This is a genomic window from Bacillus cereus group sp. MYBK195-1 (assembly GCF_051916605.1).
Lineage (GTDB): Bacteria > Bacillota > Bacilli > Bacillales > Bacillaceae_G > Bacillus_A > Bacillus_A cereus.
In genome coordinates this window covers 1-57,671 of sequence record NZ_JBQAGZ010000003.1, presented here as the reverse complement: position 1 = coordinate 57,671, position 57,671 = coordinate 1, and the positions used below count along the sequence as shown (strand labels likewise).

The window sequence follows — 57,671 nt, the reverse complement described above, 5'->3', positions numbered from 1 at the left end:
TATCAATAACGTCTCCCATTTTTACACCCTCTTCTTTGTTAATTTAAGTAATACTTTGCTCAAGCTTTCTTCCGTAAGATCCTCTGCATCAGCAAAATCTGATACCGTAAAAGCAGACTCTGTTGTTGGTTTATTTATAAGTTGACGAAGATGCCTCAACATACCATCTGCTATCACTTGAATTTTTAATTTAGAAAACTGTTCCCTACTATACATCCAAATAAAATGTAACTTTTCATCTTTCACCATTCCGATAACATCAATTAGATGAGATGGTTTGGAATCTGGAGCATGATCTAAAAATGTAAATCCTGTCTCTTGCATAAACAAAGAGTCCCTTGAAAACACCTGATCAAATTGGCCCAAATAGTTAAAGCTTATTGAAGGCTTTTGCTGATAAAACGGAAGTAATCCTTTATTCAAGTAACGTAAAATACCATAGTCAACTCCGCGATTTGGGATTCGACGCAATTGCTCTTTGACTGCCTTTAACCCTTCAATAGGTGTCTGAGTTCCTTGAAAATTGAGATGAACGGGATAAATACTCGTGAACCAGCCCACTGTCCTTGATAAATCAATACCTTCAATCATCTCTTCTCTTCCGTGTCCTTCTAGATGAATAGAAACGGTTTGCTGATTTGTACAATCGACGATAGCTTGTCCTAATGCCGTTAATAGTACCTCATCAATCCTTGTCTTATGAGTGACTAGAACTTCGTGAAACAATGCTTGTGTTTCTTCTATTCCTAAAGTCCTCGTTACTTGATCAATCGATTCTTCTGTCGTTTCTTGTATTGGATAGTCCATTGGAATTTTCATCGTTTCTTTTTCTACTTGTTCATTCCAATAATTTTGTATTTCTTTTAAAATACCCGAATTACTGTACGTCTGGAGTCGTTCAGACCACTCTTTAAAAGATGTACTTTTCGCAGGTAAGCGAATTTCTTGACCTTGTTTCATCTGGTTATATACCACCTGTAAATCTTCCAATAGAATCCTCCATGACACTCCATCTACTACTAAATGATGTATCACCCAGAATATTCGATCATTTTCAGTCAAGTTATCTTCAAAGTACACTACTTTCATTAACGGACCAGTAATTAAATTGAAACTAGCTTGATTAATGTTCATCTCTTCTTGTATTATTTTATTCCACTCTTTTTCATTAACTTGATTCCGTTTTACAACATGGAGTACTGACAGCTCATCAGTCCCTTCATTTCTCTGCCTCCACGTTCCGTTTGGTAACTGTTCGTACCGGAAACGTAAAGCATCATGATGTTTCAGTAAATTTAATATCGCTCCCTCTAGTAACTTCACATCCAATCTTTCTTTTACTCTTAAAAGCATTGATTGATTCCAATGCTCTGGATGTGCATGTTCTTGCTCGAAGAACCAGCACTGAATTGGAGTAAGAGGCACATCACCTATCACAATTCCCTGCTCCGCTTGTACTCCCTGCGTTTCTATAGCCACTTGTGCCAGCTCAGCGATAGTTGGGCATTCAAACATTTGCTTTGGAGTAAGTTTTAACCCCACTTGACTTGCTTGAGATATGATTTGAATACTGAGAATCGAGTCGCCACCAATTTCAAAGAAATTATCATAGATTCCCACCTTTTTAACACCTAATACTCTCTTCCAAATGGTAGTTAGTATCTGTTCGTTACTATTCCGAGGGCCAACACATTCACTATTAATCTGCTTTTCCTCCGGCATAGGTAAGGCCTCACGATCAACTTTACCGTTAGCTGTAAGTGGAATAGCTTCCATCGCCACAAATCCCGAAGGAACCATATAACTTGGTAGTTTCGCTTTAAGATACTCTCTCCACGCATCTACATTTCCATCTCCTACAACATATGCTACTAATCGTTTATCGCCTGGCTGATCTTCTCTTACAATTACAACTGCCTCTTTTACATATGCATATGTATGTAAAGTAGACTCAATTTCCCCAATCTCAATTCGGAAACCACGTATTTTAACCTGATGATCAATTCTTCCACGATAATCTAGATTCCCATCTGGCAAATACCTCGCTAAGTCTCCTGTCCGGTATAATCTTGCTTTCAGATCACTACTAAATGGATGAGATATAAAACGCTCTGCTGTTAATTCAGGTCTATTTAAATACCCACGTGCAAGCCCCGCCCCGCCAATATAAAGTTCACCATCAACACCTATAGGAACAGGTTGTTGATAAGCGTCTAGTATATACACTTCTAAATCGGGAATCCGCTTTCCAATATTACTTCTTGAAGCATGCTGCACATCATCTAAAGTAATTGGATAATATGTAACATGAACTGTGGTTTCTGTAATTCCATACATATTAATTAACTGTGGGTTTTTCTCCCCATACCTTTGAAACCACGGTAACAAGCTAGTAGGTTCTAACGCTTCTCCGCCAAATATGACATAACGCAGCTGCAAATTTTTATTCTTATCTTCTTGTTCACACACTTGTATTAATTGTCGAAATGCGGAAGGTGTCTGATTTAGAACTGTGACTTCTTCCTCCACCAATAATTGATAAAAATCCTTAGGTGATCGACTAATCCAGTACGGAACAACAACTAATTTCCCACCATATAATAACGCTCCCCAAATTTCCCATACTGAGAAATCAAATGCATACGAATGAAAAAGCGTCCAAGTATCTTTTTCATTAAACTGATACCAACAATCCGTCGATTTAAATAACCGAATGACATTGTGATGCTCTATCATAACGCCCTTTGGATTTCCCGTTGATCCCGAAGTATAGATTACATATGCCAGATTTTGGGGACCGACACTAGAAACCGGCAAAGTCTTACTTTCTTTCCAAATCTCATCTTGATCACGATCCAGGCAAATCGACTCAACATTTTCTGGTAACCAGTTCAATTCTTTTAAACTTTCTTGCGTTACGAATAACTGAATGCTAGCATCTTCTAAAATATATTGAAGTCGTTGCTCTGGATATGTTGGATCAAGTGGGACATAAGCCCCACCAGCCTTCAAAATCCCTAAAATACCTACAATCATCTCGTGGGAACGTTCAACGCACAGTCCAACTAAAGTATCAGGTCCTACTCCTTTTTTCTGCAGATAATGAGCTAACTGGTTTGCACGTTCATTAAGCTCCTTATAAGTAATTTTTTCTTTTTCATACGTAACTGCAATAGCATTTGGATAAATCATCGCTTGCCGTTCGAACATTTCATGAATAGTTACTTGAGATGGGACATCCAGCTTAGGATTGTTGAACTCAACTAAACTTCTTCTTTTATCTTCATCAGAAATGATTTCGATTTCAGCTACCTTCTGCTTTGGTTTTTCAAAAGTGTTTTCCATTATCGCTAACATCACGTTAAAAAAACGTTTTATCTCTTCCTTAGAAAATAGCTCCTCACGATAATCAATATGTACATGTAAAGAGTCAATATCAATTAGATTTTCAATATGCACTGCAAAATCTTGCACCTCTTCATGGTTTGGAATCCATAGTGAGTCACCACTTTCATCACGATCCCTATAATCAATCGTAGTTCCGAAAAGTCTCACATTACTATTATTCTCTTTATTAATCTGCTTTAATAACAAATCAAATGGATATTTCTGGTGTCTCAATAATTTGCTTTGTTTTCTGGATACCCTACTAATAAATGAAAGTACTTCTTCTTCCGGATCAATATCCATTCTTAAAGGAACTGTACTCACCATCATTCCAATCAATTTTCGCTCCATTTTAGTCATACGATTGCCGTAAGCCATTCCTAAACCAATATCAAGCGATGAGGTCCACCGATACATGGACAACGAGAAAGCAGCAACAAAAAAAGTGTATAAACTAATTTTGTAATCTTCAGAAATTTTTTCTATCTTTCTCTTCAAATGCTCCGTTAATATAAACGTCTCACGTGATGCTTTGGTACTAACTTGGTACGTATTATAAGGCTTCAATCCAGTCGCAGATGGCAGTGTTTTAAATTCCTCTAACCAGAATTTTTGATCTTTTTGAAAACGACTACTATTCAAATATGTTTGTTCATTAGTCAGAAATTGAACATATGAATTTTTAATTTCGCCTTCCTCATTCTCGTTATGCATGTCATAATAATATTTTGCAATCTGCTCAGTAAATATTTGAATTGATAAACCATCCATAATAATATGATGAACATTTCCAAAGACTGCACATTCATCATCGTTTAATTTTATTAAAGCGAAATAGTATAAATTTGAATTAAATAATGTAAACGTTTCTTTTGTTTTCTGCTCAATCCATTCCTCAAGCAAATTTGTATTCTCCACATTACTGAAATCAAAAAACTCAAATTCTTGTTCTTCATGTTTAATAAAATATTGTTTCGGTTCCTGATGCTCATTTTCTTTTAACCTAATGCACAGACCGTCATTTTCACTGATAACGCGATTCACAACTTGGTTTAATTTTGAATAATTCATTTTCCGATGAAGTTTAAATAAAAATCTTAAATTACATATTCCTTTATCAGAATGAATAACTTCTGTATACCATATTCTTCGCTGCGGATGGCTTAATGGATAACATTCCTCATTGGTCATAAAAATCTTCCCTTCAAAAATTATTTGCTCTTATAGGTTCGTGTTTATGTTTAGCCCATAAATATTTCTGCAGTGAAACTCCAATTACTCCAATAATAACAAGCCCAATCCCTCCATAAACATAGAGTTGAGTTACTCCAAACAAATGCACTAATGGACCACTCATAGCAGGAGAAATAATTAGAACTGCGTTTGTTAAACTGCTTTGTATACCAAATACTCTTCCTACTTGATCTTGATCCGATTCTATTTGTAAAATGACTTGATTAGATACAAGCATCAGCCCACTTCCGATACCAGCGATAAAACTAATTAAATAGGCTAAAACGAAGACCGTACCGGGCGTTATCAAACCAATCCCCCCAAAACCAATTCCCATTAAAACCATACCTCCGCATACTACCCAGCCATATTGAAATTGTTTTAATTTCTGAGTTAGTAATGCACCAAGTATTCCGCCAAGACCAATAATAGAAATGATATATCCCATTTTACTTTTATCATGTGGGAATAAGCTCTTAAATAAAGTTGGGAATTGTGAGTCTACTAATTGTAATACCGCCATGGCTATTGTAACGAAAATCATGGTTGATAATATTATCCGATTAGATAACACATAACCCCACCCTTGTACCCAAGCGGTCCAAGTACTTTGTTTTTGCTTTTCAACAAATTTTTTCGATATAGTTTCTTTAAATTTTATTGTGGGTATCAAAACTAAAGTAGCTAATAAACAACTTATAGCTCTTATAATGAGGCAGAACTCTGGTTGAAACCAGCTCAACAACATGCCCCCTATAAGTGGGCCTACTATCTTTGTACCCTGCTCTACTATTCCGTTGATACTTACTGCTTTAGTAAGCAAGTCCGGGGATACAATCTGTCTTGTTAGTGTTTGCTGTGCAGGATAATAGAAAACAATAAAAATGGAACGAATCATTAATGCCACTAAGAGCCAGTGGATATCTTGTACAAATAAAAGAGCAATTGTTATTAGACCAACCATTAGATTACAGAACATCATAATTGGAATTTTTCTAAAACGATCTGCAATAACACCTGCCCATGAGCCAAAAATAATTCCAGGAAGTGCATATGCAACAGGAATCAATCCAATCATAGTAGGATCTACTTCCCATTCAAACCCAACTATAGTCATAATCGCTAACATATCAATAAAAACACCAAGCATAAGCAATGAATAGGCAGAGAAAACTTGTAAATAAACCCTATTTCCTAATAGGCCTTTTGAATCAGTAGTTTTCATAAAAGCAAGCTCCTTAGGTTACTAATATAAACGCTTTTGCGTATAAGGTACCTCTTTATTAAACCTAATTAATCATTATTGAAATCTCACCTAGAATTTAACTTCGTCAAAACTCAAACCAGTCTTGTTTTTCATATATTTAAAATAGTCAGACAAACAAAAACGTACCTATTTCTTCATTTTTATATCAACTGTTACAAAATATATCTTTACCTTACACTAATAACAGCTAAACGTTGCCTTAATATAACCCTTTACAGTTGTTTGCACATTCAATTCACATCCTTTTTAAAGTTGGCTTTTTTCTATCTCAAATACTATCACACAAATATTTCACCTACTATATTCATAAAGTTGAAATATTTGAATCAGAAAATTCGGATAAAAAGCTAAATCCACAAATCATACCAAACAATTATTTAGTTATATTGTCATTTTATAGATGGCTTTAGCCATAAGGATATCAAGAATTAAGTTTTTTAATTTTATTAATATAATAGTTTATAGAAACTATTAATCCTACTAAACAAAAAAATAAATATACAATAAAGTATATTTATTTTTTCTTATCCTACATATTTTCTATGCAAATTAATTCCAATAACTAAAGTTGATAATAAAAATATAATATTACCAATCACTAATGTACTCATAACAAGAATTAAATAATATAGTATTAATACTTCTGCACCTACTACCTATTTTATTTATTGGATATTTATACTTCAAAAAAATTACACATCATTCACAATTAAGATACATACCCAAAATATCATTTGAACATGTTATTATATTTTAAGATAATATAAAATCAGTTTTTCTATAAGAGAACTTAATTTTTATGTAGTACGAAACTGTTAGTAATACAGCATATACTAATTTAGTTATAAAAACATTTAAAGACCACCTATTTCCATAAGTGATCTTGCTTTGTGATTCTGTATTTGTGCACTACTGTAGAAATATATCGTAGAAACGCTTTGTTTGCTAAATGTTTAGTTCTTTCCATTTACTAAAAAACATAGCTTCATACACTTAATATCATATTCGTTACATTGCAAACTATTATTTTGTCTTCTGTACAGGCAAACTACTAAAAATCAATTCCGCAACTTTTACATATCCTTTTGAGTTTGGATGAATTAAATCCTTAGACCAAAGCGTATTGTCATTAACTAAATGATGATTCCAAAAATCAACATGATGAAGCTTATACTCTCTGCTCAGTGAATGTATAACTTCATTTGCCTCTAATAATTGTTCTTTTATTACTTGTTTTTTTTCAGAAGCAAAAGGAAGCCTAACTGTAAAATCTGGAAGGTTTGCTATAATAATATCAGCCCCTGCTTTACTTAATGTATCTATCATAAATTCCATATCATTCTTATATGCATCATGATTCCAACGTCCTTTTAAAACATCGTTTGCCCCTGCAATGAGACTAACCAAATCTGGATTAAAAGTTAACGCCTTTTCCAATTGCTGCGAGCGAATTTCTTTAGTTACTAACCCACGCTTTGCAAAATTGGCATATTCTATATCGTTTTCACACAGTTGAACAAAATGATCTACCCAGCTTTTTAATGCAATTCCCTCAACTTCATCCCCTATCCCCTCTGTAAAACTATCACCAATTGCTACAAATCGCTTCCACATATGTATTCCCCCTTTATTTTTAAACATATCTATACTATACAATAGCTCACAGCGTAATTGTTATTTCTAAGTGTTTTTCGATTTCAATTATATTCGACTTTACTATATTTACATTTAGAATCCAAAATTGACCGATTCCCAAGTATACTAAGGAATCGGTCATATTCGTATATTTACTAAAGAAATAAAATCCCGCTAGGAATTATACTTTTTTTCAAAAAATTTGTTGTTCTTTGTTTTGCCCAGTTGATACATTTCTTTTCGATTAAATGATACGAAACTATAGAAAAAAGTATTGTCATTGCAATGCACAAAGTAAGAAGGAAAAAGATAGGTATCTTTGTATACAATAGTTTAAATAGTATCATCATGATTGGAAAATGACACAAATAGATACTGTATGAAATTTCTCCTAAGTATACAAATACACTCTTATTTAAAAATACTTTTACTTTTAGGTTACTCATAGCCATTATAATAAATATACTAACCCCCATTACGACACCCCAATCTTTTAATAAGAAAGTTGTATCATTACGGGAAAAACCATAAATTAAAATGGAATATAAATATAGAATAACCCCTAATGCAATAAGAAATCCTTTTTTAATTTTTTTCATATTCCTATATGAGTAGATAAGTTTTTCCTGATACTTAAAAAGTAACATTCCAACCATAAACATAGATGTAAAATGCAGTGTATCAGCATAACCATTATAAAATCCTTCAGCTTTCCCAATATGCAACATATTAAGAACAACACTAATTAAAGAAAAGCTCAAAGCAAATAGTATCGTTTTCTTCCAATTCAGTTTATAAAAAAGAAGGAATAACAAAGGAAACACAATAGATATACGCATTTCTTGAGCCAATGACCAAATAACTGGATTATAATTTTCCGTAAAAAAGTTATTAAGAAGCACAAAGTGGTTTAAAATATCTAATTTTGTTATAGACCCTTGCCACCTATCATAGAACCAATCCCGTAGTCCTACCACTTCATACGACGAAAATAAAATAAATAAAACAAAGGTAACGATTATCCAAAAATAATAAGGAATATAGATTCTTACAAATCTCTTAATTAAATATCCCCAATAATTTGTTTTTGAATGATAAAGTGCCATAGATAACACAAAACCACTTAGTACATAAAAAACGATAACAGCTTCCCCACCCGCCCATAAAAACCTAAGCGGGGAAAATTTAATAGAATTAGGCAACGATGGTAGCATTAAACAAAAATGTCCAAATACCACAGTAAGTGCCGCTAACCCTCGTATGGAATCTAATTCTTTTATTCTCTTACTCATAAAATGTTCTCCTTGTAAATTGTAAATTTTGCTGTTCATAAAGGCCACTATAAGAATGTAGTGGGAGAATTGTACATATTCTTTCTTTAAATTCCTAATATAAGCAGTACAAAGTTAATTTGACCTCCATTTCTTTATATACATAATTTAAAACAAAATATTTAATACAAAGAAAAGATTTTATTAAATTTTTATAAAGTGAAACATTTAGTTGTATCCTATAAAATTAGCTTTTTACTATATCAATCGCACTATCCCACATACCACTAAAAAAAGATCCTGTTTTACGTATAAAACGTGTAAGCCAATTTGCTTGTTCCACATCAGATTTTGTTACAAGGTCTATTTGTAATGAATTACCTGATAAGAACCCAGGATCTGTATTATCTTTAGACGAGATAATCATTTTACTAATTGTTACACCTTTTTTAATAGGCGCTTCTTGTTCCGTATTCGATACTTTAAATTCTTTTTTATAAATGTCTTTGTTGCCCTTCGGCATTGGAAGCGAAACAACTTGTTTCATTTGAACTACTACATCTTTTTCTTTTGCATTTGCTACTCGAACTGTTTCATGCCCTTTTACTACTAAATCTTTTCCATAGACATTCTTCACTTCAAAATTCGCAAATCCATAATCGTATAATTTCTTTGTTTCATCAAAACGTGCCGTATGAGATTTTGCTTTTATCACTACAGAAATTAGGCGCATACCATTTCTTTCTACTGTACCAGTGAAACAATCTCCCGCTTCTGGAGTCGTTCCTGTTTTCAAACCATCTACACCTTCATATTGCTTAATTAAGCCTTTTAACATCCAATTAAAGTTCGCCATATCAATTGGATATTTACCACCCTCTTGGAATGTTTTTTTAGGAATTTTTGCTGTATTTAATATTTGGGGAAAATCTTGAATAAGACGTTGTGCTAAAATTGCACAATCCCTTGCAGACATTTTATTTTTCTCTTCTAGAGTTGTCCCTTCTAGATGATATCCTTTTAAATCTTGATTTGTTAAGCCGGTAGAGTTTACAAACTTATAGTCTTTCATACCAAACTCTTTTGACTTATCGTTCATCATTTTTACAAAATTGACCTCTTTACCAGCAATCTGTTCAACTAAAGCAATTGTTGCACCATTTGCAGAGTAAATTGCCATTGCCTCATATAACTCTTTTACCGTATAAGAGCCACCATTTTCTAATGGAACATTTGATAGTGAACGATCTTGCGAAATCTTATGTGCATATTCAGAGATTTTAACTTTTTGATCCCATTTAAGTTTTCCTTTATCCACCGCTTCATGAACTAAGTATTCGCTCATCATTTTTGTCATACTAGCAATTGCCAATGATTCATCTGCATTTTTTTCATATAAAATTTTTCCGGAATTTGCTTCTATTAAAATTGCTGATCCTGCTTCAACGTCTATAGCAGGATCTGTTTCCGCTGCTGCTTTTCCAATTGTAACGACCATGCTACAAAATATTGTAAGCACTGTTACTATTGCAATAACTCTCTTGCAAAACATACCTTTCACTTCAGTTACCTCCAATTTCTTTGTACTAAAAAAAAGCGTTATTCTAACATAATCCCGCAAAAAAAATAGACAGTGTTCTCAAATTGTATATACATATAAAACGTTAGAATCGCTTTCATATAGACCATCTCATCCGACACTTTTAGGTGCGCTAATACTTTGTATTTCCACACATATCCTTATTTTTAATCCCCTTATATTTTTCAAAATGATTCACACTTTCATATTTTTTAGGATTACAATTAATAGACAATCTAAATAATACATTTGTTCCACATTTACAAAAAATAAAAAACTACACCCTATACTGGATGTAGTTTTTCTAACTAATTTATTTATTTTTCACTTCATTTTTATAAAAAGTAAATAATGGTTCGATGGATGGACTAGATAACAGCGGAATTGCCTTCTCAATCAATTTCCTATCCCAATCAAACCAACGCATTTCCATTAACATGTTTATTTCTGTATCAGTGAATCGTTTCTTTATTTCCTTAGCAGGATTTCCACCAACTATTGTATACGGCGGAACATCTTTACTTACTACAGATCCTGCAGCAACAATTGCACCTTCACCAATAGTAACGCCAGGCATTATTATAGCATTCATTCCAATCCAAGCATCACTTTTAATGACTGTATTGCCCTTAGGTTCATATGATTGTTTAATTTGCTCAGCGAATGGATATACTGTAATCCATTCTGAGTGATGATTATGGTTACCACCCATTAAAATGACTACTCCACTTGCAATGCAAACATAATTCCCAATAATGAGTTTATCAAGGTGCCATCCCATCTGTTCAATTGGATTGAAAAGTGCTTGGGACTTAGCATCTCCCCACAAATACCTTACACATCCATCTTCAAAATTTTGATGACTATAATAGCCTGAATAATAGGAGTACTCTCCTACTTCAATGAGTGGATTTGTTACTATATCTTTTATATACTTTGTTTCTGACCAATGATTAAATAATGGATACTTCATAGCTTTATTCCTCGCTTCTAAGTATTATATATATTGCTATTTACTTAGAAGCTTACTACGACTGCTACATTTTTTAGCTTTCTCAAACGACGAATCATTATCTTCAAGCCTTTCTTTTATACTAGAAAAAGCATAACGCAATACATTACACTAGTCAAATTGTGTAATTTTGAACACATCTTAAACAGTGTAATACTGCAATAAGAACATGAAAACACTTTAACTTTGATACAAATAATATATTGATTACATTTAGTTCATATTTTGTAAAAAAATTTTAATTGCCATGACAAAGCAAACAATAACCACTATTGGTCGTATTAATGCCGTCCCTTTTGTAAGCACCATCTTCGCCCCAATATATGATCCTATAATTTGACCAAGCATCATAATCAATCCAATTGTCCAATCGATTTGGCCAAAAATAATAAAATACAACAAAGCAGCGAAATTACTTGTAAAGTTCAAAATCTTAGCATTTGCAGTCGCCCGTGTAGCGCTATATCCACATAAGAGAATGAACGCTAAAGCAATCAAGCTACCTGTTCCTGGGCCGAAGAAACCATCATAAAATCCCAATAACGGAGACACTGTTAACGCAAACAACAACATACTTATTTTTCTCGGTCGATCTTCGTTTGCTATATTTGGAGATAATAGAAAATAAATCCCAATAAAAACAAGTAAAAAAGGTAATATCATAATTAGATATTCTGCTCGTATCTGTAAAACAAGCCATCCACCCAAAACTGATCCAAAAAAGGTCATTAAGATGGACAAACGCATTTCTTTAAGATTAATCTCTTTCTTCTTAATAAAAAACACTGTTGCCATGAGAGTTCCGCTACTCCCTTGCAGTTTATTAGTTGCTATCGCTACAGAAGGAGACATACCTACTAATAACATTATCGGGATAGTTATCATACCACCGCCTCCAGCAATCGTGTCTACCCATCCTGCTAATACAGCTACTAAAAATAGTAATATGAGTAATTCAATAGTAAAATCCATACAAAGAATATGGGAAGACTTGAGCTATTATACCCCAAACCTCCCCATCGGCCCTCCTCTCTTTAAACTAGTTAATTAAATCTTTAAAGTAACTTTCTTTCTGATCACGTAATCGGCTGGAAACGTATTGCCTGCAAACAATTCTTCTTCCGTATTTATTATTTCCAATCGGGATTTTATATTCTTCCTCAGATAACCTTTCCCTACCATGAGTTACATTTGTTTGTTTACCATAGTAAGAATTTGGTATAAGTAATAAATCTTCAGATGTAAGTGGAACCTTATAAGTAGGCGTTGTTCGTAAGAGTTCTAAAAACATGTCAAATTTCAATTTTTCTTCTTCACTTTCTCCCACATAAATCAATCTATTTTCTGCTCCATTTAAACAAGTTGCAATAATATCACCATTATCATCTAAAAATATAATTTGGTTTATTTCCCCTACAAATCCCGATATTTCACCATCAGCCATTCCTGCGATATGAGCAATAGGCATTTTACTTATCGCCAATATGTCATCTTTACTGAAGTGATTTTCTTCAAGATGCTTTTGAAGTAATTTTGGGGTTCCAATATGAGTTTGAGTTTTTAAATTTAACACTCCTTTTAATAAAAGAGCATCAACTCTAGTAAATTTGCCACAAGTAATTTCAGACACTATTCGTTCCACGGATTTATTAAGTCTATTTGATACAATTTCTAAATTTGTATTGAATGTATTCAATCTCGCTTCAATATCTGACTGGTCTTTCATATCTGTATACACTGTGGCATCGTTATGTTGATAAAAATTCCCGCCACCGGTGCTTGCACCGACATTTCGCAAAACTTCATCGTTATTTAAAGGGGAAATGAGATGAAATCTATTTTTCCCTGCATGTTCGGATGGGTGAATTAAAGCATCATAATTAAAAAGTGTGGCAAAAAGCCAGGTGACCCATTCTGCATAAAAATATTTTTTCATTCTATCGTGTTCGTCTTCACCATAATTAAAACCTCTGCGATTTTCCCCAGGTAATAGTGTTTCTATAGGATCACATGGAGTATTTTTAATAAGAATAGGCGGTACGTTCCCACCACAATTCGCTATTTTTATCATATGTAGTAGATTTTTCATGTCTGAATTCGGGGTTTTCTTTGAATAGTCAATCAAACAATTAAGCCACTCTTTTGAAAAATATGCTACTATTTCTTGATCACAAGTATAAGGATTATGAGTTTTTAATTCATTGTCTATCAGATTCTTCATTTTATCCTTCAATAGATTCGGAATAGTAATTTCTTCAATTTCTGTAATCTGCAGTATTCCTTTATTCATTATAAAACCTCCGTTGTTTTATTTTTTACACCCTATCTTCTATTAAACAAACTATCCACTTCTTTTTTACTCCTTTACTTTTCGTCAGAGCTATTAGAATTACCGATTTACAAATAAAAAACATGGAGTATAAGAGATTTCTTCTTAGTTACATTTCCCCCACGAACCTCTATTGAATTGACAAATTTAATTTAAAAATCTGATTTATTTTCATACTTTACTTTCAAACTATGTTTATATGATTTTCAATTCAAGTAAGAGTATTTCATTTTCTAAAGTTTTCCTAATTTTAAAATCAGAATTTTCAATACAACTATGTTAACACTAAAAATATAACACGAAACCAAAAAATGTAAATGAATAGTTTTTTTATAAAAAATAGTCAGACTATTTACAAGGTAATTCGTATTCCATTGAACCAACTACGGCCCCTCAATTTTATTGATAACAATAAAAAAGCCCCCTAAATGATAGAGGACTTTTTCCAAGTATATTCTATTTTAAAGTTCTTACTTACCTTTTACTTTAAAAGATATTGCTGTAACTTCTTTATTAACAGTTCCATCCCGTTTGGACTTACAATAATCTTCCCATTCGCTAACGAAATATTGCTGTCTGAAATATCTCCTGTAAGTGCACAAGCTCTTGGAGATTGATATTTTCGTAAAATAATCTGATCCTCTTCTATAAACATTTCAAGAGAATCTTTTTCTACAATTCCTAAACTCCGTCTTATTTCCATTGGAATAACAATACGCCCCATACTATCTGCTTTACGAGTAATTCCTCTTGATTTCATAAAATGCCACCCTTTATATTTATCTAATATTACGGTATTCATTTTAGCAATAAACAACAATTAGGAATAGTTCGTATTACAGTACTTTTTTTAGAAATAAATAACAATTAGGAATAGTTTATGTTAAAATTCTTTCTTGTTTATTCTTGATTTTTAATATATTTTTCCTTGATCATTTTTATATATTGTTTTCTTTCAGTTAGTTCAAATATAAATAATGCTTTTTTTACGTCTGTTAAACCAACTTCATTAGAGTGCTGAACTTTCAATAAAATTGCACCTTTTTCAAAAAACAATTCACCTAATAAGTATAAAGTATTCATATTTATGGCTAATTTTATGCCTATTTCACTATACTTTATTGCTTCTTCATATTGATTTGCAAGGTGTAAACATTTTGTTAACGTATGAATGAGTCTTAATTTGATTTCTTTTTCTCTAGGAAATTCTATCTTATTAAAATTAATTAAACTTTGTTTTAATATATTTATACTTTTCTCATACTCTTCATTTTCTGCATGTATTATAGCAATTGAATTCATTATGCTTATTTCTTTTTCTGATAAAAAGTGAGTACTACTTAAGGTTTGTTTTAGTGCTCTATTTAAAATGTCAAAAGCATTACTTGTTGCTCCATTTACATAATATATAGCAATCGCTTCATGCCATAATAGAAATTGTTTATCTTCTTTTGATTGGAAATTATCATCATTTTTCTCTTTTTTTACTATTTCGTAAAGCTCATTATATTGTTTTTGTTTTACACAATCTCTCATTACACATTTTACATTTTCAATATATTTTATTTTTTTATTTTTGGTTAGTGCGAATATATAATTTGGATCAATACCAAGTCTTTCAGATAATTGATACAACAATATGCTAGATGGATAAATAATACCTTTTTCTATCTTACTAATTTGACTTTGTGAACATATTCCATGACATAATTCAGATTGTGACATGTTTTTTTTCTTTCTAAGTTCTTTAATAATAATACCAAGATTGTAGAATTCCATCTTTCCTCCCTCAAATGTAACACTTTATGAGTATAAGAATATTTTCCAACTTTTAATGTAATGTAAAATTGATATAGTTACAATTACTAATTATATGGATTTATAGTTTCTTTTACAAACTTGTACCACAATACGAGAAATTATTAAAATATGGTTCACCAATAATCAATGTGCGTTTTATTCACCCCCACTGATTATTAGTCCATCCCAGGCAGGCGTTTACAGGGAGTCCGACTTCTTTGCCACATCTAGATTTTGAGGTGGGAGTCTTACTACCCGCAAATAGCCGGATTAAAATAAATATGATTTTTCACCTTTATTTCTTTTAATAGTTTCTTTTGATATTTATATAAATAATTTCGAAGGAGCGTATTTTATGAAAAGAATGTTGACCGAAAGAGAGTTAGAAGTGGCTATTTATGTAGCAAAAGGATATACGGATGCAGAAATTTCCAAAAAAATATATGTTACCCCTCGAAGAATTTCAACGATAATTAATCATATTAAAGAAAAATGGCATATTAATTCTAGAGTGGAATTAGGTATTTTAGTTTATCATTATGGTTTTATAGATGCACCCTTATTTTCAAATAAAAAAATTCAGCTATGTAAAAAGGTTGTACAATAGATAGCGGAATATAACGAGTTTAAATTGCAAATAAAAATAGAAGAGCAAACAAACTTTTATTATTTGGTTTACTCCATCACTTTTTAAATTTCAGACATTAATATAAAAAGGTTAGAGAATTAACTTCTCTAACCTTTTTATATACACTATTAGGTTTCAAACAGTAAAGATGCCCTAATGCTACCATTGATCCTGTTCCCTATTCAACCTTGTATAAACAAAAAAAATCAGACATTACCACTATTCAAAACCAGTTACAATTCTCTCTTTCATTTTCTGTATTACTTCAGTGCTCAATACTTTTTGCCCAGCAGGAAGTTTTAATATGGCAGCGGCACCTTTACTAAGGTATATTTCTTGATCATTATTTTGATTTACTACCAATATTCCTTGCCCTTCAAATTCGAAATAACTAATATCTTTTGTTTCATTTGTATTATTTTTTATTGCTTTATATAATCCATATAAATCTTTACTTCTATTTTCTCCGCCCGTTCGAATCGGTTCAGTATCATTCGCAACAATTAGTCCTTCTGGCTGCTCACCCTTCATAATAAACCACAGCTTTTCATTTGTTGGTAATAGTAAATTCTTAAATTCAGAGCTATTTAAAATTTGCTGTGCTGGAATTGTTTCATAGATTGGTAACGAAAATGGAGATGTTGTTATTTTTTCAAAACTTAAATTTTCAGAAGAACTTCCCTTACTATATTGATAATCTTTTAATGCGATCGATTGTACTGATTCACTTTTATTTTTTGATGCATAACTAATTTTACTAGCGAAAATAATAACGGTCATTAAGCACATGCACAGTATCACAAGCTTAAGTAGTTTTCCCATTTATGAACCCCCGCTTTTAATATTATTAGTTTGCATGGATATTATAAACAGTTTCACTCCACCAAAAATTATTATTGTTATGGAACGTACTGAAATTATGATTATAATGATCACCATACCAAGGGTCCATGTATGTTATATAATCTGTTCCATTTGTCCCTTTATAAAATCCATCAAGTACTAGAAAGTGTCCGATGTTAGCTCCATTTTGCCACATAATGAGTGCAATCATCGGCTGATTACTATTAATTTGACTTTTGAACCAATCATAAGATTTTGCTCCAGAACTTATAGCTGAGCTAACACCATATCCCGATAATCCATATTGTATTTCACGTGAAGTTGCAGGATTATTATATGATCCACCCTTAACATACCTAACATACTGATCTTGTGAAGGAGTTTTCCCAAAATAATTTAAAACTGAAACCGAAGTGCCTGCCCAACACCAATTTGATCTTTCTTGTAATATGTTAGGTACAGATAATTTACGGTCTGTTGGTGTACTTGGGGGATTTCCATTAATATACGCTGACGTTACATATACTTTTTTTCCATCTTTAAAATAATAAAACCAACGATTATCTAAATTTCCTGTCCAGTAATCTTTAACCGCTTCACCATACTCCCATCCTTTAAAAGATACTTTTTTATTTCCGGGAATCACATCTACAATATTTGCATTCAAACTTTTTGCCTCTCTAACATTTACATTCAATGGAGCTGTTGTTCCTGAAAATTCAACTTCTTCTGCTATTATTTTCTGAACACCAATAAAACTAAATGTGAAAAACAATAAAAACATACAAACAATAAAATGCTTTCTTTCCTTCATTTCTCCACCCCTTCATTAGTACTAAAAAACATCAACAATTCATCCTTATTAATTGTTCAAGCTTAATATTACATACTAACGAAAAATGACTTCTCATAAAGTGAAACTTTAATCAGTAGTGGTTTTATTCATCCCCCACGATTATTAGTTGAACCAATCGGGCTGCCCGGCAAATAGCGGGATAAATTCCAATACAAAAAAGGAGCCTATAAATTTTTATAGGCTCCTTTTTATTTCGTCGTTATTACTTAGCTAATTCTTTCGTACCCTTCATTACATCAATGAAGAATCCCCAGTTATTCACTACAGAAGAGATACTGATATGTTCATCTGGAGTGTGGACGTTGAAAATGTCTGGTCCGAATGAAATTGCATCTAATTCAGGCATCTTTTGAACGAATGCGCTACACTCAATCCCCGCATGCACAGCGAAGATTTCAATTTCTTTATTGTATTTTTCTTGATGTACTTTTTCAAATAAATTACGAATTTGTGAGTTTGGATTGTATGGCCATTCTGGATACTCTGACTCTATTTCAAATGTAGCACCAACTAATTCAGCAATATATTTGATTTCTTCTGTAACATGTTGTTTTAAACTACTTACAGAACTTCGCACTTCGTTACGTAATTTAATTTCATCTTGCAACGTTTCAATAACGCCTAAATTTGTTGAGCTTTCTACAAGACCTTTAATATCCATGCTCATACTTTGAATGCCATTCGGAATTAAGAATAATGATGAAATAAGCTGCTTTTGTGTCTCTTTAGCAAATACTTTTTCAACTGTTTCATCCAATTTTGTCAGTGTAACATGAACATCTGGATCAACAGCACGCATTTCTTCTTGTAATACACGTGTCCATGATTCTAGTTTTTCTTCTACTTGTCCTACATCTTCTGTACGAATTAAAATTGTAGCTACACTTTCACGCGGAATTGCATTCGTTTTTAATCCGCCGTGAACTTCACTTATGTAAAACTCCGTACGTGCTGATAAATCACGTAATACTCGTCCTAATACTTTGTTCGCATTACCGCGTTGTTTATCAATCTCCATACCAGAATGTCCGCCTTTTAGACCACCAACATATAGACGGTATGCATCCATATTCGCTGGCGCTTCATCCCAAATTACGGGAATTGTTTCAACAGCTTTCGCACCACCTGCACTACTTACAAGTAATTTATGATCTTCTTCAGAATCAATATTTATAAATATCTTTCCTTCAAAATGATTTGGATCAATAGCAAAAGCCCCGCCCATTGTCGTTTCTTCTTCAGTAGTGATAACGACTTCAAGTGCTGGATGCGGAATTTCTTTCGAATCTAATAAAGCTAATGCATACGCAACTGCAATACCATTATCAGCACCTAGAGTTGTTTGATTTGCATATAACATGTCCCCAATGATTCGTAATTCAATTGGATCTTTTTCAAAATCATGTACTGTTGCTTGATTTTTTTCGCAAACCATATCCATATGACCTTGAATAATAATAGCTGGTACATTTTCATAACCAGCTGTTGCTTCTTTTTTAATAATGACATTTAATGCTTCATCTTGAATGACTTCTAAGTCACGCTCTTTTGCAAAGCCCACTAAATAATCACTAATTTCCTTTTCATTACCTGATCCTCTAGGAATCTTTGAAATTTCTGCAAAATGATAAAATACAGGGTGCTTTGTTAATTGTTCTAAAGTAGAATACATTTTTCAAGCTCCTCTCAAAATGAAAAAATAGTATGTAAGTCTTTTATCATTATACCATGATTCATTATTTTACCTTTCTTTTAACTTTTATTGTTCATTTTATGTACAACACTCTTACAATATTGTAAGGGCGTTGTAAGCTATATCGATTTTTCTCATTTAATAATAGTCGTATACTTTTTAAAGAAACACATTAAAGGAGATAAAGAAAATGAAAAAGTTTTTAGCAATTATTACACTATGTTTATTATTTTTTAGTTTTACTATTGGCTGTGAGAGAGCGTCACTAAATAGAATTGGTAAGGATGTATATTACATGCAGATAAAAGGCGAAGGAACTATCGAAAAAGTAGATGGTAGAAACTTACGAAACTATACGCTGCCCGCATATGATGAAGATGGTGTCAAAAAACAAATTACATTTAGAAGTACAAAAAAAGAAAACAACCATAAATTAAATGAAGACGCGTTTTTACGCCTTTATGTAGATCAAGATGATAATAGCAAAAATGAAATATCATCAATTGAAGTAAAGTCCTATGAAGAGATTCAGAAAGCAGATTTACCTGAAAAAGTAAAAGATAAGTTTACTATTAAATAAAAAAACAAAAGAAAATGCTCTATGCATTTTCTTTTGTTTTTTTCACCTGTATATATTTTGAACTACTATTATTCATCAGTTTCTCTAACCGATTTATACTCTCCGTTAATGCACCTTTCACAAGAGAGAAATCTGTATTGGATTCTTCTTTTTTTTCTTTAAAAAACGAAGACTTTTGTACATTGACTTCAGCCATCTCTTCTCCCCCTTTTCAAAAAGATACAACCTTTTATTTATATTATATAGCAAATGTAAAAAGAGTGTACACTTATGATTTTCTTTTTAATTCTTCTTCTAATTCTTCTACTTGCTGCAACGTATCCCCTTTTATTAAAGAGAAATCTGTTGTATCTTCGTTATCTTCTTTAAAAAAATCATTGTCATAATCTTTTACCACTACAATCACCTCTACATGCTAGTGTAGGAATGATTGTCCAATTTTATTCAACTTTGTCGGATTTTGTTTTTAATTTATGTATAGAAGAAAAGGACAGAAAAAGATTCTGTCCTTATTTACTAAAATAACTATGATGTATTGTTAAATTATATACATTTTCAAAATCCCGATCTTGCAGGTTATTTTTCTTTCCATCAATAACAATGAAAACGTCACTTACTATTTTTGCTGGTATAACCCCGACATTTTCTACTTGCACCGCTTTCTGCTCATTCAATTGCTCGATATGTTCTAACGGAACGATAATACTAAATTGCGAGCGAATACCACGAAAGTTTGTATTTAATTCTTTCGCGGCTTCAAAAACAACAATTTTCGCGCCAATCTTTTCCCCGTATGAATCTAAAAATGCATTTAAGCTCTTTGTATATTCCTCTTCCGTATGCCATTCCATCGTACCGAATACTGCTGGATTAACATTTTGAATAATTGTCGTGTATATTTCTCCTCTTGCTTTAGATGCAATTAATGATCGTTTTATGGATTGAACTGTCTTGCCAATATCGCTAAATTTTGCACCCCATATTTCTGAAATATTAGGCGTTAAAATGAACGCAATATCAACAAAAATAACCATTGCAGTAAACATTAAAAGATTTTTCCAGAGGGTTAAATCGATTCCTTTTATCATGAAATACACGGTGACAGATATGATAAACAAACCATACCAAGTCTTTCTAATACGTTGCTTCTTCTCCTCGTACAACTCTTCATTTTTCCAATAAAAGAAAACAAGGACTACAAAGACAATCGCTAAAACAAATAAGCCAATTCGAATGTTAGAGATCATTAATCACATCACCCTCCATTCAAAAACTACTCACGATATCATTACATGCGCAAGCTGCTCTCTTTATGACAAAAGACGTGGACAAGCTTCTAAAATTAGCTACATCGCATATATATTAGAAGGTACCACGTCTTTTATCCTGCTATTTGTGAGCAGTAAGACCCCACTGATTAAAATTTCACTTTACCATGAGTCTATATTGTATATGTAGACAAGCATTCATTTCAAATTTTCGTATTAAAAAGAAATATGTTTCGGAATTTCCCCTTCAGGTACTTCTCCATCCATACTTAAATAATAATGACGAATCGGACGTAAGTTTTCGTCTAATTCATAAACAAGCGGAATGCTAGTTGGAATATTTAATGAAACTACACCATCACTTGAAAGGTTGTCTAAATATTTTACTAGCGAGCGAATTGTGTTACCGTGTGATGAAATAATTACTTTATTACCACTTTTTAATGTCGGCGCAATTTCTGAATGCCAATAAGCAAGTACTCTCTTCTCCGTATCCTCTAAACATTCAGTTAATGGAAATTCACCTTTTTTGAGTGTTTTATATCTTGGATCGGTCGCTTCATATCGAGGATCGTCTTCAGTAAGAGCCGGTGGTCTTACATCAACACTTCTTCTCCAAATATGAACTTGCTCCTCACCATATTTTTGAGCAGTTTCATCTTTATTCAACCCTTGCAATGCACCATAATGTCTTTCATTTAGCTTCCAAGATTTATGTATTGGGACCCAAGTAAGATCCATCTCATGAAGTACAATCCATAACGTCCGAATTGCGCGTTTTAATACAGATGTATAAGCCACATCAAAAGTATATCCGTTTTTCTTTAATATTGCTCCTGCTTCTCTCGCTTCACTTAATCCATTCTCTGATAGATCAACATCTGTCCATCCAGTAAAGCGATTTTCAAGATTCCATAAACTTTGTCCGTGACGAATAAGTACAAGTTTTATCATTATAATTCCCCTTTCGGAAATGTGAATTTTATTGTTCCATTACGTACACGTATAAAGTATCTAGTAATGTATCTTTTTATCCATTCACTCTATGACCAATCGATAGTTGCCAAATGTATGGATAAAATTTGTTCTTTTTCAAACGATAAAAACAGAAGCTTTTTCATTATTTTTGATCGACTGGTATTTCCCGTTTCGATATCCAAGCATCAAAACCTGATCGGCTATTTGCCATTTCATTCATAACTTGGTGCCAATTGTCCTCACATGATTCACCAAATTTTGAAAAAATAGCACCCATTTGTTGTCTTTGTACATCACTCAGTTTTTTCTCTAAATCTGTACCTTTTTCTGTTAAAGACAACTGTTTCACACGTCGATCATGCATAGCTTCATTACTCTCAATTAAGCCCTTTTCCACAAGTTGACGTAGCGGCCCGTGGAGAGCTTGTTTACTTATTTCTAATAGTGATAATAACTCATTTACACTTATCCCTGGAAAACGTGCGATAAAAAATAAAATTCGATGATGTACTCGTTGAATGCCATATTCTTTTATAATTTCATCTGGCTTTTCAGTAAATGTTTTATATGCAAAATAAAATAATGCTAATGCCTCATTCATCTGCTCTTCTTTATGTTGTGTCATCTACTTTCCCCCTGTATGTAAATTATACCACAATCTAGTAATGAATATTTTAATCAACGCATTAGAACTTCTTTAGTCTATTGAAACATTCATTGCATAATTAGGAGATGATTCATTTGAAAAAACAATATACTGTAAGTACATATTTATTGGATAGACTACACGAATTAGGAATTGAACATATATTTGGGGTTCCTGGTGATTATAATCTTGCCTTTTTAGATGATGTGATAGCACATAAAAGTTTAAAATGGATTGGCAATTGTAATGAATTAAATGCTGCATATGCAGCAGATGGGTACGCTCGCATAAAAGGAATCGCTGCTCTTATTACTACTTTCGGTGTCGGAGAATTAAGCGCCATTAACGGCATTGCTGGCTCATATGCAGAAAACGTACCAGTTATAAAAATCACGGGTACGCCACCAACAAAAGTAATGGAAAATGGAGCAATCGTTCATCATACGTTAGGCGATGGAAAGTTCGACCACTTTTCCAATATGTATCGAGAAATCACTGTGGCACAAACAAATGTAACACCTGAGCATGCTGTTGAGGAAATTGACCGTGTTTTACGTGCATGTTGGAATGAAAAACGCCCTGTTCATATTAATTTGCCGATTGATGTGTATAATAAACCAATTAATAAACCTACAGAACCAATTTTATATAAACCGATTTTAAGTAATAAAGAAGCGTTGGATAAAATGCTTCTACATGCCACTTCAAAAATAAAAAACGCCAAAAAACCTGTTATTTTAGCTGATTTTGAAGTAGATCGATTTCACGCTAAAGAAAATTTACATCAATTCGTAGAAAAAACTGGGTTTCCCATCGCGACGTTAAGTATGGGAAAAGGAATATTCCCAGAAAAACACCCTCAATTTATAGGTGTTTATACTGGTGATGTAAGTTCTCCGTACTTGCGAAAAAGAATTGATGAGTCTGATTGTATTATTAGTATTGGTGTGAAGTTAACTGATACTATTACAGGCGGCTTCACACAAGGTTTTACAAAAGAACAAGTGATAGAAATCCATCCCTACACTGTGAAAATTATAGATAAAAAATACGGTCCAGTTGTAATGCAGGATGTTTTACAACATTTAAGTGATTTAATTGAGCATCGTAATAAAAATACCCTTGACATTAAGCCATTTATTTTAGAATCATCACCTTTTACTGAAGAGTTCAATCCAAAAGCACAAATGATCACACAAAAACGTTTTTGGCAGCATATATACCATTTCTTACAAGAAAACGACGTCTTAATTGTAGAGCAAGGAACACCTTTCTTTGGTAGCGCTGCTATCCCTCTACCTAATAACACTGCATATGTAGGACAACCGTTATGGGGATCTATCGGATATACACTGCCCGCTCTACTTGGTACACAGCTCGCCAATTTATCACGGCGCAACATTTTAATTATTGGTGATGGTTCTTTCCAAGTAACTGCCCAAGAGTTATCAACTATACTACGTCAAAATTTAAAACCGATTATATTTTTAATCAATAACAACGGATACACTGTTGAACGTGCCATTCACGGCCAAAACCAACCTTATAATGACATACAGATGTGGGATTACAATAAACTATCAATGATATTTGGATCAGAAGAAAAAAGTCTAACATTTAAAGTAGAAAATGAAGCAGAATTAGCAGAAACCTTAGCAAATATAATTTTTAATAAGAATCAACTTATCTTTATTGAAGTTATAATGAGCCAAAGCGATCAACCTGAATTGTTAGCTAAACTCGGGAAAAGATTCGGTCAGCAAAATTCTTAATATAAAAGCATAACCTAATTATACAACTAGTAGTGTAAAGCTTGTTTTGAGAATAGTTTCGACACTCAAAATACATAAGGAAAAGGATGGAAAGCACCATCCTTTTCTATTTTAAGAGCCTTCTTCGACTAACGCCCCGTGTGACAAGCAAAAATTCTTAATCCATCTTTAACTTTATAGCTTTTGTCGCAATAAATGTTTTAATATGCTTATCTAATATCCTTGTTCCACCAAAATCATCCTCATAAAAACCTGTTATAGCAAAACCAGCTTCAATTTGACCTTGGATTTGGTCTTCTAAAGTATGCGCATATTCTATTGTTTGATTTGAATCGATGTAATCTTGAACTTCATCCTCTGGTAAATAATCCAATGTTGATGAAGGAATTGAATGTTTAACATCCAGAATACCTTTTTGCTCTTGGTTATCATCAAAAATCCATAGTAACGGATTTGTAAATCCAGCAATAAGAACACCTTTATTCTTTAAAACCCTAGAAACTTCATTCCATACAAGATGAACATCTTTTACAAACAAATAAGCTACGCTTTTTCTTTTTTTATTCAGCAAGAGTTAACTGCCAAGATACACCATACTTATCATTTAACCAGCCAAACTTTTTACTAAACGGATAAGAACCTAAAGGCATAAGAATCGCTCCATCCTGCGCTAATTTATGAAAGACCATTTCAATTTCTTCTTCTGTCTCACAAGTTACATAAAGAGACATAGCTGGAGTGAATGTGAAATTATGATTTACATAACTATCAATACACATAAACTCTTGGCCATTTAGCGTAAAAGTTGCATGAATTACAGTTCCCTCTTTACCAGGTCCATTTTCATCGTAGCGAGAAATACTTACAATTTCTGATTGATCAAATAGCGACGTATAAAAATTCATCGCTTCCTCAGCTTTGCCCTCAAACATTAAAAACGTAGTAATTTTTTGATTTGCGTTACTCATATGGAGACAGCCCCTTGCTATGTATTTATGTAAAACATACGCCACCAAAAAACAAACGTATGTTCCTTTTAATATATTGTCTATAAAAACGATGAGTTTGTCAATTATCTACTTTATTATTTCTTCTTAAATAATGCTGTCCAAAGAAATGATTCTCCAAACATTTCTTTCGGTTGTTTCATTTGTTTCATCCTTCTAATCTCAATTACCTCAAATTCTTTAAATATCTCTCTTAACTTTTCTTCCGAGTATGCAAGACCACCTTGTAGACTCCACCCTCTATATACGTCCCAATCTGTTATTTCCGATCCATTTCGCTCATCTAAATCGCCTGCCGCAAAACATATTAATCCGAAATAACCACCCGATTTTAATGAATTTTTAATTAAATCCACATAATTTATTCTTCTATGCGGTGGAATGTGATGCAAACAGCCCGAATCATATACAAAATCAAATTCGTTTTGAACCTCTAAATTAAAAATTGAATCACAAATAAAATGAATTTCTACCTCTTTTGCCAATGCCCTTTCTTTAGCCCAATTAATGCCTTCTACAGATAAATCCACTGCTGTTACATCAAATCCTTGAGTCGCTAAATAAATGGCATTTCTACCTGGACCACATCCAAGTTCTAATACCTTCCCTTTTGAAACTCTCTCTTTTTGTATATACGAAACTAGATTCTCATCTGGAACATTTTCAAAAAACGGAACATCCTTTTCTCTATTCTCATAAAACTCATTCCAAAATGGTTCTGCAGGTCTTAATAATGAATCAAGCATTTTTAAAATGTCTTCTTGTGTGTGTAACATTTCATTTTTCATTAACACCCCTCCACGAATTAATAGTTAGAAAATTATTATATATCTTTTTGAACTTTCAAACAAAGAAAAAAATCCTATATTCAATAGGAGTTTTTGTCTTTAAAATCCGAGTACAGCTAACCATTTTAACAACTTCTCTTCTCGCGCTTTTAAATCATCATTCCTAAACTTGCCTAGTTGTATTTCACTAACAACTTCTCCGTCCGCCATAAAAAGAACTCTTTCTGTTTTCGCTGCTACCTTTACAATATGAGTCACTTAAGAAGGTTACTTTGCTGAAAAATAAAGCTGATTTCGTTAATGGATATTTTTGCTAACGCCTCTTCTTTCATGCATGATATTTCATATAATCATACTTTTCTAATAAAATAACGCTTTTGTTCACTTTTTTGATACATTTACGAAACATTCATGTGTTATCTTCATTAAGTTCTTTTCTTTTTATAATGTCGTGTGAGATATACCAACAGAGGAAGCCCTAGATCCCCTAATCCTAGGGCTTTTTTATAAGAATTTTATACATTTTTTTATTTCCACTAACTCTTTAAATTGTATATACATAATATAAAATTTTCATGTTGTTATATTTTTTGATGGCCTCTTATCTTTCCTTAAAAGGCTTTTTTTTCAAATAACGCTTTTGTTTAATTTATATTTAAAAAGTTCCTTTTCATAAAGACTTCCCTTATATGCTATACTCATTCTTAAATAATTGTATAAGGAATGTTAAAAATGGATGATAGATCGTCAAGACAATGGAAATTGCGACAAAAGTTAAGAGCACTGAAAACCAAAAACAACAATGACACAAACCCTTTATTTAGTGAATGCCTTGAATCCCTAGGAAACGAAACTCTCATTTTCTCCCAAGAAAAAAGCCAGTAGATTGCTACTATTTTAATGAATTCATTTCCTATAACTGTCTCGGGAAGAATAGATTGGGAACAGATAGATAATCAATTCATAGCTTCGAACAAAGAACAACTAATTTCCCTTATTAGAGCAAACCAACTAGATTTTGACGAACAGATTTTTATAATATGGGATAACTATGAAATCCCTGTAGTAAGTACAAATCTTGATAAAGTATTCCAATCACTAGTTGACGTTGATGCAGTCAGTTTTTATTACTGGCTATTAGACAAAGAATATAGATTCGTAATTGAAATAAATGATGAAGAATTGATTAGGGTTGGGTTTCGCTAATACTCTAAGCATATGAAGCTAGTTCCCTTCATTTCTTAATATTTTCTTCGTCAATATAGCTATTATTGTCATTATGAAACTAATAGCAAATATAGGTAAATAAATTTTCGTACTGAATCCTTCGAACATAAAACCATATACGACTTGCCCAATTGGTGCCATACATTGAGATACCGCTGCTATAATTGCCATCACTTTTCCTAGATTTTCATTTGGTGTTTTCTTTTGGACTACAGTAATCACATAGATGGATACAATTGTCATAATCATTGCGATTAGAAGAGAAGAAAGTATAAAGAGGATAAATGGTGGATAGTATCCTAAATTAAGAATAAACGGTGTAACTGATAGTGCCACTGGCATTACTAATAAAGCTATGATAAGCATCCAATTATATAATGTTTTCATCTGTAACTTTTTAGCAAAGAAACCGATTGACAATGCCCCTAATATGGTTGCGAAATCAATTAATCCCATTCCAATTCCATACATCGTATCGCTACTCTGCATAGTTACTCGTAACATAATAGGTCCTCCAACAACAAATAACGGTGTCAAAATTAAGTTTAGTAAAGCTGCAAGTAACATAGCCTTCAAAATAAAAGGTTGCTTTAAAACATAAAGAAAACCTTTTTTCATATCTTTTACAATTGTCGGTATGATATGGCTTTCTTGCGCTCTTTTTATAAAAGGTATTGTAATAAACATTTCTAAAATTGCAGATAAAAAGAAAGCAAGACAACTTGTTATTACGAGCATTTTCAAACCAATTATGCCATATAATATTCCTCCTAGTACAGGTGCAACTATATTAGATAATGCTTGCACACCATTTATGATACCGTTTGCTTGTTCTAACTTTTTCTCTGGAACTAATTGCGGAATACTTGCCATAACAACTGGTGAGTACATTGCACTAATGACTGCTAGTAAAAACATAATTGCTCCAATCAATAAAATAGATACCGATTCAGTTAATAACAAAACTATAAAACTTAATACAATAGCAGCGTTTATAAAATCCAAAATGACCATTACATTACGGCGGTTGAAACGATCTGCTATCGCTCCGCCAAGAGGAGCTAACAAAAACGGGATACTCGTTACCGCATATAACCCCGCAAATATATCGGCACGTCCTGTTATATCTAACACATATAAAGACAGTGCAAAACGTAATAGTGTTGAACCTAAAATAGTAATAATTTGACCACTTACCATTAAGTGAAAATCTTTCAAGGAAGATTGAATACTTGCCGGCATCCACATCACATCCTTCATTTAGCATAGACCGACTGCCGGTCTATAATACCCAAACAGAAAAAAGCTATTTCTGTTTCATTAAAACCTCGATCATATAATTAAAGGACCCTTCTTTCGCTCCAACAGATACTTCCATCATTTTAATATAAGCCTTAGCTCTTCTCATCATTTCTTCCGTTTTCCACTGGAATAAACCATCATCAAATATGACTTGTGCTGAAGAGAGTAATAATTCAATTGTTTCTTGTGGGTATGGAGTATAAAATATGCCTTCTTCTATTCCTTGCTCTAAAACTTCCGTTAATACAGGAGATAAATGTATAATGGATTGCACTAAACTTTTCTGATGCATTTCTGCATTATTTGCTTGATGGAATTGTTGGATCATTTTTTCTTTTACATCTCCTGATTTTGGTGATTGTTCCATTAAAATTTTAAATAACTTATCTAAAACGGGGATATCGGGATTGGAGACAATCCTTTTCGCCTTAGTGACATCCTCTTTAATAATCCTCATAATGATTTCATCCATTACTTCCTCCTTCGACTTAAAATAATGATAAAACGTCCCCTTTGCTATACCAATTTCTTTTAAAATATCATTCACGGTTGTTTTCGTATAACCTTTCGTAAGAAACAAACGCTCAGCTGTTTCTAAAATTTCCTTTCTACGCTCCTCATACTCCTTTACAATTCGCATTCAAGTTCTCCTTCCCACCAGACCGACTGTCGGTCTATTAAAATTATATGTTTAGTTTGCAAAAAGTTTCCTATTATCGTACATATACAACACCATACTTTCCATTTCCTTTATAAATTTTTATTTTTTAACGTCCGCTCAATTTGTTTAAAACGTATCTCATGTTTCTTATCGTCACCTTTCATTTTAGGAAAAGAACGATGCCCTCCGCTTGATCCTATTTTTCTCGATTCTTTATCCAGACGCACAACACTTTGTAGTTTTTCAGCTCCTTCACCACAAGTCAGCACATCTCCTTTACATCGATGACTTCAAAAAATGACAATTGATTCATACGATACGGTTCCCCTCCGTTCGATCTATGTACTTATCAATGGAGTATTTTGTTGAGTTCCAATATGTAATATTGCATATTTCGCACTTTTAATTTTTGCACATGCGATAATTTATTTATAAAAATATAAATTATTAATAAGGGTGATTTATATGAGCAAGTTCCGAAAGAAGATGATTAAATATTTGCAAACATTTTGGGGATGCTTAACATTTGGTGTATTAATGTTTGCTATCTTCTTAATTACGGATTTAACAGATGCATCTTTAAATACATTAGGTTGGAGAGACTGGCTAGGTTCTGTAGCAGGCGCAACCATTTTATCTGTTGGGATGTTTACTTTAAATAAATTGAATTTAAAATAAATATTCGGTCAATACTGTATGTAGGCTGTATGCCAACATTCATTTAAAGTAGTCTTCTCTGTATCTCCTTGTATTGAGCAGTTAGCTTTTGCTAGCCGCTCTTTTATTTTGTTCCGGTTCTTGCCTCTTAAAGAACTCTTTATCTACTTTCCCCCAATAAGTACACATATCTATTCTCCATTGCTACAAAATGAAATCTTTATTTTGTTTTACGCGTCGCTTTTTCAATCAGCCAAGATACAATATTAAAATCATTAGCTTCACCCTTTAAAGATGTTCCGTTCCAAAAGTATTCTTTCATCACTTCAAGTAATTCTTCAACAGCTTCAATTCATCTCATATTCATTTTCCCTTTCTCCCAAATAACTATTTTGTTTTATTAATTAACTGATTAATAAAACAAACAACTTTATTAAACATTCCATGTTTCTTCACCCCTTGAATATTTTTCAAATAAAAATGCATACTATTTTCAAGCCGCCGTATCCACGGCTAATACCTCTTATTTTTTGTTACAGCAAAAGCAGGTAGGTTCTTCACTTATCTGCTTTTGCTGTATATTTTTTAAGAAATCGAAAATAATACCAACAAGCTGTTTGAACAAGCAGCTTCACTCTTCTCGCAATGGGGATGCAAATTATCACAATTAGCTAACTCATTGAGCTCACTGGCAGACAACCAAAATCGTTGTCTGCTTTTTGTATGAGATTTTTCGTTTTACATATACTACTTTTGAACCTGCAGACCAATACGAGCCATTTTGGTGCTTGGGATTTCCCTTCCGGAGATAAGTATCTTTTACTTATCCCTTTTTTGTATAGACATGTATATTTAGGGTAAAACTAATTACAAGCAGATTTTCTGTTTATACGTAGTTCTAAACAAGATTACTTTTTCTCCTATTAAAGGACGGCAGGTACGACTGCTAGTCCTTTTTTCTTATTTCGCATATTATCACTACATTACCTTCATCGTCATAAGCAATTTCCCCATAAGGATGGCAGTGGTGCTTCTCGAGTTCCTCATTGATCAAAACTAACAAATTAGTTTTCCAGTTTCCAACGATCGTACACCAATACGAATTTAATCCTTCATAAACTTCTCTTGTTCTATTTCGATAATTGCGGAATGTGTAATGAAAATACTCGCTCGCTTCAATACCTTTTCTTTTAACCAAAGTGTTCTGCTGAATGATAGTAATACCCTTGCTCTAATGGTTTTGGACTATAAAATTTCCTTTATAAATTTCAAATACGGTGAATGAAATTTTTGTTTTTTCTTGCCATCATCCTTGTTGTATACAAACAAAAAAAGAGCCACAATATTTTGCGACTCTTTTACAATTATAACTATTTAACGACCACGTCTTTGCTGACCTTGCTTTGTACTACCTTTTTTATTACTTGGCTTATTAAATGATCGGTTATTTTCATTTCTCGAACTATTTCTTGAATCACTTCTTGAGCTATTTCTGGAATCACTTCTTGAGCTATTTCTGGAATCACGTCTTGAATCACTTCTTGAACCTTCACGGCTATCTCTTTGACGATTTTGACCTGATTTCTTCGGAGCCGGCTTTGGTACCGGTTTTCCATTTTCATCTACACGTTTTATCTTCGGTTGTTCGATTATTTCTCTTTGTATTGGTGCACCAAGCGTTTTTTCAATTTCTTCTAAATGTTTTTCATCTTTCGCTGCAACGAACGTAATTGCAAGACCTGATCCACCTGCACGTCCTGTTCGGCCAATGCGGTGAATGTAACTTTCTACATCTTCAGGGATATCAAAGTTAAATACGTGCGTTACACCATCTACATCAAGTCCACGAGCTGCTACATCCGTTGCGATTAAGTACTGAATTTTAGCTTCGCGGAAACTCTTCATAACTCTTTCACGTTTCGCTTGAGGTATATCACCATGAAGTTCAGCACAATTATAACCTAATCCTTTTAAATTATCATAAAGCTTACTTGCTCTAACCTTTGTACGACAGAAAATAACAGCTAAAAATGGCTGATCACGATCCATAATAAAACGAAGTGCATCTGGCTTTGCACGGTCTGTCGTCTCAATGACACGCTGCTCAATTGTATCAACCGTTACTTCTTCACTTTGTACTTGAATCATTTGCGGCTCATCCATATAACGCTTCGCCAATTTTTTAATATCTTTTGGCATCGTTGCTGAGAATAACATCGTTTGTTTACTATCAGGTGTCTCATCTAAAATATCTTCAATATCATATAAGAAACCAAAATAAAGCATTTGATCCGCTTCATCTAATACAATCGTTGAAAGATTACTTAAATCAATTGTTTCACGTCGTATATGATCTAATAATCGCCCCGGTGTCGCTACAACAATATGTGTATTACCTTTTAATTTTCTCAATTGTTGTGCTACATCTTGCCCACCATAAATCGCTAGTACATTAATATCTTCTCTTTGAACAAGCATTTTTTTAATTTCAGTTGTAATTTGCAGAGCTAGTTCCCTTGTTGGTGCAACAATTAAAGCCTGAACATCACTAGACTCTGGATCGATTTTTTCTAAAATCGGTAACACGAATGCTAACGTTTTACCCGTTCCTGTTTTCGCCTGCCCAATAATATCTTTACCTGACATAATAACAGGAATTGCCTTCTCTTGAATTGGTGTTGCTTCTGTAATTCCATTTTCACGTAATGTATGATTAAAAGTTTCACTAATTCCTAATTCTAAAAAGTTTTTCAAATAGACCACTTCTTTTCCTTATTTTTCACATTAGCTTTCATTGTACCATTTGTTTCGCCAAATATGAAAAATAAAAAAATTCTTATCTTCTTTTTTTATATTCATCCTGTACTAGATGAACAAAATCTTTTTGCTTTTTCTCAGATTTTATTAATGCTTCCATGTTAGTAGAAGACAAAATGAACTTCTTAATTTTGCTATTACATCAAATAACGAACCCATCTTCTCCCCCCTATACCCTTGCTCAAATTATATATATATTCTTCTTTACATATATATTTCAATTTTACCGAAATATAATGTTACTGATTTGGTTGAAATCGCAAAATATATGAACTAAAAAACCGATCTTTTCGATTTAGGAAAGACCGGTTTTCATTAATTTATACAGTAAGCTTTCCTCCATGATAGCAATAATACTCTGCTGCTTTAAAACTTTTAATCCTGTTTAAAGACTGTTTCGCTTTTTCTATATCCAAACAAAAATTCGGATTAGCTATTACTAACTCACGATTCTCTTGAACAGCCGCATCTCCCGTAATTACACAATCTAAATTCGGAAAATATAATGAAATATGCCCCGAAGTATGTCCTGGCGTCGCTACTATTTGACATTCATTATTCAAAATCATTTGACCATCATGCACTTTTTCATCGACGGAAATATGTTTTATATTTTTTAACTGTTGTATAAACCATTTACCAAATTCTTTTTCTTCATTTGGCATACGTTCTAACATTTCTTCAGCTTGAACTAACCTCTCTGATTTTATATCACCACTAATATAGTTAGATTCAATTTCACTAGCAATAACATTAATTTGAGGATATTTCACTTTAAAATCGTATACAGACCCTAGATGATCATCATCATAATGAGTAATAATTATATTTTTTAAGTTTTTCATCTCATATCCATATTTTAATATTGCATTTTCAATTAAAGGTAAAAAACTTGGATATCCTGTATCGACTAACGTTAATTCATTATGTACTATAATTAAACTTGGATAAACACATTGTTTTTGCCCGTTAAATTCGAATTCAATTGGTAGTTCTATTATTTTCATTTTGCTTCCCCCATACCGCTTATAAAATGCATAATAATAACTAAATCATCCACATACATTTTACAATATATATACTATGTAACGGAACACTATGAATCGTTGCATAATCCACATTATATTATTTTAAACAGGTAATCCCCTATTTTTATGGAAATATATAATTAAGAAAAACAATAAAATTGATTAATCTCTCACTTCTTTGTCCATCCTTTTAAAAAATCTATGTTTTGTAAAAGGAGTGTTTATATGGAGAAACAGACACTTTGGAAAAAGTTCAAAAAAAGCTCTGTAAACCTCGGTAAATCTAGCGTATATGAAAGTATTATTTTATTCTACACAATGAAAAAGAAAAAATTACCTACTAAGGCGAAATTCATAATATTAGCCGCTTTATCTTATTACGTATTAACAATCGATTTCATTCCAGATATAGCTGCTATTATTGGGATTGGCTTATTAGATGATGTTTTAGCAATCGCTGTAGCGCATAAATATGTGATGCGCCATGCAGATGCTGAAATCCGAGAGAAGAGCAAAGTAAAGATGGAATCATTATTTACTTCAGCACAAGCATAATGAAATTATCTAGTCATTTACCTACCTTTTTACTTTCAAATAAAGCTAACTGTAATTAATAATAGTTCCACCTCACTGAATATTACCCTTCACCATGAGAGCATAGCAGAATAAATTCCTAAACAAAAGCATTTCTCTTAGCTCTCAAACCGTAAACAAATAGGGAATCAGCACTTGTTCCTAAGTTCTGACTCCCTTTTATTTGTTCTTATATCTATCTGTTATACAGTTGCATGCATTCCCTTATACAAAACTGCTATTGCCGCTACTATAAGAATCATACCCATAAAAGCAGGTGCGGCATGACCAAGTGATACATAGATTTGTCCTCCAATAATCGGACCAATCATTCTTGCTAAAGCTTGAATAGATTGGCTTCCACCTTGAATCCTTCCTTGTTCATTAGAACTGACAGACTTTGAAAGCATCCCGTTGAATGAAGGCCCGAAAATTGAATCCCCAAAACCAAACATTAGCATTCCAACGATAAGTAGTGGAGAGAGTGAAAATACAGCTGATGCTGCAATAAAACTGTATCCTATAATCTCCGAAACCATCCCAAGAATTGCTATTTGTTTATCACTAAGCTTGATTAAAAGCTTTGGCATTATAAAACTTTGTGAAACAATGTCTTGAAAGCCCAAAATTGAAAACATAAGTCCGATTAATGCAGGTTTCCAACTGAAAGTATCCATTGTAAATTGTGTGAAAATCGCTTGTAAAGATCCGTTAGGTATCCATAGTAAAAACGCTGAGACAAGTAACCATTTTAAGTTTTTCATGGAAAGTATGTTTGTTAACTGCGCAAAAGGATTTAACCTTACAAAAGTAATCTCTTTTAACCTATTATTTTTGTCAAGGCTTTCAGGCATATATTTCATACCATATAAAACATTTAATAAAGTTATGAGCGCTCCAAAGTATAAAGGTACAGAATGACCAAACTTTGCAAGTAAGCCCCCAAGAGTTGGTCCAATAATAGTTCCCGCACCTACAACTGCACTCACCCATCCAAAGTATTTCGTTCTCTGTTCTGGAGGGATGATGTCTGCAAAATATGCGAAAATGGTACTTATGCTTCCGCCTGTTATTCCTTCTATTATGCGTCCAGCAAATAGTACCCATAAAGCTCCTCCTATTCCAAAAACTAAGTACCCAATTGCAGAACCAAATAAGCATATTAAAAGTAATGGACGACGGCCATACTTATCGCTTAAAACCCCGAGTGCTGGAGCAGCTAAAAACACGCAGGCCGCATATACGGAAGTTAGTAGTGTAACAACCAATGCTTGTTCTTCCGGATTACTTGTATATGGCTGTACTAAGAATGGGACTACAGGCATGATGATACTGAAACCTATACCACAAAGAAATACAGAAATAAGTCCGAATAGTAACGCATGTTTATCTATGCTTTTTTCAGTTTCCCTTTCATTTTTTGATCTAAATATAGACATTTAACTTCTCCCCTCAAAAAAATGTTGCTTTGTCAACAAAATAATAACTCTGTTTTGTTGATTAGTCAACAAAGATAAAATAATAAAAAAGCAGCCTATTCTCATATTAGAGTAAGGCTGCCATTTCATTATTAAAATGTATTACGATTTAATATGTATACCTTGTTTCTTTATTTCTGCATCCAAATGTCTACTATACTTTTCCACAAAGCTAATTATACTGTCGAATTCTTCTTCAGTTACTTGCTCAAATACAGCTTTATCCCGCTCTTGAAACTCTTTGTGCAGATTTTCATGGATTTTATAAATTTCTTTCCCTTGTTCGGTAAGCTTAAAATAAATTTCTTTCTTATTTTCTGACTTTTGATAACTTTCAACAAGGCCTTTTTGTATGAGCTTCTTAGTCATTCTACTTATAGCACCGCGAGTCACATAAAAAGCCTCTGCGAGTTGCGTCACGTTAGAATCTGCATTGTTTTCAATATATTCAATGCAGTGGACTTCAGAAGACTTAAAACCTTTAAGACCTTCTTCCATCTTATCTTTATTAAGCCAAACCAGCTTATTATATAATTCCCTGAAACCGTTCATGACCTGTTCTTCTTTATTCATGATCTGCCCTCCTCACCGCTCATTAGCACATTAAAACTATTATATTAAATTTCTGCTTACGTTTCGACAATATTGAAATAATTATTGTAACATTAAAGATATGTGTAAAAATAGGCGCTTAAATAAAATAATTTTTAAACAGCAAATTTTGCAAGCTTATTGCTACTTACAGTAAACAGTAGACAAAAAGTAAGAGCTAAGACTATTTCTCTTAGCTCTTCTTTCATAAAACTATTTCACTTCATTAGCGACAAAAAAGTGCTCACATACACTTGATATGCGCTGTAAGTCTACGTTCCCACCAGATATAACCGCTACTACTTTTTTTCCTTTTATATAGCTATCAACTTTTCCTGCAAGAAGTGCAGCAGTTGCTAATGCACCTGCACCTTCTACAACAGCTTTCCCACGTTGTAATAAATCTTTCATCGCTACTTCCAGCTCTTTTTCTGATACAGTTACAATATCATCTACTAATTCTTTTACAATTTCAAATGTTAATTCTCCTGGTATTTTAACTGCGCAACCATCTGCAATAGTAGGCGCCTCATAATGTTCTACGATTGCGCCTTTATCGTAAGATGCCTTCATTCCATGAACATTATCTGCTTGGACACCAATTATATTAATGAATGGATTAAAAGATTTCAATGCTACAGAAATACCAGAAATAATTCCGCCTCCACCTATTGGTACAATGACAGTATCTACATCCCACATATCATCAAGAATGTCTAATCCAATTGTACCTTGACCAGCCATTACCTCTACATCATCATATGGATGTAAGTATGTTTCACCTGTTTCCTTTATAATTTCTTCACATTTTGCCTTTGCATCATCAAAGGTTTCACCATGTAAAATCACTTCAGATCCATATCCTTTTGTTGCTTCAACTTTCGCCTGCGGTGCAGAAATTGGCATAACAATTTTACTCTTAATACCGAGTAAATGAGCAGATAATGCAACTCCTTGTGCATGATTACCTGCTGAACATGCAATTACACCTCTTTCTTTTTCTTGATCCGTGAGCCGCGACATTTTATTAAATGCGCCACGGAATTTAAACGAACCCGTTAATTGCATATTTTCTAATTTCAAATGAATTTCTCCGCCCGTTTTACTAGTCAAGTAAAAAGATTTTACTAATGGCGTTTTACGAGCATTTCTATCTAGAATTTTGTGAGCTTTTTTAATATCGTCTATATGTAATCGTAGTTTTCTAGTTATCATACTGACACCTCTTCCACTGTTCTATTTCTAAGTTTTCGTAAGTCGTAGCTCCTTTATACGAAAAGAAAAAGTCTTTATATATGTACCCCACTCTGAAATAAACACATTTGCAAACAATTTAACATTCTCTTCATATCACGTTCTTTATAATGATTTAAACATGCAATTTGAATCCAATTATTCTTTTGTAAATAAGATGACTCATAATGAACGATGTATCCTTGTAATGCTAATGCATCGCCTACTACTTTAGAAGAATGATCTTCGCTCAATACAATAGTAAGTATAATTGGCCCGGCATGTTCTTTAGGTGAAACAAGCTTTAAACCCATATCAGTAATAACTTCTTCAACATAATCGAATGTCTCTTTAATTTTTACAAATGCCTTTTCATCTTCAAATCTCTTCAACGCTTCTTGCAATGCATAAATTAAATTCCATGATTGTGAGTATGGAATGCTTTCATTTTCTTCATACATACCAATGTCCATATAGGCCGGCACAGCCTCGTTTATTTTTACAATGTGGTTATGAAAAACGAAAGAAATTCCTGTATATGATTTAATCGCTTTACCGCTAACACCACTTGCAAAATACACATCCTTCAAGTCTAATGGTATTGCTCCAATTGAGCTTATGCAATCTACACATAGTTTTATTTGATTCTCGTTACAAAGAGTATTTAGCTCGTTTAAATCGTTTAACATTCCAGTAGATGTTTCATGATGAACAAACCAAATCCATTCATAATTTCCAGTTGTCATGATTTCTTCTAATTCGGTATAAATAAATGGATCTCCCATTTCCTTTTTATACGTATCAAAATGTAACCGTGCTCGTTTTGCATGTCCAACTAATCTATTACCAAATTCCCCATTTGTTAATACTAGTCCTTTCCCTTTTAAAGAGCGTAACTGTAAAGCAATCGCATCATTTGCTAACGTCCCTGTTCCTAACATAAGCTGTACATGTTTTGCTTTTGTCATGTAAAGTAACCGTTTTTTCACATTGCCCATCATCACTTGAAATGACTTAGAGCGATGCGAAATAGGCCGCGTAGAAAATACCTTTCGAACGTTCTCTTCAATATCTACTGGACCAGGTAAAAACGTATATTCTTTCGTCATAATCCCCCCAACACTCGACTCTTCAAACATAGCAGGGGTAACATACATTGGCTGGAAGGCTGCTTCTTCTGTACCAACTAACGTATGGAAAGATTTGAATCCCATTTGCTCATATAAAGCTAGTTCACGTGTTGTTGCAGAAATGAGTGCTAATTCATATCCATTTAGAAGCAAATAACGATGTAGAAAACGAATTAATCCTAACAACGCTCTTCCATTTCTATATTCACGTTCTACTGAAAGTAAACGAATTTCATACATTTTTTCTCCATGCTCTTGCAAATAAACATCTAAATTTGAGATTTTATAATCTAACGAGAATGGTCGTTTTCCCCGCACTGCGACCATACCTACTAATCTATCCTCATCTAAACAAATTAAATATGTATTTTCTTTATGAAACCGATCTATACGAAACCGGTCTTTCGTTTCTTCATGTTGTGGTATCTCTTCCACAAAAGTTTTATAATTTAATTTATGTATACTTTCAAATTCCCAATCTTGATCAGCAACTTTATAAATTAACCCCATGCCTTATCTCCTTTATCTATTTAATAAAAAATGATAAGTGGAGATTATCCCCACTTATTAAACATTCATTTTATTCTCGATTCACATATAGAATAAGTACAATAATCATTCCACTTAATATAGTGGTAACAATAGAATAAGAATAAAGAATCATACAAATTGGTAAACAAGCAATTGTAATTAGTCCTGGCTTCGTAAACCCTTTAAATATTAAATAAAATACAATAAAAATGCCTAAGAGGGTAAGCGCTATCAAATAATCAAATGCGATTAGTCCTCCTATAAATGTTGAAATACCTTTACCGCCCTTGCCTTTAAATAAAACTGGATAAATATGTCCAATAATAACGGCCAATAATGTTAACATTACGAATGTAGGATCTTCAAAAAGATATTTTGCAACAGTAACAACGATTGCCCCTTTAATCGCATCACCTAAAAATGTAGCGATGAAATACCCTTTTCCATATACGCGCCCCATATTTCTTGCGCCAGGATTTCCGCTTCCTTCATCCCTAATATCAACGTTATGTCTCAATTTTGTTACTATATAAGCGGTCAATATGTTTCCAATTAAATAAGAAGCCACCAAATATAAAAACTGCATACTATTAATCATGTAATCATTCACTTTCTACATGGGATTACATATACAATATTCAATTACTACGTATATTGTACGTTTTTAACATACATCCCTTTATACATTTTAACATCATATTTTTACAAATCATACAAAAATTCTCATACACTATTTTTAAAAATATATATCCCTCATTAAATAATATGTTCCTTTCACTGCCATTTCTGCTTGTGATACGAATGTAATTTCTTTCATACTATCTTCACAGCATTTCTTAAATACAGCAAATATTTCAGGAACTAAACGTAATATACTGCCACTTACTGCAATTGGCGTTGAGTGCTTAAAGTTCAACTTGTTATAAACACTTACTGTAATCCTTGCCAATTCCTTTCCAGCTTGCATCATAATTTCATGCGCATCATCATTGCCATTTCTCGCTTCCTGAATAACTAATGGCGCGATTGCTGCAATTTTATCTTTAGAAGAAGTATATACTAAGCTTTTTATATGAGACGGTGTCAAAAGTTGAAACTGCCTTTGAATGTTCAAACTCAATGGACAAAGACTGATTCCTTGATCGAACTGAATTGCCATTTTCTTTAAAGCTTGTAATGCAATCCAATATCCGCTCCCCTCATCTCCTAAAATATGTCCCCATCCACCGCTATACTGATATACTTCCCCTTTCTTTCCTATACAAATTGCACCTGTACCACCTATAGTTAATATTCCCTCCTTACCTTTTAAAGCAGCTGCATGTGCGATCATTGCATCATTAAAAATTTCAATTTTTGTTCCGTATTTCTTTTTTAAACGTAATGTTAATTCATTTGTATTCGCTCCGCTTATACCAGCTAACCCTAAACAAATACAAACGCAATGCTCATTTATTAAACTCTTCTGGCATTGATTAATTGCTTCCATAATATGCAAAAGTGCCTGATCAAAATCTATTAATACATTTCCAAATCTGCTCGTACCTCTTACAACTTCATTTCCATCTTGATCAAATGCAATTGCCTCGGTCTTCGTTCCCCCGCCATCTACTCCAATCATATACTTCATATGTTCGCCTCATTTTCATCTGCGTATGGAGGGAATGTTATATTCCCTAAAATTACGGAATTCTTAGCACCTGTTGCGCTCGGCACATTACTCGGATTACGATGATACGTTTCGTTTGCTAAAATAGCAAATGCAATTGCTTCTTTCGCTGCTGAAGAATGACCAATATCTTCTTGTATACATATGCTACATTTCTCTTCTCTTAATCCATTCCGTAACATTTCAACAAGTGTATTATTATAACTTCCACCACCACCTAAAATCACCTCATCAATTTCATAATACGGCAAAATAAACGCCTTATAATGATGAACAATTGAACATGCTGTAAACATCGTGACAGTTGCCAATATATTTTCTTTACTATGCTTTTTAAATCGATTCAATAATTCAGTCACAAACGCTTCTCCAAACTGTTCTCTACCTGTTGATTTTGGTGGTTTCATGTTCAAAAATGGATGGTTCATGCAGTATGTTAAAATTTCATCTACAACTACCCCCTCCTTTGCAATCCAACCATTTTGATCATATGGTACATGAAATAATCTTTGACATACTTCATCGATTACCATGTTGCCTGGTCCAGTATCGAAAGCAATAACACTCTCTTTACTTCGTTTACTTGGAACAACTGTAACATTACCAATCCCGCCAATATTTTGTAGTAGTCTATTTTTAGTTTGATGCCGATATAAAATAACCTCTGAATATGGTACAAGTGGTGCACCTTGTCCCCCTGCCGCCATGTCCATCGTTCGGAAATTCGAGATAACCGTCGTGTTTGTTTCATATGCTATTACTGCTGGTTCCCCAATTTGCAATGTTGAAGAAATAATATTCTCTTCTTGCTTTGACTGATGATAAATCGTTTGTCCGTGAGAGCCTATTAAATCTAATTGTCTCAAAGGAAAATTGGCCTCTTTACAAACTTCCTTTACAGCATTGGCGAAGCATAAACCAAGTTTAAAATTCAAGCTACATATAAGTTGGACATTCGAAGTTTCAATTGATAACGCTTGTTGGATCTCATTTTTCATATCATTACAAAATGGAACAGTAGTAAAATGGATGAGTTCGATTTTAGAATCTACACCACTTCCTTCTATATGAACGAGCGCTACATCTATTCCATCTAATGAAGTACCAGACATTACCCCTGCAATATACATAACGTGCATGACCTCCTATTTACTAAAAAACAATCATGTAAGTAACCAACGTACAACCAATCGAAAACAATATAAATCTAAAAAACAACTGAGCTTTCGATGCAAACGATCCATCAATGAAAGAAACAACTACCGTAAGCAAAACGCTTGCCGCAATACTTGTAACGAGCCAGATACTATGCATTTGTGATAAATTTAGCATGCCTAATAAAGGGACAAAAAGTAAATTTGCACAAATCACTCCAAATAATAATAAAAACACACCTTTATAACTAAATTTTATATTCATTCAATTTCCCCCTTTCTAATTTTAATGTGAAAGAAGTGATAGACAAAAAGTCTATCACTCAAAATAACAGCATGCAGATTAAGGATTAACCGACTCTCCGTCACCATTCTTTTCAATTTCAAGCATATTTTTGTCGTACATTTTAAAGAATGGTAAATAAATAAGGAACGATATTGCTATATTTATAAAAACTAATACAATCGCACGCCAATCTCCACCTGTTGCTAAATATGCACCGATTGGAGCAGGTAATGTCCATGGCGGCATAATATGCGTTGGTGTTACAAATCCCATTGCGGTTGCAGCATACGCTATAGTAGCTGTTACTAACGGTGTAATGACGAAAGGAATAATTAAAATTGGATTTAATACGATCGGCAAACCGAATATAACCGGTTCATTTATATTAAAAATCCCAGGGACAATACATGTTCTCGATAATGCTTTCGAATATTTTGATCGACCAAATACAATCATAGCTAACACAAGCCCTAACGTTGCACCCGAACCACCAATCCAAATAAACCATTGATAAAACGGTTCTGGTGCAATAAACGGAAAATGACTCGCTCCACTTGCTACAGCTTCACCGTTCTTTCCTAAATACACATCCCAAAGTGGCCTTGCCACAGTACCTACAACTGATACTCCGTGTATCCCGAAAGACCAGAAAAACGTAATTAAAAATACAGGTATAATAACGCCAAAGTAACTATCACCAGCTTTTACTAACGGTGCGGCTAGTTTATCTACAACGTAATGTAAATCAACTTTAAAAACGACTGTAATAAGACTCATAATAATAATAACGAATGCTGCAGGTATAAGTGCTTCAAATGAACGTGATACTGACGGTGGTACTTGTTCTGGCATTTTTATCGTTACGTTATTCTTCTTACAAAATCTTAAAATCTCAACTGATAAAATAGAGACGATCATCGTCACAAATAATCCATGACCTCCAAGATTTGTCATCGGAAGCATGAATCCTTTTTTATCAATTAACTCAGGCGTTAATGTTAAAAGTAGTGAACATACCGCAAGCTGTGCTCCTGATAAAGCATCTAATTTATAACTTTTCGCTAAATTATATCCTATTCCAAATGCTATATATAAGGACATAATAAACATAGTTAAACGATATGGTATCAATATACTTGTTTGATTCTTTAATGCCCAAACCGATATGAAACTATCTTTCGGCAGTGGTGGAAATGCTACTATTAAAAAAAAGCTTCCTACTATAATAAATGGTAACGCCGAAATAACTCCATCACGGATTGCTTGTAGATGCCTCTGCTCAGAAAGCCTTGCCATCGGGCCAGATAAGTTTTTATCAAGAAACGTGACAAACTTATTCATAACGCTTCCCCCTAACTAATTAATTCATTTACAGTTTTTAATAAAGTCGGGCCTCCAAGTGGCGTGTACGCTTGCGGTGGAATGATGCCACACGGAATAGATTCCTCCTCTGCAAATTTTTTTACAGAGTCAAATCGGTGTCTTATTTGAGGTGCCACCATTACGACATCCCAGTCATTCTTTACTTCTTCCTCTACCTCATTCGTTCCAATTGCATGCACTTCCATGTTCACACCATTTTTCTCCGCTTCTTTTTTTAAAGCGTTTACAACAATTGCACTGGACATTCCTCCAGAACAGACGAACAAAACTTTCATTTATTAATCCTCCTATACTTATAATTTATTACCCTTCAAATGAAAGGAAGTTTCACTTTACTAACAAGCATATGAAGTAGTAAATGAATTTAGTTATAATGAAAGTAAATTTCATTAAAAATATTTTTCCTATTAAATTAATGTTTCAATATGCAATTTTCTCTATTGCAAAGTCAACCTCGCCTCCTATATTATTTTAAATAATCATATGATAGGGAGGCGTATAAATGATCGTTAAACGTTTATTAATGATATGTTGTATCGTCATCTTGTTCATCCCTTTCTCTTTCATTCCCCCTCACTCTACTTATGCTGAAGTAAATACTGCATACAAAAAACATGAATTACGTGCTGTATGGATTGCATCTGTTCTGAATATTGATTGGCCCTCAAAAACTGGCTTACCCATTGAAAAACAGAAACAAGAATTTATAAGATTATTAGACGATGTAAAAAGCACTGGTATGAATGCAGTTGTTGTACAAATTAAACCAACCGCTGATGCTTTCTATCCTTCAAATTACGGTCCTTGGTCTGAATACATTACAGGAACACAAGGAAAAGATCCTGGTTATGACCCGCTTGCATTTATGATTGAAGAAACTCATAAAAGAAATATAGAATTCCACGCTTGGATTAACCCATACCGAATAACGATGAATCACACCGATATAAATCGATTATCGAATAATCACCCTGCAAGGCAACATCCCAATTGGGTTGTCTCTTATGGCGGAAAGTTATATTACAATCCCGGTATTCCAGAAGTGAAAAAATTTATAACAGAAGGTGCTTTAGAAATCGTGCAAAATTACGATATTGATGCGCTGCATATGGATGATTATTTTTATCCATATAAAGTAGCCGGTGAAGAATTTCCAGATCAGAAAACGTACGAAACATATAATAACGGTAGATTTACAAATATAGAAGATTGGCGACGTAACAATGTAAATGAACTTGTAAAAGATTTAAATACTGCTATAAAACAAGAAAAATCATATGTAAAGTTTGGCATTAGTCCGTTCGGCGTATGGAGAAATATAGCTGACGATCCGACTGGCTCTAACACAACCGCAGGCCAAAGAAACTATGATGACCTTTATGCTGACACACGTGAGTGGATACAAAAAGGATATATTGACTACATTACACCGCAAATATATTGGAATATAGGTTTCACCCCAGCTGCATATGACATATTAGTAGATTGGTGGGTTAAAGAAACAAATAACAAACCGATTCACCTATACATCGGTCAAGCGGCCTATAAAATTAATAATAACTCCGTCCCTGCTTGGTCTGATCCAGAAGAATATCCAAGACAAATTGCATTAAACCGGCTATATCCTGAAATAAAAGGTAGTATGCATTTTAGCTTAAAAGATATTAATAACAATCCACTTGGAGTTAAAGATAGACTCTCAAAAGACATATATAAATATCCTGCATTAATCCCGCCTATGCCTTGGCTTGATCATGATCCACCAAAACAACCGACTTTAAAAGGCGCCATTCCAAGAGATGAAGGTATTGCAATCGGTATCATTGACAATAGAGATAATGATTCTGCTTATTACGCTATTTACCGCGCGAATGGGAAAAATGAAGTGGATATACAAAATCCGAAAAATTTACTTACTACTGTAAGAAAAACAAAACTTGGAGAAATTTATGTAGATAAAACAGTTATTTCTGGAGAAACGTATACGTATGTCGTAACTGCAGTTGATCGATTGCATAATGAAAGTGTGGCTTCTAGTAAATCTACTATTCAAGCAAAATAAAAGTAAAAGCCCCCATTTTTTTGAATGCGGGCTCTTACTTTTATTTTCGTAGTTCACTATATTGAATATGAATTCTATTCTCAGGGTTTTTATCTACTGTGTAAAGTACAAATAAGAAGAACCATTCTAGTGGCTTCATTAAAATATAAACAAAATCAGCCGACCATTTCGTATTAATATGTTTACTAATCGGATAACCGTATTTATCATAAAAATTACGAATAACTTTATGACATTTTGGTACCCGCTCCTCAATTACATTTTCAAAAGCGTTCGCAATTAATAACTGTCGATTAACTGTAATTCTTTCCCCATGCCTAATTCCTGCTCGTAATGGCTTAACGATGTTTTTATGGCCTTTCACAGAAACTGTACATAAATAATGCCCATCGCCGGAGACAATTTGAGGACTTGGGGCAGGAATCTTAGAATAATTAAAACTACTTGTTTCCATAAACACTCTTATAAAACTATCTGGTTTTTGGCCAAACAGTATTAAAATAAATTGAACAATTAACAAGACAGGAAATAAACTTATCATCCAGACTGTAGCCATTTTTTGATATCCAAAAGAAATACGATACAGCAATAATATAATTCTGTTGCTCTGCGTATAATCTTTCTCATTCTGAGATTGTATGAAATAACCTAATGTATTTCTTAATTTAGCTAAGAATAATAGACTAAAGGCAAGCATTCCAACTTGAATACAAAAGACTGGAATGTATCTCAATCCTCCTAATTCCGTATAAAAGGCAAAGCCTGTATGGGTAATATAGATGAATGTATATACAATGTTTACTATCATTAAAGTACTATAAAAAATATAAAATATTGGTGAAAGTTTTATTAATCCTGTTGTTAATCTCCAATACGAAACTCCACCTAAAATAACTAAGAGAACTACTATCGCAATGTAGTCATGGGCTAAAGAAGCATATTGATCAGACATCATTCCGTTCTTTTCAAATTTATGTAATGGTATTCCTGCTCTTACATCATTTGCATTCCACATAATACCTAAACCAAAGATAAAATAACTCAAACCCATTGATAATATTTCCTGCGGCTCGAACTTTAGTATACTTGAGGAATTCTCCTTCTTCGATTGGAAACTATCCCAAGCTTTACTAATAGGGTAGCCAAGAAATAAAAATAGAATTACAAATAGTATGACTAACTCAAATAGCACAATATCATACCCCTTTTATAATAATTGTTTACACAAAGTATAAAAAAACACTCTATATTTTACCATTTATTAACGTTTGTATATACAATTTCACAAAAGATTACACTCCCTCAATTCAAAAAAAACGCCTAAAAGCTGAAACATTCAACTTTTTAGGCGATCTCTTCTATTTATTCTTAAACTTCTCAGTCGCTGCTCTCATCTTCACATTTAAATCGTGATCAATTGAGTCGCGAATATCTCGCTCTACTACTTCCATTTCTTTTTGGAAATTTTCTAAGTAGATTTTCAGTTCTTCTTCCTTCTCTGGTCTTTGTGAAGGCGGTAATTGTACTACCAACGATAACATAGCCGTTAAATCTTTCAATAAGAACGTTTCAAGTTTATGTTGTTGTTCAAACATGCGTTGCTCTTGATAGTACGGAAGTGCATTCAATACTGAAATTGTAATATCATCAACCGTTCTTTGTAATGAAGGATTTATTGAGCGTTTATACGCTTGAATTGTATTTAATGCGTCTGGATAACGGTCATAAAAATACAATTTGTAAAATGATAAGTCTGTCGGTTTTACAGTTTGCTGTGTTTCTTGTCTTAAGAAATCTTTCACTTTCATCGCAGCTACATCAATATCTTCATTCGTAAGCTTTTTCGTAGTTTTTGCCATTACATGCACTTTTTTCTGCTTTTCTTTCGGTAACATCGAGAAGACTTGTTCTCTCGTACGTTGACCTGATGCACAAAATAGAGTATTTAATGTATTTTGTTCTTTCTTTCCTTCAGTGCGAATCCAACGATAAAACAGTGGATGTTGTGTAAATTCTTGTAGAAACGGTATTGATTTGTTTGATAACTTGTCTAAAGAATCTTGCGCTCTTTTATATGGCTTCGTCCATGAAAAATACAGCTTCCGTCCGAAATATACCACTAAAACAACGACAGTAAATGCTATTAAAAGCAATGTACCGAGTAGTAATAATACTGTTTGAATGAAACTCATTTGTTCACCTCCTCTAATAATCCGTTATTTCCTTGGACGCTGAATGAGTTTCTGCTTCATCTCATCATTAAATGTGTCTAGTTCAATAACGAACTTCTTACTTGACTCGATAATACGTTCTGACGATTTTTCAGATGCTTCAATTGCAGCGAACACATTTTGGAATGATTCACGTAATTTATCCATGCTAATAGCAGGGTTTTCAAGCAATTTTGTCGTTTCTTCTGTATTTTGTTTTAACGCTTGAGAATTACTTAATACCATCGATTCAATTGCTTCATTTGTCGCATTCACTGCATCGATTGTTTTCCGTTGATTTGTTAACGCTAACTGAATAGCAGCTGAAACCGTTACAACGTTTTGCGTCATCGTAATTGCATTACGAATTGCCTCTGTTAACTTTTCATTATTTTTCTTAATAATGTCTACAGATGCGATAGATTGTAATAAAACACTTTTCGCTTGCTGCATATTACGTGTACGTACAAGTATCTTTTCTAACGCATCGTTAATTAATGGAATATCTCTTTGACGTTCTGGATTTTGTTTCTCAGCTTCCAGCATGCCAGCAAGTTTTCTCCCTAAGTATACTTGCTTATCAAGAGCGTGAATTTTATCATGCGATTGCTCTTTAAGCATTTCAAGACCAACTGTATCTTCTTGTAAGTTGTCACGACCAATTAGAAGGGATCTTATAATCTCCTCAATTTGCTTATCTATAGATTGATATTTATGCACGTATGTTTCAAGTGGGTTTTTCTTGAATACTTTAAACATAATTTTCTTCATACCACTTGCTTTTAATGAATTCGGATCAAGTTCTGATACCACTTTTCGTAATTCTAACAATGTATTTGGAATTTCTTCGTTTTTTCCATTCATCATCGCTGTTACAGGACGTTTTAATGCTGACAACGTTTGTCCTGCTGCTTGTTGCTCTTTATCCCCTAAATCTCCTAGCTGAGACAATACTTTTGATAAATCTGTATTTTGCTCGCTATTTAACTTTTGTACATAAAGATCAGCTTCTTTATTTAGTTCCTCTAATTCTTCATCTTTTATAACTGTATCAACTACTACTTCTACATTATTATCTTTCACAATGGATACAGGTTCTTTTTTCTCGAGTTCAGTCAACAAAATCGCTCCTTTATTTATATGTGCGAATTTATATGCACTATATTTCATCAATTATATCGTATTTCATATACATTCTGACTGCTTGAAATCGATTTTTTTAGAAATGCCTGTTTATGCAGTCATTCCCTGTTTCTTACTATAAGTATACCTGTAATCAACATAATTTTCCTCAGACTTAAGACCTAGAGAACGACATGCTGAAGGCGGATTCTTCGTATGTTACTATAAATTATGTTCTTCCTATCCTACTGTACTCAATCTTTTGACATACACCCTTTTTCAATGTGATAATTATATTACGCTATACCCTATTTCTTCTTATGCGCTACAAATGCTCCATTTTGAAATGCCAATAAAACCGTTTCAAACATTTCATCTTCTTCTATCATTTTTATAAACTCATCTAATTCACTCGCATGAGAGGTTGCGTTATCAACAACAAGAAAACCCTTTGGTTGTAAAATGCGTTTTATATGCTCAAGCCACCACATGTATTGCGTACGCTCTGAATCTAGGAAAATAAAATCAAATGAATGATCTAATTGCGCATCTAAAAATGCCCCTGCTTCTTGATTATGAACATCAATCCTTTGTAAAAGGTTTGCCTTTTCAAAATTGACAAGTGCCTCTCCAACTCGTTCTGAAGAAAGCTCTACAGTTGTTACATTTCCATTTGTTTCTTCTACCGCATTAGCTAACCACAATGTAGAATAGCCATTAGAAGTTCCGATTTCTAAAATGTTTTTTGCGCTACACCCTTTTACTAAAATTGATAAAAATTGCCCCATCTCACGAGTAATATTCCGTAATTTTTCTTCCCGTGTTTTTTTATTTCGATCATGCTCTTCTCCATATTGTTCAAGTTGAAATAATAATGAATCTAACGTATCCATTTTTTTCATCGCCTTTCCAAAGCAATATGATGAAAAAGCTCTTGCTGCCCGTCTACTTTTTATTATATGCGAAACAAAAACCTTTTTCCTGTTATATGACAAAGATTTATAATTTTTTATAGCATATTGTTTCGTTTTTTGGTAAAGTTAATTTCTACGTGCAATTATTCCATTCATATTATTTCATATTAAAATTGCAGTTATTAAATTATATAAACCCCATTTAAATGAATCGGTATTTCAAATTCAATTAAGCGCCCTTTTCGGACGCATTTTCTTTGTTTATATATTTCCAGAAGAAAGGATGCTTACAAATGAACGTGATTAGCTTAGATGCTGCTCGAAAACGAAAGCAGCATAAAAAATTAATGATTACTATACCGATTATTACACGTATTTATGAAGAAGACGGGGAAATTAAATTTGAGGTAGCTGGCGAAAAAGATGTACCTCTTGAAATGTTAGAAAAATAATAAAAAAACGCATTTCTGAAGAAATGCGCTTTTTTATATTTTTACATTTAAATGCATAAGTTTTTCAGGGTTAACCATCATATAAATATTTGAAATTTTCTCATCCTCAAATGCAAACGAAAGAACATAAGTTACTTTATTATTTATTGTAACTATAACTCCTGGTATACCATTGACCATTTTGAAATCAACAGTGTACTCTTCTGTCAATCGTTGTGCAATCCCAAAGAACAAACGTATAATTCGATCCGCAGAATAAATCGGGTTAATAGCAGTCGTAACTTTACCACCACCATCAGCTTTGAGTATAGCATCTGTTTTTAATACTTCTAACATACCTTCCGCATCCCCACACTGTAATGATGATACAAACTTTTCAACATAAGAAGCCATTTTCTCCGTGCTTAATTTTGATTGCTTCGGTTTCTCCAACATGCTTTTTCGAGCACGTTGAAAGATTTTCCTGCAGTTCACACTACTCTTATCAACAATTGAAGCTATTTCTTCGTATTCATAACTGAAAACCTCTCTTAATATGAAAACAATCCTTTCTACCTCAGATAATTGTTGTAAAAGTAATAAATATGCGGTGGAAAGGGATTCTTTCATTATAAATGACTTTGATGGCTCATCACTCTCTTCTACAATTGGCTCTGGCAACCACATCCCTACATACACGTTACGTTTATGCGCTGCCGATCGTAATTTATCAATTGAACGATTTGTCGCCATCTTACATAAATATGCTTTCATATTTTCTATAGATTGAGGATCTTCTATATTATTTAGCGAGATAAATACATCCTGAACGATATCCTCAGCATCCATAACACTCCCAAGGATTCTGTATGCTAACGAAAATAATAATGGTTGATACGCTTCATATAACTGCTCCGTTTCCATGATGAACTGCCTCACTTTCATATTGCTTTAAAATGTGTAACGCTGCACGTTTCCCGCTTGCTACCGCAGCATCAGCTAATACTTCATCATGCCCTGCCCAATCTCCTGCAACATAAACACCTGGCATTTCAGGTATATTAGGGCCCGGTTTTTCAACACGGTCAATATGAGGAAAATCATGTACTACTGTTATTTTCGGTAAATATTGCTGTGCAACAACTTCTCTTTTCCAATTTGGATGTAACAACTCCATCGTACTTTCCAACTGTTCTTTATCATCACGAATATGATTCATCTCGAGTACAGGATTATAGTACTTAATTAGACTCACTACAATTGATCCATCTTCACTTAATTTAGCCGCTCTCGATTGATTTGTGAAAAATATAGGTTGATCTAATCCTAATACAAATTGATGTGTAGGATTGGGTAATTGTCTCAAGCCAATATCTAATGCAGCAACAGTAACCGGTACCGATTGTTCACTCCATCTATGCAAACTTGTTCCTTCTGCACCTTTTATTATTTTACAAGCTTCTTTCGGCGGAGTCGTCACGATGACTGTGCCTACTTCAAAAACCTCATCATCAACACAATGTATTCTTTGTTTACCTTCGGAATGCTCAATTTCCACAACATGCTTTTTAGCCAAAAACTGCACCCCGATATCATTCGCTATAGCTCTTAATTTTGTTATTATCGTCTCCCAACCACCATCTACATAAAGCACTCCCTCTTTTATAGAAAGCTGTATTTGCTTTAGTACAGATGATGCTAATTGTATTGTAGGAGCAAACGTATATGTTGTTGTTCGGCATAGCGCATAAAATATATTGCGAACCATTGGATCTTTTATTTCATTTTCTGCCCATGTAGTTAGACTCATTTTCGGAACTTCTCCTACATCTAAATTTCCTAAACGAATCATAAGACGTGAGAATTGTACTTTTGCAGACCAAGAAAGTAGTGGTGTTGATAAAATTGAGTAAAAATCTGTTGGGATAGTGAATATATCCCCTTTCCATATTCCATGTGCTTTTGTAGATGGTATTCCACCTGGAAGAGTCATACCGAGCTCATTAAAAGTTATAAACGCTGCCCCGCCTCTATATAAAGCATGTGCACCAAGATTCATGCAGATTCCATTTTTATTTGTAGTCATCCCTCGGCCACCGAATTGACTGGACTTTTCTAATACAATCACTTTCCTTCCAGCTTTCGCTAAATATATAGATGCTGTTAATCCAGCAAGCCCACCGCCAACAATTGCTATATCAAATGTATTCATAATAAAATCCCTCCTTAATCGTTCTACATACAAGACGAACGATTAAGGAGGGATGTGACATAAAAATAAATTTTTATTATCCTACTTTATTTCATTACTTTTTAATTCGATCATATTGCATACGAAATAACTCAATTGCAAATGGAATATCCTCTTCACTCTTTAAATAATAACTGATCCATCCTGATTCAGGTAATACGTGATGTGGTTTTACCAAGCCTTGCTTCACTAATTCATCTCGCTTTAACTTCGGAAATGGTAAATCAGCTAATTTATCACCATGAAGATGGCCAAGTTCTTTCTTGCCATAATTTATTTCAATACCACCAAATCGATGCGGTTTTTCAGAAACACCCGCCCAGCTGAGTACTTCATTTCTAATCATTTCACTAAATGACATGAACATTCACTCCTTATAAATGATTGATGTAATTTTAAATTAACATTTTCATTACTTTTTTCCATCAATCCAAAGTATGAATGGGAATACGAATATAGTTTGGTATTAACACCTTATTCTTTATAGAATAAGTGAATTTATTAAGCTACCGACAACAGCACAAAACAAAGACTAGACACATATCCTAATTTTGTAACCTAACTTACCTATAGAAAGGCGGGTAATACAATTGACTGCCAACATCGACTATACCTCCCCCTCAACCAATTTTACTTATGATATAAATAAAAGTAATTTTTTTCTGAAAGATGCCCAAAATTATATAAATGTACTTGGTATTAAACAATTAAATACTTTAGAAAATACTTCTTTATTAGATATTTATTTAAGTACAGGAAATGTTGTAGAACCACATATTCATCAAAATGCAGCTGAACTTGTTTATTGTATTTCAGGGTCTGCTGTTGTTTCTTTACTTAATCCATTTACGAATCAAATATTAAACTTACCGATAAAACCCGGGCAAGTTGCCAACATTCCACAAGCGTGGTGGCATTATGAAATTGCTACAGCAGATAATACTCATTTATTAGCTATTTTCAATGCTCCAACTCCAGAAGTTATTTTCGGTTCTGACATTTTAAGGTTAACTCCAGCTCATATGATGGCCCATACTTACTGTCTCAATGAACAACAATGGAATCAAGCGGTTTCCCCTATTCAATCAACTACTGTAATTGGTCCTCCTTCAAACTGCAATCAAAACCGTGAAATGAAAAATTACCCAACCCAGCCCCTCGCTCAACAACATAATCCGTATCACCAAGATTCTTATTACTTTCCTCTTTACTGGGGCTATTAATTTGTAAATTTTCAAAAGAATCATCATTTATCTCCTAGGAAAATACCAAGGAGATTTTTTTGTTGTATCTTCTCTTCCTATTAAAAATAGTAACAATTGATAGTGTACATACATATAATATTTATATATTAAATTGGAGGTGATAGTACTATGAGTAATTATAACTATCGAAAAAACTACTCTTATAATAAAAATAGTAGCTCTTCAGCATCCTCTCAATCTTCCAATTCCCAATCGCAAAGAGACTTAGCCGAGCAAGGCTATGTAAAGAAAAAAGGATGTAACTGTAATAAAAATAAATAGTTTATTTTATGGATGAATTCTTTTAAAAGAATTCATCTTTTTTTGCTGATTGGAAATTTTTAAAGTTACATAACTTATTCCTTAAATGAGATAGGGTAAATTATACTTTTTTATACGAACTTAACAAAGAGTAATTGTTCAATTGATTTATTACTTATTTTCCCCAAAAAATATAGTCCTTCCTAGATTTATTAGGAAGGACTATATGCAAACCCCTGTTTAATTTCCTACTAAACATTGTAACAAATTAAACGATATTAAGACCTGCACTTACAAATCCGGCAACAGCAGCTATTGGACTTGCTGCTGTTAATGAAACATATACTAATATTTTATCCCCAGCAACTACTGGAACATTATATGCTTGGATTCCTGTTGCTGTAGTACCAATTGCTATTGCTGGTAATGCTGGTGTTAATAATAGAGGTGGCGCTACTGGTGTAAACGTATTACTTGCAGCAGGTGCGATAAATATTTGCATCTGAATTTGAACAGGTGCTAATGGAGCTAACGCCGCTGTTGCACTAAAGAATCCTGCTAATGACGTGATAATTCCATCACGTGGTGCTACAAATGCATAATCACCTACAACACCTGGTAGTATTGTGAGAGTTCCTCCCACACCTGGAGCTATGCCAGGCTGACTAAATCCAAATCCAAGAAGAGTTCCTGTATTAGCTACTAACGCATTAACTAATGCTGCTGGTGTTGTACCTGAAGCAAACGGAATAATAGCTCCGCCACCAGTTGCACCAGTTGCTCCTGTTAAGCCTGTTGCACCAGTTAAACCTGTTGCCCCCGTTGGACCTGTTGGGCCTGTTGCTCCTGCTAAACCTGTTGCTCCTGTTAAACCTGTTGCTCCTGTGTCTCCTGTTGGACCTGTTACTCCTGTTACTCCTGTTAAGCCTGTTGCTCCTGTTGGACCTGTTACTCCTGCTAAACCTGTGTCTCCTGTTGGACCTGTTGGACCCGCAAGACCTGTATCCCCTGTTGGGCCTGTTGCTCCCGTCGGGCCTGTTGCTCCGCCTCCTGGACCTGTTGGACCTGTTGGACCTGTTGGACCTGTTGCTCCGCCTCCTGGACCTGTTGGACCTGTTGGACCTGTTGGGCCGCCTCCTGGAGTAGCACCAATTAATTGAGTCAATAAGTTTAATAAAAGTTGTAAACTTGCAGGGTCAATAATTAAAGAGAAGAAGAATGGTGCAAGAGCACTGTAGAATTGTTGTAATAAAGAAAGTAATTGACCTAGATCTGGGTTAGGAGATTGTAGTAAATTAATAATACTTTGAATTAATTGTTTTAAGAAATTCCCTTCTGGAGAAGGTGCTAATTCATTTAGTAAGTTCAATAGTTGAGTAAACAAATTGAGTAAAGCCAATCTGTTTGCGTCACTTGGATTTGCAAAAAACGCTGCAATAGCCGCAATTAAAGAATTTAGTAAAGTAATTAATCTTCCTAATTGTTCGCTAGTAATTGGAACTGTTTGTGGATTATTACAACAATCTGGAGTGAAAACAATCGGATTATTGCAGTTGTTATGACCAAAACAATTATTGTTTGTCATTTATGTCCTCCTTACTTGTTTTATATTTGAGTTTTTCCTATTATAAGGATCATAATGTTGTAAAAAAATATGTTATATATTGACTTAAAATAGGAAACATGAAATATAATTAAACTTAAAAACGTTATTTAATTATGTTCATGACTCACATATTAATTATATGTTTTTAATAATTGACTGCTTAGATTAAATACCTAAACTTACGGGTTTATTTTATTTTTCCACGTTTATCTCTTAGGTTTAAATACACATATTAATTTGAATATACTCAACAATTAACAGTGCCATTTTTTTATATAAATATACATTATTTCTTTACTAAGATTGTGTTCTCTTTTTAAACATGAAGCCGTTTGTATTATAGAGACTCTCATACGTTATGTCAGAAAATTCTTTCTATAATTCACTCCAATAAACTATGAAAAGAAATAAAACCCTCTACCATTCAACTATTTAAGATATCAAAGATTGAATGTTTCATCACTTAAATTTAACTACTTTAATGTAGAACAAAAAAGACAGATTCCTTTTCATTAAGGATCTGTCCTTTTAATTAATAATGATAAATTGTAATATAATTGAAGATCCTTGCGCTGGAGGTTGAGTATCCAATAAAGTTAATTTACCAGTACTCACCTCATATAATGGCTGTGGTTGCATTATTCCATTAATAAATAAATTAATATATGAAACTTCACTAGGCGATAATATATTCGTTGTACCATATTGAGGTATCCCATCGGCATCTGTATATATAAGTTTCTCTCCATCTGCAAAAGTATAATATAACAAATTGGTTGTTGTTATGGGGCCAATCACCCCGGTTGGGCCGGTTGCTCCTGTCGGTCCCGTTATTCCGGTTGCTCCCGTTATTCCGGTTAGCCCGGTTACTCCGGTTAGCCCGGTTACTCCGGTTGCTCCGGTTGCTCCCGTTATTCCAGTCGGGCCTGTTGCTCCGGTTGCTCCCGTTATTCCGGTTGCTCCTGTTATTCCGGGCGGTCCCGTTATTCCGGTTGCTCCTGTTATTCCGGGCGGTCCCGTTATTCCAGTCGGGCCTGTTACTCCGGTTGCTCCCGTTATTCCGGTTGCTCCTGTTATTCCGGGCAGTCCCGTTATTCCAGTCGGGCCTGTTGCTCCGGTTGCTCCCGTTATTCCGGTTGCTCCTGTTATTCCGGGCGGTCCCGTTATTCCAGTCGGGCCTGTTACTCCGGTTGCTCCCGTTATTCCGGTTGCTCCTGTTATTCCGGGCAGTCCCGTTATTCCAGTCGGGCCTGTTGCTCCGGTTGCTCCCGTTATTCC

Annotated in this window: 53 protein-coding genes and 3 pseudogenes (1 of these 56 running past the window's edge); 9 read left to right on the top strand and 47 right to left on the bottom strand. The window is 33.5% G+C overall.

The features are described from left to right. The 11 genes from ACTFRY_RS16175 to ACTFRY_RS16125 form a co-directional block, all read right to left on the bottom strand. Positions 1-19, bottom strand: the beginning of a protein-coding gene (locus ACTFRY_RS16175; RefSeq protein WP_098616547.1) for a non-ribosomal peptide synthetase. Its footprint begins 6,452 nt before the window's first position; only the first 19 of its 6,471 coding nucleotides appear in the window; it begins with the start codon at positions 17-19; its stop codon lies off the left edge, out of view. Positions 20-21: 2 nt separating this feature from the next. After that, positions 22-4,578: a non-ribosomal peptide synthetase gene (locus ACTFRY_RS16170; RefSeq protein ID WP_098616546.1), complete on the bottom strand. Its 4,557-nt coding sequence runs from the start codon at positions 4,576-4,578 to the stop codon at positions 22-24. 13 nt (positions 4,579-4,591) lie between these two features. Next, positions 4,592-5,845, bottom strand: coding sequence for an MFS transporter (locus tag ACTFRY_RS16165; protein ID WP_016117929.1), 1,254 nt, complete (start codon positions 5,843-5,845; stop codon positions 4,592-4,594). Between the two features lie 1,065 nt (positions 5,846-6,910). Then, positions 6,911-7,501, bottom strand: coding sequence for an SGNH/GDSL hydrolase family protein (locus ACTFRY_RS16160; RefSeq protein WP_000265884.1), 591 nt, complete (start codon positions 7,499-7,501; stop codon positions 6,911-6,913). 176 nt (positions 7,502-7,677) lie between these two features. Next, positions 7,678-8,853 (bottom strand): acyltransferase family protein, encoded by a 1,176-nt coding sequence (locus ACTFRY_RS16155; protein WP_001999762.1) that lies wholly within the window; start codon positions 8,851-8,853, stop codon positions 7,678-7,680. Between the two features lie 187 nt (positions 8,854-9,040). Next, positions 9,041-10,354: a D-alanyl-D-alanine carboxypeptidase family protein gene (locus ACTFRY_RS16150; RefSeq protein ID WP_098616545.1), complete on the bottom strand. Its 1,314-nt coding sequence runs from the start codon at positions 10,352-10,354 to the stop codon at positions 9,041-9,043. Between the two features lie 331 nt (positions 10,355-10,685). After that, positions 10,686-11,345 carry a CatB-related O-acetyltransferase gene (locus ACTFRY_RS16145; RefSeq protein ID WP_000876939.1) on the bottom strand — a complete coding sequence of 220 codons (660 nt, stop codon included), beginning with the start codon at positions 11,343-11,345 and terminating at the stop codon, positions 10,686-10,688. 252 nt (positions 11,346-11,597) lie between these two features. Next, positions 11,598-12,356, bottom strand: a complete 759-nt coding sequence (locus tag ACTFRY_RS16140) for a TSUP family transporter (protein WP_098616544.1) — start codon at positions 12,354-12,356, stop codon at positions 11,598-11,600. A 67-nt stretch (positions 12,357-12,423) separates the two neighbouring features. Continuing rightward, a complete protein-coding gene (locus ACTFRY_RS16135; RefSeq protein ID WP_098616543.1) occupies positions 12,424-13,674 on the bottom strand; it encodes a hypothetical protein in 1,251 nt (416 codons plus the stop codon). A 520-nt stretch (positions 13,675-14,194) separates the two neighbouring features. After that, positions 14,195-14,473: an AbrB/MazE/SpoVT family DNA-binding domain-containing protein gene (locus tag ACTFRY_RS16130; protein WP_000842216.1), complete on the bottom strand. Its 279-nt coding sequence runs from the start codon at positions 14,471-14,473 to the stop codon at positions 14,195-14,197. A gap of 140 nt (positions 14,474-14,613) precedes the next feature. Further along, complete coding sequence (locus ACTFRY_RS16125) at positions 14,614-15,492, bottom strand: helix-turn-helix domain-containing protein (protein ID WP_098616542.1); 879 nt, start codon at positions 15,490-15,492, stop codon at positions 14,614-14,616. A gap of 376 nt (positions 15,493-15,868) precedes the next feature. On the opposite strand from ACTFRY_RS16125, the gene ACTFRY_RS16120 reads away from it, so the two are divergent. Next, positions 15,869-16,120: a response regulator transcription factor gene (locus ACTFRY_RS16120; protein WP_000827560.1), complete on the top strand. Its 252-nt coding sequence runs from the start codon at positions 15,869-15,871 to the stop codon at positions 16,118-16,120. 240 nt (positions 16,121-16,360) lie between these two features. On the opposite strand, the gene ACTFRY_RS16115 is transcribed toward ACTFRY_RS16120, so the two are convergent. The 3 genes from ACTFRY_RS16115 to pepD all read right to left on the bottom strand — a co-directional run bounded on the left by ACTFRY_RS16115 (position 16,361) and on the right by pepD (position 19,512). Then, positions 16,361-16,963, bottom strand: a complete 603-nt coding sequence (locus ACTFRY_RS16115) for a hypothetical protein (RefSeq protein ID WP_440032362.1) — start codon at positions 16,961-16,963, stop codon at positions 16,361-16,363. A gap of 25 nt (positions 16,964-16,988) precedes the next feature. Then, the gene (locus ACTFRY_RS16110; protein WP_000664542.1) at positions 16,989-17,798 is read right to left on the bottom strand and encodes a papain-like cysteine protease family protein; all 810 of its coding nucleotides are present in this window, start codon (positions 17,796-17,798) and stop codon (positions 16,989-16,991) included. Positions 17,799-18,042: 244 nt separating this feature from the next. Further along, positions 18,043-19,512: a beta-Ala-His dipeptidase gene (gene pepD, locus ACTFRY_RS16105; RefSeq protein ID WP_098616541.1), complete on the bottom strand. Its 1,470-nt coding sequence runs from the start codon at positions 19,510-19,512 to the stop codon at positions 18,043-18,045. 211 nt (positions 19,513-19,723) lie between these two features. Between pepD and ACTFRY_RS16100 the strand changes: the two genes are divergently transcribed. After that, a complete protein-coding gene (locus tag ACTFRY_RS16100; RefSeq protein ID WP_000713864.1) occupies positions 19,724-20,113 on the top strand; it encodes a YxeA family protein in 390 nt (129 codons plus the stop codon). Between the two features lie 19 nt (positions 20,114-20,132). On the opposite strand, the gene spoIISB is transcribed toward ACTFRY_RS16100, so the two are convergent. From spoIISB to ACTFRY_RS16075, 5 genes are all read right to left on the bottom strand, one after another. Next, positions 20,133-20,309 (bottom strand): stage II sporulation protein SB, encoded by a 177-nt coding sequence (gene spoIISB, locus ACTFRY_RS16095; RefSeq protein ID WP_440032361.1) that lies wholly within the window; start codon positions 20,307-20,309, stop codon positions 20,133-20,135. A gap of 72 nt (positions 20,310-20,381) precedes the next feature. Further along, positions 20,382-20,510: a hypothetical protein gene (locus ACTFRY_RS16090; protein WP_000237818.1), complete on the bottom strand. Its 129-nt coding sequence runs from the start codon at positions 20,508-20,510 to the stop codon at positions 20,382-20,384. A 112-nt stretch (positions 20,511-20,622) separates the two neighbouring features. After that, positions 20,623-21,360: a type II toxin-antitoxin system SpoIISA family toxin gene (locus tag ACTFRY_RS16085; protein ID WP_044797536.1), complete on the bottom strand. Its 738-nt coding sequence runs from the start codon at positions 21,358-21,360 to the stop codon at positions 20,623-20,625. A 237-nt stretch (positions 21,361-21,597) separates the two neighbouring features. Next, positions 21,598-22,335 (bottom strand): 2,3-diphosphoglycerate-dependent phosphoglycerate mutase, encoded by a 738-nt coding sequence (gpmA, locus tag ACTFRY_RS16080; protein ID WP_000594152.1) that lies wholly within the window; start codon positions 22,333-22,335, stop codon positions 21,598-21,600. Positions 22,336-22,501: 166 nt separating this feature from the next. Continuing rightward, on the bottom strand, positions 22,502-22,984 hold the full coding sequence (locus ACTFRY_RS16075) for a MarR family winged helix-turn-helix transcriptional regulator (protein ID WP_000191888.1): 483 nt from the start codon (positions 22,982-22,984) through the stop codon (positions 22,502-22,504). Between the two features lie 107 nt (positions 22,985-23,091). Here ACTFRY_RS16075 and ACTFRY_RS16070 point away from each other — a divergent pair, with 107 nt between their 5' ends. After that, positions 23,092-24,777: an alpha-keto acid decarboxylase family protein gene (locus tag ACTFRY_RS16070; protein ID WP_001999835.1), complete on the top strand. Its 1,686-nt coding sequence runs from the start codon at positions 23,092-23,094 to the stop codon at positions 24,775-24,777. Positions 24,778-24,934: 157 nt separating this feature from the next. Here ACTFRY_RS16070 and ACTFRY_RS16065 read toward each other — a convergent pair. The 4 genes and pseudogenes from ACTFRY_RS16065 to ACTFRY_RS16050 form a co-directional block, all read right to left on the bottom strand. Further along, positions 24,935-25,324, bottom strand: a pseudogene (locus ACTFRY_RS16065) (SAM-dependent methyltransferase); the annotation flags it as partial. A gap of 13 nt (positions 25,325-25,337) precedes the next feature. Continuing rightward, the gene (locus ACTFRY_RS16060) at positions 25,338-25,745 is read right to left on the bottom strand and encodes a VOC family protein (protein ID WP_000063588.1); all 408 of its coding nucleotides are present in this window, start codon (positions 25,743-25,745) and stop codon (positions 25,338-25,340) included. Between the two features lie 116 nt (positions 25,746-25,861). Next, positions 25,862-26,572 (bottom strand): class I SAM-dependent methyltransferase, encoded by a 711-nt coding sequence (locus tag ACTFRY_RS16055; protein ID WP_098616540.1) that lies wholly within the window; start codon positions 26,570-26,572, stop codon positions 25,862-25,864. Positions 26,573-26,671: 99 nt separating this feature from the next. After that, positions 26,672-26,830: pseudogene (locus ACTFRY_RS16050) on the bottom strand (ABC transporter ATP-binding protein); the annotation flags it as partial. Positions 26,831-27,304: 474 nt separating this feature from the next. On the opposite strand from ACTFRY_RS16050, the pseudogene ACTFRY_RS16045 reads away from it, so the two are divergent. After that, a pseudogene (locus ACTFRY_RS16045) lies at positions 27,305-27,778 on the top strand (CDI toxin immunity protein). Positions 27,779-27,796: 18 nt separating this feature from the next. Here the strand turns inward: ACTFRY_RS16045 and ACTFRY_RS16040 are convergent. The 3 genes from ACTFRY_RS16040 to ACTFRY_RS16030 form a co-directional block, all read right to left on the bottom strand. After that, on the bottom strand, positions 27,797-29,041 hold the full coding sequence (locus ACTFRY_RS16040; protein WP_136986488.1) for an MFS transporter: 1,245 nt from the start codon (positions 29,039-29,041) through the stop codon (positions 27,797-27,799). A gap of 64 nt (positions 29,042-29,105) precedes the next feature. Beyond that, on the bottom strand, positions 29,106-29,741 hold the full coding sequence (locus ACTFRY_RS16035; RefSeq protein WP_098616538.1) for a TetR/AcrR family transcriptional regulator: 636 nt from the start codon (positions 29,739-29,741) through the stop codon (positions 29,106-29,108). Positions 29,742-29,851: 110 nt separating this feature from the next. Further along, entirely contained in the window at positions 29,852-30,031 is a 180-nt protein-coding gene (locus tag ACTFRY_RS16030) for a hypothetical protein (RefSeq protein WP_001999829.1), read from the bottom strand. Positions 30,032-30,227: 196 nt separating this feature from the next. On the opposite strand from ACTFRY_RS16030, the gene ACTFRY_RS16025 reads away from it, so the two are divergent. Then, the gene (locus ACTFRY_RS16025) at positions 30,228-30,440 is read left to right on the top strand and encodes a hypothetical protein (RefSeq protein ID WP_000033163.1); all 213 of its coding nucleotides are present in this window, start codon (positions 30,228-30,230) and stop codon (positions 30,438-30,440) included. 1,353 nt (positions 30,441-31,793) lie between these two features. Here the strand turns inward: ACTFRY_RS16025 and ACTFRY_RS16020 are convergent. Together ACTFRY_RS16020 and ACTFRY_RS16015 are read right to left on the bottom strand one after the other, a co-directional pair. Continuing rightward, positions 31,794-33,182, bottom strand: a complete 1,389-nt coding sequence (locus ACTFRY_RS16020) for a DEAD/DEAH box helicase (protein ID WP_136986634.1) — start codon at positions 33,180-33,182, stop codon at positions 31,794-31,796. 374 nt (positions 33,183-33,556) lie between these two features. Beyond that, positions 33,557-34,243: an MBL fold metallo-hydrolase gene (locus ACTFRY_RS16015; RefSeq protein ID WP_098616537.1), complete on the bottom strand. Its 687-nt coding sequence runs from the start codon at positions 34,241-34,243 to the stop codon at positions 33,557-33,559. A gap of 246 nt (positions 34,244-34,489) precedes the next feature. Here ACTFRY_RS16015 and ACTFRY_RS16010 point away from each other — a divergent pair, with 246 nt between their 5' ends. Further along, positions 34,490-34,819: a YkvA family protein gene (locus ACTFRY_RS16010; RefSeq protein WP_086392413.1), complete on the top strand. Its 330-nt coding sequence runs from the start codon at positions 34,490-34,492 to the stop codon at positions 34,817-34,819. A gap of 221 nt (positions 34,820-35,040) precedes the next feature. Here the strand turns inward: ACTFRY_RS16010 and ACTFRY_RS16005 are convergent, their stop codons facing one another. From ACTFRY_RS16005 to ACTFRY_RS15960, 10 genes are all read right to left on the bottom strand, one after another. Continuing rightward, on the bottom strand, positions 35,041-36,276 hold the full coding sequence (locus ACTFRY_RS16005; RefSeq protein ID WP_098616536.1) for an MFS transporter: 1,236 nt from the start codon (positions 36,274-36,276) through the stop codon (positions 35,041-35,043). Between the two features lie 141 nt (positions 36,277-36,417). Then, complete coding sequence (locus ACTFRY_RS16000; RefSeq protein ID WP_001030901.1) at positions 36,418-36,888, bottom strand: MarR family transcriptional regulator; 471 nt, start codon at positions 36,886-36,888, stop codon at positions 36,418-36,420. A 231-nt stretch (positions 36,889-37,119) separates the two neighbouring features. Further along, entirely contained in the window at positions 37,120-38,121 is a 1,002-nt protein-coding gene (gene tdcB, locus ACTFRY_RS15995) for a bifunctional threonine ammonia-lyase/L-serine ammonia-lyase TdcB (protein ID WP_098616535.1), read from the bottom strand. A 74-nt stretch (positions 38,122-38,195) separates the two neighbouring features. Continuing rightward, a complete protein-coding gene (locus ACTFRY_RS15990) occupies positions 38,196-39,779 on the bottom strand; it encodes an aminotransferase class V-fold PLP-dependent enzyme (RefSeq protein WP_098616534.1) in 1,584 nt (527 codons plus the stop codon). 70 nt (positions 39,780-39,849) lie between these two features. Further along, the gene (plsY, locus tag ACTFRY_RS15985; protein ID WP_000610876.1) at positions 39,850-40,398 is read right to left on the bottom strand and encodes a glycerol-3-phosphate 1-O-acyltransferase PlsY; all 549 of its coding nucleotides are present in this window, start codon (positions 40,396-40,398) and stop codon (positions 39,850-39,852) included. 138 nt (positions 40,399-40,536) lie between these two features. Continuing rightward, on the bottom strand, positions 40,537-41,430 hold the full coding sequence (locus tag ACTFRY_RS15980; RefSeq protein WP_000876614.1) for a BadF/BadG/BcrA/BcrD ATPase family protein: 894 nt from the start codon (positions 41,428-41,430) through the stop codon (positions 40,537-40,539). Next, the gene (gene anmK, locus ACTFRY_RS15975; protein ID WP_000274973.1) at positions 41,427-42,599 is read right to left on the bottom strand and encodes an anhydro-N-acetylmuramic acid kinase AnmK; all 1,173 of its coding nucleotides are present in this window, start codon (positions 42,597-42,599) and stop codon (positions 41,427-41,429) included. The genes ACTFRY_RS15980 and anmK overlap by 4 nt, the downstream gene beginning before the upstream one ends. Positions 42,600-42,621: 22 nt before the next feature. Continuing rightward, a complete protein-coding gene (locus tag ACTFRY_RS15970) occupies positions 42,622-42,888 on the bottom strand; it encodes a hypothetical protein (RefSeq protein WP_001021966.1) in 267 nt (88 codons plus the stop codon). Between the two features lie 78 nt (positions 42,889-42,966). After that, a complete protein-coding gene (locus tag ACTFRY_RS15965; RefSeq protein WP_001032289.1) occupies positions 42,967-44,250 on the bottom strand; it encodes a PTS sugar transporter subunit IIC in 1,284 nt (427 codons plus the stop codon). 11 nt (positions 44,251-44,261) lie between these two features. Further along, positions 44,262-44,567: a PTS sugar transporter subunit IIB gene (locus ACTFRY_RS15960; protein WP_000865905.1), complete on the bottom strand. Its 306-nt coding sequence runs from the start codon at positions 44,565-44,567 to the stop codon at positions 44,262-44,264. A gap of 227 nt (positions 44,568-44,794) precedes the next feature. On the opposite strand from ACTFRY_RS15960, the gene ACTFRY_RS15955 reads away from it, so the two are divergent. After that, positions 44,795-46,354 carry a glycoside hydrolase family 10 protein gene (locus ACTFRY_RS15955; RefSeq protein WP_000636011.1) on the top strand — a complete coding sequence of 520 codons (1,560 nt, stop codon included), beginning with the start codon at positions 44,795-44,797 and terminating at the stop codon, positions 46,352-46,354. 40 nt (positions 46,355-46,394) lie between these two features. On the opposite strand, the gene ACTFRY_RS15950 is transcribed toward ACTFRY_RS15955, so the two are convergent. From ACTFRY_RS15950 to ACTFRY_RS15935, 4 genes are all read right to left on the bottom strand, one after another. After that, positions 46,395-47,546, bottom strand: a complete 1,152-nt coding sequence (locus ACTFRY_RS15950) for a DUF6688 domain-containing protein (RefSeq protein ID WP_016117914.1) — start codon at positions 47,544-47,546, stop codon at positions 46,395-46,397. 166 nt (positions 47,547-47,712) lie between these two features. Continuing rightward, on the bottom strand, positions 47,713-48,546 hold the full coding sequence (locus tag ACTFRY_RS15945; RefSeq protein WP_000008376.1) for a DUF3974 domain-containing protein: 834 nt from the start codon (positions 48,544-48,546) through the stop codon (positions 47,713-47,715). A gap of 24 nt (positions 48,547-48,570) precedes the next feature. Next, positions 48,571-49,683: a toxic anion resistance protein gene (locus ACTFRY_RS15940; protein ID WP_000137408.1), complete on the bottom strand. Its 1,113-nt coding sequence runs from the start codon at positions 49,681-49,683 to the stop codon at positions 48,571-48,573. Between the two features lie 311 nt (positions 49,684-49,994). Continuing rightward, the gene (locus ACTFRY_RS15935) at positions 49,995-50,588 is read right to left on the bottom strand and encodes an O-methyltransferase (RefSeq protein WP_001999789.1); all 594 of its coding nucleotides are present in this window, start codon (positions 50,586-50,588) and stop codon (positions 49,995-49,997) included. A 305-nt stretch (positions 50,589-50,893) separates the two neighbouring features. On the opposite strand from ACTFRY_RS15935, the gene ACTFRY_RS15930 reads away from it, so the two are divergent. Further along, the gene (locus tag ACTFRY_RS15930) at positions 50,894-51,052 is read left to right on the top strand and encodes a hypothetical protein (protein ID WP_001100984.1); all 159 of its coding nucleotides are present in this window, start codon (positions 50,894-50,896) and stop codon (positions 51,050-51,052) included. A 33-nt stretch (positions 51,053-51,085) separates the two neighbouring features. On the opposite strand, the gene ACTFRY_RS15925 is transcribed toward ACTFRY_RS15930, so the two are convergent. The 3 genes from ACTFRY_RS15925 to ACTFRY_RS15915 form a co-directional block, all read right to left on the bottom strand. Then, the gene (locus tag ACTFRY_RS15925) at positions 51,086-51,955 is read right to left on the bottom strand and encodes a sigma-70 family RNA polymerase sigma factor (protein WP_000447142.1); all 870 of its coding nucleotides are present in this window, start codon (positions 51,953-51,955) and stop codon (positions 51,086-51,088) included. After that, the gene (locus ACTFRY_RS15920) at positions 51,933-53,243 is read right to left on the bottom strand and encodes a phytoene desaturase family protein (protein ID WP_098616533.1); all 1,311 of its coding nucleotides are present in this window, start codon (positions 53,241-53,243) and stop codon (positions 51,933-51,935) included. Before ACTFRY_RS15920 ends, ACTFRY_RS15925 begins: the two co-directional genes overlap by 23 nt. Before the next feature lie 94 nt (positions 53,244-53,337). Next, positions 53,338-53,643, bottom strand: a complete 306-nt coding sequence (locus tag ACTFRY_RS15915) for a luciferase domain-containing protein (RefSeq protein ID WP_000010319.1) — start codon at positions 53,641-53,643, stop codon at positions 53,338-53,340. Positions 53,644-53,872: 229 nt separating this feature from the next. Between ACTFRY_RS15915 and ACTFRY_RS15910 the strand changes: the two genes are divergently transcribed. Then, the gene (locus ACTFRY_RS15910; protein ID WP_044797229.1) at positions 53,873-54,505 is read left to right on the top strand and encodes a cupin domain-containing protein; all 633 of its coding nucleotides are present in this window, start codon (positions 53,873-53,875) and stop codon (positions 54,503-54,505) included. Between the two features lie 550 nt (positions 54,506-55,055). Here the strand turns inward: ACTFRY_RS15910 and ACTFRY_RS15905 are convergent. Together ACTFRY_RS15905 and ACTFRY_RS15900 are read right to left on the bottom strand one after the other, a co-directional pair. Beyond that, positions 55,056-56,372, bottom strand: coding sequence for an exosporium glycoprotein BclB-related protein (locus ACTFRY_RS15905; protein WP_098616532.1), 1,317 nt, complete (start codon positions 56,370-56,372; stop codon positions 55,056-55,058). Positions 56,373-56,921: 549 nt separating this feature from the next. Beyond that, positions 56,922-57,671: DUF4183 domain-containing protein (locus ACTFRY_RS15900; protein ID WP_440032360.1), on the bottom strand; the 750-nt coding region annotated here is incomplete at its 5' end.

Excerpts from the sequence above, each read along its gene's own strand:
- ACTFRY_RS16015 (WP_098616537.1), bottom strand. The coding sequence starts at position 34,243 with ATGAAAATAATAGAACTACCAATTGAATTCGAATTTAACGGGCAAAAA.
- ACTFRY_RS15905 (WP_098616532.1), bottom strand. The coding sequence starts at position 56,372 with ATGACAAACAATAATTGTTTTGGTCATAACAACTGCAATAATCCGATT.
- ACTFRY_RS16035 (WP_098616538.1), bottom strand. The coding sequence starts at position 29,741 with ATGCGAATTGTAAAGGAGTATGAGGAGCGTAGAAAGGAAATTTTAGAA.
- ACTFRY_RS16055 (WP_098616540.1), bottom strand. The coding sequence starts at position 26,572 with ATGAAAAATGAAATGTTACACACACAAGAAGACATTTTAAAAATGCTT.
- ACTFRY_RS16140 (WP_098616544.1), bottom strand. The coding sequence starts at position 12,356 with ATGGATTTTACTATTGAATTACTCATATTACTATTTTTAGTAGCTGTA.
- ACTFRY_RS15965 (WP_001032289.1), bottom strand. The coding sequence starts at position 44,250 with ATGAATAAGTTTGTCACGTTTCTTGATAAAAACTTATCTGGCCCGATG.
- ACTFRY_RS16010 (WP_086392413.1), top strand. The coding sequence starts at position 34,490 with ATGGAGAAACAGACACTTTGGAAAAAGTTCAAAAAAAGCTCTGTAAAC.
- ACTFRY_RS16000 (WP_001030901.1), bottom strand. The coding sequence starts at position 36,888 with ATGAATAAAGAAGAACAGGTCATGAACGGTTTCAGGGAATTATATAAT.
- ACTFRY_RS16040 (WP_136986488.1), bottom strand. The coding sequence starts at position 29,041 with ATGCCGGCAAGTATTCAATCTTCCTTGAAAGATTTTCACTTAATGGTA.
- anmK (WP_000274973.1), bottom strand. The coding sequence starts at position 42,599 with ATGTATATTGCAGGGGTAATGTCTGGTACTTCATTAGATGGAATAGAT.
- ACTFRY_RS15980 (WP_000876614.1), bottom strand. The coding sequence starts at position 41,430 with ATGAAGTATATGATTGGAGTAGATGGCGGGGGAACGAAGACCGAGGCA.
- ACTFRY_RS16165 (WP_016117929.1), bottom strand. The coding sequence starts at position 5,845 with ATGAAAACTACTGATTCAAAAGGCCTATTAGGAAATAGGGTTTATTTA.
- ACTFRY_RS16130 (WP_000842216.1), bottom strand. The coding sequence starts at position 14,473 with ATGAAATCAAGAGGAATTACTCGTAAAGCAGATAGTATGGGGCGTATT.
- ACTFRY_RS16115 (WP_440032362.1), bottom strand. The coding sequence starts at position 16,963 with ATGGGAAAACTACTTAAGCTTGTGATACTGTGCATGTGCTTAATGACC.
- ACTFRY_RS16025 (WP_000033163.1), top strand. The coding sequence starts at position 30,228 with ATGAGCAAGTTCCGAAAGAAGATGATTAAATATTTGCAAACATTTTGG.
- ACTFRY_RS15990 (WP_098616534.1), bottom strand. The coding sequence starts at position 39,779 with ATGGGGTTAATTTATAAAGTTGCTGATCAAGATTGGGAATTTGAAAGT.
- gpmA (WP_000594152.1), bottom strand. The coding sequence starts at position 22,335 with ATGATAAAACTTGTACTTATTCGTCACGGACAAAGTTTATGGAATCTT.
- ACTFRY_RS16155 (WP_001999762.1), bottom strand. The coding sequence starts at position 8,853 with ATGAACAGCAAAATTTACAATTTACAAGGAGAACATTTTATGAGTAAG.
- pepD (WP_098616541.1), bottom strand. The coding sequence starts at position 19,512 with ATGTATTCTACTTTAGAACAATTAACAAAGCACCCTGTATTTTATCAT.
- ACTFRY_RS16005 (WP_098616536.1), bottom strand. The coding sequence starts at position 36,276 with ATGTCTATATTTAGATCAAAAAATGAAAGGGAAACTGAAAAAAGCATA.
- tdcB (WP_098616535.1), bottom strand. The coding sequence starts at position 38,121 with ATGATAACTAGAAAACTACGATTACATATAGACGATATTAAAAAAGCT.
- ACTFRY_RS15925 (WP_000447142.1), bottom strand. The coding sequence starts at position 51,955 with ATGGAAACGGAGCAGTTATATGAAGCGTATCAACCATTATTATTTTCG.
- spoIISB (WP_440032361.1), bottom strand. The coding sequence starts at position 20,309 with ATGGCTGAAGTCAATGTACAAAAGTCTTCGTTTTTTAAAGAAAAAAAA.
- ACTFRY_RS16085 (WP_044797536.1), bottom strand. The coding sequence starts at position 21,360 with ATGATCTCTAACATTCGAATTGGCTTATTTGTTTTAGCGATTGTCTTT.
- ACTFRY_RS16125 (WP_098616542.1), bottom strand. The coding sequence starts at position 15,492 with ATGGAATTCTACAATCTTGGTATTATTATTAAAGAACTTAGAAAGAAA.
- ACTFRY_RS16060 (WP_000063588.1), bottom strand. The coding sequence starts at position 25,745 with ATGAGTAACGCAAATCAAAAAATTACTACGTTTTTAATGTTTGAGGGC.
- plsY (WP_000610876.1), bottom strand. The coding sequence starts at position 40,398 with ATGATTAATAGTATGCAGTTTTTATATTTGGTGGCTTCTTATTTAATT.
- ACTFRY_RS15930 (WP_001100984.1), top strand. The coding sequence starts at position 50,894 with ATGAACGTGATTAGCTTAGATGCTGCTCGAAAACGAAAGCAGCATAAA.
- ACTFRY_RS15920 (WP_098616533.1), bottom strand. The coding sequence starts at position 53,243 with ATGAATACATTTGATATAGCAATTGTTGGCGGTGGGCTTGCTGGATTA.
- ACTFRY_RS15955 (WP_000636011.1), top strand. The coding sequence starts at position 44,795 with ATGATCGTTAAACGTTTATTAATGATATGTTGTATCGTCATCTTGTTC.
- ACTFRY_RS16145 (WP_000876939.1), bottom strand. The coding sequence starts at position 11,345 with ATGAAGTATCCATTATTTAATCATTGGTCAGAAACAAAGTATATAAAA.
- ACTFRY_RS16110 (WP_000664542.1), bottom strand. The coding sequence starts at position 17,798 with ATGAAGGAAAGAAAGCATTTTATTGTTTGTATGTTTTTATTGTTTTTC.
- ACTFRY_RS15915 (WP_000010319.1), bottom strand. The coding sequence starts at position 53,643 with ATGTCATTTAGTGAAATGATTAGAAATGAAGTACTCAGCTGGGCGGGT.
- ACTFRY_RS15945 (WP_000008376.1), bottom strand. The coding sequence starts at position 48,546 with ATGAGTTTCATTCAAACAGTATTATTACTACTCGGTACATTGCTTTTA.
- ACTFRY_RS16070 (WP_001999835.1), top strand. The coding sequence starts at position 23,092 with ATGATTCATTTGAAAAAACAATATACTGTAAGTACATATTTATTGGAT.
- ACTFRY_RS16170 (WP_098616546.1), bottom strand. The coding sequence starts at position 4,578 with ATGACCAATGAGGAATGTTATCCATTAAGCCATCCGCAGCGAAGAATA.
- ACTFRY_RS16120 (WP_000827560.1), top strand. The coding sequence starts at position 15,869 with ATGAAAAGAATGTTGACCGAAAGAGAGTTAGAAGTGGCTATTTATGTA.
- ACTFRY_RS16075 (WP_000191888.1), bottom strand. The coding sequence starts at position 22,984 with ATGACACAACATAAAGAAGAGCAGATGAATGAGGCATTAGCATTATTT.
- ACTFRY_RS16135 (WP_098616543.1), bottom strand. The coding sequence starts at position 13,674 with ATGAATAAAGGAATACTGCAGATTACAGAAATTGAAGAAATTACTATT.
- ACTFRY_RS15970 (WP_001021966.1), bottom strand. The coding sequence starts at position 42,888 with ATGAATATAAAATTTAGTTATAAAGGTGTGTTTTTATTATTATTTGGA.
- ACTFRY_RS15935 (WP_001999789.1), bottom strand. The coding sequence starts at position 50,588 with ATGAAAAAAATGGATACGTTAGATTCATTATTATTTCAACTTGAACAA.
- ACTFRY_RS16160 (WP_000265884.1), bottom strand. The coding sequence starts at position 7,501 with ATGTGGAAGCGATTTGTAGCAATTGGTGATAGTTTTACAGAGGGGATA.
- ACTFRY_RS15960 (WP_000865905.1), bottom strand. The coding sequence starts at position 44,567 with ATGAAAGTTTTGTTCGTCTGTTCTGGAGGAATGTCCAGTGCAATTGTT.
- ACTFRY_RS16100 (WP_000713864.1), top strand. The coding sequence starts at position 19,724 with ATGAAAAAGTTTTTAGCAATTATTACACTATGTTTATTATTTTTTAGT.